This is a genomic window from Desulfofustis glycolicus DSM 9705 (assembly GCF_900130015.1).
GTDB classification, from domain to species: Bacteria; Desulfobacterota; Desulfobulbia; order Desulfobulbales; family Desulfocapsaceae; genus Desulfofustis; species Desulfofustis glycolicus.
In genome coordinates this window covers 1-57,671 of sequence record NZ_FQXS01000007.1, presented here as the reverse complement: position 1 = coordinate 57,671, position 57,671 = coordinate 1, and the positions used below count along the sequence as shown (strand labels likewise).

Genomic DNA, 57,671 nt, shown 5'->3' with positions numbered 1-57,671 from the left:
CTGAAAAATGTATATAATGTAGCATAAAATTAACATTCGGGCGGCCCATATGGCCTAATGCCATTTATCCGGGACCTTGGAGTTGGAGCGGCATATGCATGGATCACTGAACAGGAACCGAGTTACCGCGCTGGTATTTATTTGTTTGGGGGCTGCACTTCTTTACGTCGCCCTCACGTTCAAGCCCGGGTATGTCGATGACTCTCTGGTGATGGGGCCCATGAGCTACCCCAAATGGCTGCTTATCGGCTGGATCACCTTTTCTATTATCTACCTGGTGACCGGCAAAAATCGGGAATGTGGCGTCGATCTGACAAAAAGCGCCCGTCCTCTTCTGGCTGCTCTGGCTGTCATTACCGCGTATTTTTTCCTCTTTCCCTTTCTTGGGCTGCCTCTCGCCACCTTTCTGTTTCTTGTCGCATTCTGCTTTCTCGAAGGTATGCGAGATTTCAAAGTGGTTATTCCCGTTGCCGGCTTCACCGCAACAATGTTCTGGCTCGTCTTCGAGGCAGTTCTGAGAATTTCCATGCCGCGCGGCATCATGGATCTACTGGGTTGAGGAGGGGACATGCCTGAGCAATTGATGGCGGCACTGGGCATGGTACTTTCGCCGGATGTGATACTTGTCCTTTTTGCCGGTGTTTTGTTTGGTGCTATTGTGGGTGCCATACCGGGACTCGGCACCGCTGTCGCCATAGTCGTCTGTCTTCCTTTTACCCTGAAGATCGGGCCGATTGCAGCCATTGCACTGCTCATGGGAGTTTACGGGTCTTCCATATATGGCGGATCTATATCGGCAGTTTTGCTCAACACACCCGGAACACCCCAATCCGCCGCGACCGGTATGGACGGCTATCCGATGGCCAAGGCGGGTAAGGCAGGCCAGGCATTGGGATGGGTCACAGCTGCGTCGATCTTCGGAGGGCTGCTTTCTTGTGCGGCACTGATCCTCTCTGCTCCGCTCCTGGCGGATCTTTCACTGAAATATGGTGGGCCGCTGGAAATATGCGGCCTTATTTGCATGGGCCTTGCCTGTATCAGCTCGCTATCGGAAGGAAACCAGATCAAGGGAATCCTGATGGGGTTTGCCGGCCTGATGCTTGCGGCCATCGGCGACGATCCGGTAAGCGGTGAGATGCGCTTCACCTTCGGGCTCGATTTTCTGGCCGGGGGCATCTCTCTCATGCCGGTCGTCGTCGGGATCTACCCGCTCGCTGAAGTCTTCTACCGCATTCATGAGTTGCGAACTGCTGCACACGTCGAGGCTATCCGCTGCTCAAAACCAATTTTTCCGAAACTGCGAGAGTGGAAAGGCCGGATATCGAATCTGGTCCGCTCATCCATGATTGGCATAGGGCTCGGCATTCTGCCGGGCGTCGGTGCAACAGCCTCGACATTCGTTGCCTACACGACGGCCAAAAAGTTTTCGAAAAACGGAGACAATTTCGGGAAAGGAGAACCGGATGCACTTATCGCCGCTGAATCCTCAAACAATGCGATTACCGGTGGCGCCCTCATCCCGACACTTGCCCTTGGTATTCCGGGAGAACCGGCCACGGCGTTGATGCTCGCATCGATGACCCTGCACGGAATCATTCCCGGGGTGCGCCTGATGGTAGACAATCCGGATGTTGTTTACTCCTCGTTCATTCTGCTCATATTGTCGAATATTCTTCTTATCCCTGCAGCATACATCGTTATCAGGGCTTTTGGCCATGTCATAAACTTTCCCCCTCCCGTGTTGTTGGGGCTGATCGTGGTCTGTTCGCTAATAGGCGTCTATATTCCGAGTGGTTTATTTTCCGATATTCCCGTAACTCTTGTGATCGGGGTACTGGCTTTCGGCATGCGGCTGTATAACTTCCCAGTCACACCCCTTTTGATCGGCTATGTCCTCGGCCCACAGTTGGAATTCAACATGAGTCAGGCGGCGATATATAAAGGAGACATGTCGTTGCTGGCCTATCTGGGGACTTCTCCATTGGCGATTGTGCTTTTTTCGGTGGCAGGGCTGTTCATCTTCGCTCCCATGATGAAGTCGCTCTATCTCACTGCTCGGCGTCGTTAGCTGGGTCGGAGAAGAGGACAGGTACATGGGCTGCATTACTCGATGGACCTGGCATACATATCAAATAGCCTGAAAACGAAATCGGCAGGTTGCTCGATATCTTTTTTCAACCACTCTCTTGCTTCTTGGGAATCGCCGGCCTGAAGCGCCTTTATGATCTGATAATGGTGATTTATCCCAGATGTCGGCTTCGGCACGAGCGACTGGCGAAAAAGGATCTGGTAGTACGGACTCGACAAGTCCCAAAGTTCTTTGATGATGTCCAGCATTTTGGCCGAGCCGCAGTCCTTGTATGCAAGCAGGTGGAACTGCCGATTTGCCTCGTGAAATCCCAGGGGATCTCTGTCCTGATCAATGTGCTCTATGGTCTCCTTGACATGTTTGAGCTGTTTCAGGGTTTCCGGCGCAATATTTTTTGCAGCACGGCTAATCGCTTCACATTCAAGAAGAATCCGAAGGTCGAGTATTTCCTTGAGCTTCGTTTGTGATAATTCGCTGACAACCCACCCGCGTTGCGGGTGATGGACAGCAAACCCTTTCGCCTCAAGGCGGCTGAGAGCTTCTCGTACCGGCGTGGTGGAAACATGCATCTGCCTGGCAATTTTCTCGGGAAACAGTTTCTGGCCCGGGGGAATTGTTCCGCGGATGATATGTTGCACGAGATCCTTATAAACCAGTTTCTGGATCGAAGCGGTCTTTACTGAAGAAAGGGAGCCGCTTTCGTTTTCAGTTATTGACGCATTGGGCACTCGATCAATAGTGAGCGGGCCAAGTTTTTGTCTGAGTTCGGGCAATCCCCGGTAATGTTTCAGAGCGGTTCTTTCCAGCGTTGTGTGAATGAGACGGGAAACACTCGTCGTCGTCAATTGCCTTCCGCCTTTTCGCGACCTGAAAAGCAAGTCTGAGGCCCCAACCTCACCCTGCATCAGCAATTGATTAAAAGCCCGTTTGATCGCAGTTGTAAGAACAGGCCCCTCTCCTTCGCTCCATGTTGAATTGACAAGTCTTTCATTCTCCTGGCAGGAAGAAAGGTCATCGACCCGAATCTTGAGAACATCGCTGGTTTTGCAGTTTTTCTGGAGCAAAAATTCGAAAAGAAGCAGGTCGCGAGGCTTTGAAGACAGATATCTTCTTAATTTTTCAAGATCTTCTCTCTTTTTTTCCAATTGTTGTCGCATATTTTATTCTGGAGTCACGGAATTTCTTTGTAGGGGAACTATTGTGCAATAAATGTCATTTAATGTCAATTGACAATCTCAATGCAAAGAATAATTTATCTTCTTTATCCGTGTAATTAATTGTAAATTATTATTAATTAAAAATATCGCCAGGTCGCCTTGACGAAAAAATATATATAATGTAGTATAAAGTTGTCATTCATACTGGTGGTTTCTGTTGTCAAATTGTGCACGAAAAGAGGGACGGAGTCGTTCATCCGGTTTGGCGAGAGATGCGGTTTTCTTATGCACTGTGGGACGGCCGGCAGAGACAGTTGGATGATCCCTCCTCTATAACCTTATCTTGTTTGAGCAAAACATCCTTGTTCCTTATGGAGTAAGGTTTTACACCAGGTGCCCGGGCCGGGACAGATACGTCAGCCTCTGCCGGAACCTGGCGAATATGATCAAACCACAACAAAGTGAGGAGATGAAGCCATGTTACGAAAACTGTTATTCGCAGCAATCGCACTAACTCTGCTGGCAGGGAATGCTTTGGCGGGAGCATTTCCTGATCGCACCATAACGGTTGTCATCCCGTTCGGCGCAGGTGGAGAAACAGACATCGTCGCCAGAGTACTGGCAAAAGAAATGGAGGCAATTGCCGGTGTCACCGTAGCGCCAAAGAACATCGTCGGAGCCTCCGGCATGAATGGCTGTAAAGCCGTTGTTTCTGCAAAACCTGATGGTTACACGGTTGGTGTGATCCCGAGCGCCCCTCTGGTCATGCACCCGCACATGCGAGAGTTGCCTTACACGCTGGATAATTTTAACATAATCGGCAGGATAAGTTACGACCCTTATGTCGTATTGGTTCGCAAAGATTCCCCCTGGAACACGCTTGGTGAGATGGTCCAAGAAATGAAAGCGAATCCCGGAAAATTCCACTGGGCTTCGGCTGGTGCCGGAAGTGTTCCCTATTTTGCCGGCAAGGATTTGTTTCTGAGTTTTGACCTGGATGTCAAGCATGTCCCCTTCCAAGGGGATGCAGGAGCATTGCAGGCAATGGCTGCCGAGCGCGTCAATGTCTACACCAGCACTGCAGGCGTATTGAACAAGCACGATCTCAAGGCTCTGGCCATCTTGGCTCCGCAGGCATCAGAAAAGCTTCCCGGTCTTCCTCCTGTGACCGACTCGGGCAAGGAAGTCTTTTACAGCCAGTTCCTCACACTCGTGGCTCCCCAAGGCTTGCCGACCGACGTTCAGCAGAAGCTTGAGGAACTTTTAAAACAGGCGGTGGCATCAACCGGCTTTGTCGCCGATCTTAACAAATTGGGAATGACTTCTGCCTTTCTCGATTCTGCAACAGCAAAGGACTTTGTCCTTGCCGAATATGAAAGGAATGGCAAAAACATCAAGATGCTCCTTGAAAAAGCAGATTGATCGGTAGAGGCAAAAGGGGTCACCCTATTGTCCCAAATGCTGAACAACCTGCCGTTTCAGGCATGGCAGTTCCTCAGTCGAGCCCGAATTCCTCATTCCGATAACGAATAGGAATTCGGGCTTTTTTATTTTCCTTTCTGCGCGGGAAGTGGCGCGAGGCTGGCATAACAATGAATTCTGTCTCTAAGGTACTTGAGGTTATCCACTCCTGGAATCCTCCCGAGGGTTGGCAAAAGATTTCCGTTCTCGATGCGCACACAGGAGGAGAGCCGCTCCGCATCGTCCTTGCCGGTCTCCCGGAAATGAAGGGGGACACCGTGCTGGAGCGTCGGACGTTCATGAAGAACAATTTCGATCACCTGAGAAGGGCGCTCATGTTTGAACCAAGGGGCCATGCAGACCAGTATGGAGCGGTCGTCATGCCTCACTGTTCGCCAGACGCCGATTTTTCAGTGCTGTTTCTGCATAACGAAGGATACAGCACCATGTGTGGACACGCGATCATTGCCCTGACCACGGTGATGCTTGAAACTGGAGCGGTCGAGATGCAATACCCGGAGACGACTCTCAGGATCGAGGTCCCCTCCGGCATCGTCACTGCCATGGCTGAATGCAGGCATGGAAGAGTTACCAATGTACGTTTTCACAACGTGCCTTCTTTTGCCTCAATGCTCGGCGAAAAAGTACACGTGCCCGGACTCGGTCAAATCACCTTTGACCTGGGCTTTGGCGGAGCTTTTTATGCCTACGTCGATGCCAAGGCCTGCGGTGTGAGAATGGTCCCGCAGCATTATCGTGACCTCATCGAGGTCGGAAAGGCGATAAAGAAAGCAATCATTGAGAATTTCCCGATCATTCATCCCTTCGAAAAAGATCTTTCCTTCTTGTACGGCACCATTTTTCTGGGGCCGGCCATGACGCCCGGCGTTGACAGCCGCAATGTCTGCATTTTCGCCGACGGTGAAGTAGACAGGTCGCCCACTGGGTCCGGAGTCGCAGGCCGAATGGCTATCCATCACGCCAAAGGCGAGTTGAAAATCGGCCAGAAAATGACCATCGAGTCACTACTCGGGTCCGTTTTTACCGGCAGTGTTGTCGAAACGACCACGTTCGGCCCGTATGAGGCGGTTATTCCACAAGTGGAAGGGCAAGCCTGGATAAGCGGCACGGCGAAATTCTATATCGACCCGAACGATCCTTTCAAGGAAGGGTTCATTCTGCGCTAAGTCGGCACTACTGAAAAAACGTAAACGGCGTGAAGCCGGACGGGCTCATGGCAGTTGAAAGACCGCCGTGCTGACAAAATATGACGTGTGGTCCACCCCGCTTGCCAGCAATAAAGCTCTTGCGCAGCGATTATGATTAATGCGCCCCGGTCCCCGTGCCCCCTGGCCAATTGCAAACAAAGGTAGCGTCAGCGCGGCCATCACCAGCATATCTCGCTCGAAAACCTCTGGCCCGACGACCATCGGGTGAATCGCTCCGGCGATGCCGACGACCGCCAGCGTGTTGAACAGGTTCGATCGCAAAACGTTCGCCAGTGCGATGTCATAATCCTCTTTGCGTGCCGCGATAACCGACGAAGTCATTTCGGGCAGCTAAGTGTTGAAAGCGACGATGTTCAGACCGACAATGAGATCGATGCCTCCGAAACACTGTACAATCTCGATCGTTCCCCAGATGTCCTGACATATTATTAGCGCAACGTCGCCAAAAACAGACGCTTCGTCATGTCCCAATTATTAAATTTTCATTAAATTTTCTTCCCATTATTATCGGTTTATGGCATTATAGCGACCTGCTGGCCAGAGAGATCGAATGCAACACAGCGCTCGACCGAATTTACTAAAATCGTTTCGAATCAGTACTATAGATGCACACGAAGGAATGCGCGTGCCGGCCCCTCCGCTGGTTCATTCCTGTTGTCAAGGCTCTCTAACCCGTCGCTCCAACCACTTCAGGCATTGACAACATCCTGATAACAATTCACTAACCGGCCGAAACTCTGACTTTTCGACGCTTTTCGCCGGAAGATCCTCTTCCCATGACTAGAATCAACACTTTTATTTGCGTGACCGTCGCTCTCGTCTCCCTGTGTTGCTGGGCGCTACTCAACCGTCCGGAGATCGAACCACCCTGGCCTGATCGAATCCAAGGGTTTTCCTTCTCACCATTGCGTATTGGCCACAATCCGGTCAAACAGGAAGCCCCGTCCATTGCTGAAATCGATAGTGACCTGCAGCTTCTGGCCGGCCAGACCAACGCAATCCGAACCTACTCGGTAGACGGCATCCTGCAGCATGTTCCATCCCTAGCCCAGAAATACGGACTCAACGTGACGCTCGGCGCCTGGATCAGTGATGATCTCGAAGAAAACGAGAGGCAACTGGAAACGGTCATCTATCTGGCCAGACAGCATTACCACAATGTCATTCGAGTCATCGTCGGTAACGAGGCATTGTTACGAGGTGACGTCTCAACTGCCCGGTTGCACGGTTATCTGGACCGAGTCCGTGAAGCGCTGGATATCCCGGTCAGCACGGCGGAGCCATGGCACATCTGGCAACAACAACCAGATCTCGCCGATCATGTCGATTTCATTGCCGTTCACCTGCTGCCCTACTGGGAAGGAATTCACCTCGACCGGGCAGTCGATCATGTGATCGACCGCCACGATATGCTCAAGCTGACATTTCCGGAGAAAGAAATAGTCATCACCGAAGTCGGTTGGCCGAGCAACGGGCGCATCCGCCAGGACGCCGTCGCCTCGACCGCCAACCAGGCCGCCTTCCTGCGCCGCTTTCTCGACCGGGCCGAACGTCTCGACCTGGTCTATTACGTTCTCGAAGCATTCGACCAACCGTGGAAACGAACCAGCGAGGGAACTGTCGGCGCATATTGGGGCGTTTACGATGCCGATCGCCGCCCCAAGTTCCCGTTCACCACGCCGATCGTCAACATCCCCAAATGGCATATCCTCGCTGCCATATCGGTGGCCCTGTCGCTGCTCGTCTCTACGCTGCTGCTCATCGACAGCCGGAGCTTACGAAAAAGAGGCTGCGGTTTTTTGGCCGCGGTTGCCGTGCTTTGCGCCAGCGGCGCGGTCTGGATCGTCTACAGTTACTGGCGTCAATATATGACCCCCGGCGCCCTGACGATCGGGGCGCTGATGCTCATCGGCCTGACCGGTGTGCTTGTCGTCCTGCTCGCCGAGGCCCATGAGTGGGCCGAATCGCTCTGGGGCGGTGTCGGTCGCCGTTTTTCCCCGCCGATCACCGTCACCGACGATCTGTTACCCAAGGTTTCCATCCATGTCCCGGCCTACAACGAGCCGCCCCAGATGTTGATCGAGACCCTCAATGCCCTGTCCGAACTGGATTACCCCGACTTTGAAGTGATTGTCATGGACAATAACACCAAAGACCCGTCCGTCTGGCAGCCGGTCCGCGAGCACTGCCTGACGCTGGGCGAACGGTTTCGCTTCTTCCACGAAGACCGACTGACCGGATTCAAGGCGGGAGCCCTCAACTACGCTCTGGCCCGCACCGCTGCAGACACGAGCGTAGTCGCGGTCATCGACAGCGACTACGTGGTGAAACGGAACTGGCTTCGCGACCTGGCGCCGCATTTTCTCAAACCACAGGTGGCCATCGTCCAGGCGCCTCAGGATTACCGCGATGACCGGGACAACCTGTTCAAGACCATGTGCTATGCGGAATATCGCGGCTTTTTCTGTATCGGCATGATTACCCGCAACGAACGCAACGCAATCATTCAGCACGGTACCATGACCATGGTACGGAAAGCGGTGTTGACCGAAATCGAGGGGTGGGCGCCGTGGTGTATCACCGAAGATGCCGAGTTGGGTCTGCATATCTTCGAAAAAGGGTATGAAGCGATCTACGTCCCGACCAGCTACGGCAAGGGGCTCATGCCCGACACCTTCATCGACTTCAAAAAGCAGCGGTATCGCTGGGCCTACGGAGCCGTTCAGATCATGCGGCAGCATGCCCGCACCCTGCTCGGCAGCAGCGACAGCCGGCTGACCCGAGGACAACGCTATCACTTTATCGCCGGCTGGCTGCCCTGGCTCGCCGATGGCATCAACCTGCTCTTTACCTTGGCCGCACTGGCCTGGTCGGCGGCGATGATCCAGGCACCACTTCGTTTCGAACCGCCGCTTTTGATGATTTCATTGATCCCGTTATCTCTCTTTTTCTTCAAACTGGCCAAGATGATCTATCTCTATCGCCGGCGGGTCAACGCCTCGGCAGTCCAGACGATCGCCTCGGCCCTGGCCGGACTGTCGCTTACCCACACCATTGCCAAGGCCGTCCTGTTTGGTCTTGTCAGCTCGAATCTGCCCTTCTTCCGGACGCCGAAACGGGCCGCCGCCGGCACTATTCGCTATGCCCTGCAGGCCGTCCGCGAGGAAGGATTGCTGGCGACCGCGCTGCTGGCGGCTATCTATGGAATTATCGTTCGACAGGGCGTGGAATCGCCCGACTTGCTGCTCTGGGTCATGGTGTTGCTCGTCCAGACCATACCCTATCTGGCTGCCGTGCTGGTGTCGTTCATCGCCGCCGGCACCCCGGCTCCGACCTCTCTGATCGCCACCCTTGCCAAACCGATATCCGTAACCGGCAACCGGCAGGAAGGATCCACCTATGCCCCGTTGCATGAACGCTAGAGAGGGCGGGAAGCGGCGGATGTTCATGCTGCCGAAGGCGGTGGCCATCCTCACACGCCAGCCGATCCTGCTCGTCCTGCCGCTTCTGCTGCCGGCGATCTGGCGCCTGGCACAAACCGGCGTTACCCAGCCGGCCGGTCTGCTCTCCGATTTCGGCAGCGCTACCCTGGTCTTCAGCCTGCTCTGGTACACCCCTCGCCTCTTTCGTCCGGCGCTGCTGCTGTTCTGGTGCCTCATCCAGATCGGAGCAAGCGAACTGCTTGGTGCGGTACATCGATTGCCGAGCTGGCAGGACGCCCGCTATCTGCTGGACCCGGTGTTTCTCCACAGCAGTACTGCCGGACTGCACTTGCAAGCGCCCGGATTTACCGCCACCCTGATAGCTGCCGCAACAATTGCCGCCGTCGCGCCGATTCCCCGCTCCTCTCTGCGCACACTGACAGCTGGCCTGCTGACTGTGCTGCTGCTCCTACCGTTGCACGACTCGCTTGCCCGCACTCTGAACGACCAGAAGGTCGATGATCGCTATCAGGTCCTGCACTGGCTCATTATCGATGCGGCTGCCTCCGCCGCCGGCCACCGTGTGCCGGCGGCAATGCAGGCAACGCTGCCCGACGACCTGCTGCGCGCCGACCTGGGGGGACGCCGGCTGCTGCTTCCGGCTACGGCAGATCGTAGCCGCAACGTATTGCTCATCGTTCTCGAAGGAATCCCCGGCCTCTACCTGCCGGACATCGGCTCTGCCGTCGTCGGCGACGAGGCGTCTTTGCGCCTGCCGGCCTTAGCCGAGGCCACCGCCTCAGCGATGCTCGTTCCCGCTTTCGTCACGCACAGCCATCAAACGATCCGCGGTCTCTACGCCATTCATTGCGGCGACTTCAGCAAGCTCTCGTTCACCACCCCGAAGGCCTTCGAACTGCAGAATGCGCCACAACGATCCGCACAGTGTCTTCCGGCGCGGCTGGCCGCCGCCGGCTACCAGACCCATTATCTCCAGGGTGCGCCGTTGGCTTTCATGAACAAGGATCGTGCCATGCCGACCATGGGGTTTCAGCAGGTGCACGGTTTGGAATGGTTCCCCGAGAATACCGGCGCCGATTTTATCTGGGGCGCATCGGACGATTCGTTTTTCCGCGGCGCCGCCAACTATATCGATGCTCTGGAGCAGCAACAACAGCCGTGGTTTCTCTCCCTGCTGACGGTGGCCACCCATCAACCGTATGCCGCCGACGAAAAGGCGGTGCAACGCTACGGTTCACGCCAGGCCGCAGCCATCGCCCATCTCGATCAGGCTATCGCCCGGTTCCTCGATGATCTCCGGAGCAAGGGCACCCTCGATGACACCCTGGTCGTAATCACCTCCGACGAATCACACGGCGCCCCCGGTGCCGGCTGGTATTCCAGCTGGGGACTGGCAATCGTGCTCGCTCCGGAACAGGACGCGCTGCCCCGTCTGAAGAGCGAGATGTACGGCCTGGTCGATATCGAGGTCTCGATCCTCGATTATCTCGAGCTCCCCATCCCGCCGGCAATCCTGGGCCGAAGCTTGTTCCGCGACTACGACCGATCCCGAACCATGGTCTCGTACACCGGCGGCCTGCTGCGCTGGCAGACGGCGGACGGCAGCCTTTACGAATGCAGCCGCGACGCCATCTGCCGCAGTACCGAAAGCCCGATGATCGGGACCCGACCCGAACAAAGTACGACCGCAGCGCCGGAAGACGGTGCCCACCTCTTTGCCCTGGCCGATCAACTCGACCGCAGCGTCGCTGCCGGGCCGACCTCCACCCTGCAGTTCGCCGGCGGGGAAGTACGAACCCTACCGGTTGTCATCACCAACGACTGGACCGACAACCTGATCGGTGCCCAATACCTCGACTTTCCGCACGATTCGACGATCCGGGTCGATATCGGTGTGCAGGCGTTGTCCACCGAACCGGAAGGCCTTCGCCTGCAGCTGACCATGCGGCAATTCGAGCAAGAAGTCACGACGATCACCCCGCCAACCTTTCCACTGCTGCACAGCGGTGAGTCCTGTTCCGTCAGCTTCTCCTTCACCAACGAACAGGCTCGCCAGGCTTTTTCCTTTCATCTGCTCGGAGCCGGGGAAAACACCCGGATCAGGCTCGACACCTTTACCGTCCAAATCACCCCTGATCATGGCTAGGCATGCAGCGAACATCACCGCAAGCCTCTATGCTCCCACTGCACCAAGGAGATTGACCGGTATCGACAATTATGCTTATACTGCCTGGAGTTAACAGAGTTACCGCCGGCTAGCCCGAAACGAGAGTTTTCCATAGTACCTTCCCGAGAGAACAGGAAAGGAGCAATCATGCAGTTTTCTGCCGATCAACATCCAACAGCCGACGGATTTGTCTGTTCCGGCAAGCGTCTGCCATGACCGACCGACCGCCAGCGATTTTTTTCGATAAAAACGACTACCAGCTCCTCGATATCGTCGCTGAAGTCCTGGACCGGGACAGCGACACCGCGGTCCTGCGCTCCCTGTTGACGGAACACATGCACCCGCAGGGCATCAAGGAACTGGCCGCGCCGAGAGGCCTGCGCATTGCCTACGCCATTGCCGGCCTGCTCGGAAGCTTTGCCAAAGGGACCGCGCAGGATCGGCTCAAGGCACTGCGCTCCTTGCGCGACGAGGTTTTTCTGTCGGCTACCGTCTTCTACCAGAAAAACACCGCCCGAGTGCTGATGCAGATCATGAAGGAACTCCTGCGCAGCTCCGGCGACAGGGTGCGCCAGCTCCAGCTGGCCCATGACTTCCGCATGGTCTCGACCGGCAACCCCCGTTTGGTTCGGGCCCAACTGGCAAAATACCATCTGCTGGAAATGCCGGAGGAATGGAACCAGTTCTCTTTTGACGACCGCGTCCACGACTCCGCCACCAAGGGCCGGAAGACCCCGACCCATCTGATCATGGATGCCTGGATCAAAGGCATCCGCCGCCTGACCGTCGTCTATTACAACTACGTCAGCAGCAGCGTTGTCGAAGAGTTGATCGAAGCCAGCGCCCTGCTCGATATCAGGGTACAGGTCGGCGTTGAAATGTCGGCCCGATTTCGCGACAAATATATCCGATTTACCTGGGAACCCCACGGTTTCAGCCATAACCAGGCATTTCTCACTTTTCTCAGGGAAGACAAGGTGGTTGAGTTCATGGACCAGGGCCGGAAGGTCTCGGCATACCAGCAACGCTATGTTTATGACGTCCTCTCTGCTTTCAACACCCACCATCTCCCCGAGCTGAGGAAAGAACTCGGCCTTTCGCTGCCCCCCCTCGCCGAAAAGGAGTTCGCCTCGTTCGTCGGCGACGGCCAGCCGTCACTGTTGCACCTGGCCCGGTTCATTACCCGGGAACTCGCTCCGGCGGCCGACACCGAACTGAAACGGTTGAAAGACGAGATAGCGGTCTCCGAAGGCGACCGTGCCGATCTCCTGCGACAGCGCTTCAACCGCCTTGCGTCCCTTACCATCGACACCATCATCGAACAATATCTGACTCCCTGTCGCAATCCCGGCGTGCATGACCCGTCACAACCGGCTCAAGACGACAACTCACCGGAGTTGCTACGCCTCTCGCCGCACCAGGTGATCAGCCGCCTGCAGACCTTGCATACCGGTTCCCAATTCACTCTCAATCTCGGCAACCTCTCAGTTCAGGACACCATCGAAATCCTTTATGCCTGCAAGGGCATTATTAGCCATATTGAGATCTACAACCTCAAGGACGCCGCCCACGGCATCGCCTCGGATTCCGCGCTCGACTGCCGCTACACGAGCGGGGTGGCCGTCGACCTGACCAGTCCGGATCGTTATTACCGCCTGATCGGAGCATTACAAAAGGCCCTCAACGAGGACAACGTGATCGGCCTAAAACGCTCCATTCGCGAGATTATCTGGGATCTCGAAGAACAGCGTATGCGCCTGAAAAAAAGCATTGACCGGTTGTCGGTCGACCTGCCGCTGCGCGACAAACTCGATGGCGATTACACCCGGTTGCTGGAGAGGAAAAACGACCTGCTCGACATCCTCTATGACCTTGAAGCCTTCCACGGCTATTATAAAAAACGGACGCTCGAATCACGAATCGGCTCCAGTTCTACCGGGCAGGCCGAACACCAGCATGGGATGGGCTTCGTCGTGCTCGACACCTTGCCGGCCCGGCCGCGACGTACCGCCCTCGAGCAGATCGCCCGCCAGGATCGCTCACTGCTGCCGGTTACCGCGCTGCTGACCAAAAGCACCCATCTGCGCAGCACCGACCCTGTAGAGCCGGGCGCGCTGTTCGGCAGCTCCCGCCGAAACGGCGCGTTCTTTCGTACTACCGGCCGTCGTTGGCAGGACTGGTCGCTGGACGGATGTCTGGTCCACCCGGGCCAGGCCGGCAATATCGCTACTCTCGGCGGCTCCAGCCAGACGATCGGCAACAACGGTCGAATCGGCGAGACTCGACAGGACGGGCGGATTCGACATCCCTGGACCTATCTGAACACCGACCTGAAGAATTCACTAAAAGTACTTCTCGGGTTCATTCCCGCCTTTCTGACCTTCTGGCTGACCAAGGACTGGTGGCTGCTCGCCTACTTCGGAGCGGTAATCTGGTTCTCCATCACCGGCTTGCGCAACATCTTCCAGTCGGTTCTTGGCGGCGGCGGGCTACGGCGCTCACCACTGCTGCCCTGGAATTCACTGGTCAGTTGGAGCAGGATCGCCGATTCGCTGCTCTACACCGGATTTTCCGTGCCGCTGCTCGACTATCTGGTCAAGACGGTGCTGCTCGACCGCACCTTTGATATCACCACGGCAACCAATCCGGTACTGCTCTATGTGTTCATGGGGCTGGCCAACGGCATCTATATCTCAAGCCATAACATCTTTCGCGGCCTGCCGAAAAATGCCGCGGTCGGTAATTTCTTCCGCTCCATCCTCGCCATTCCGCTGGCCATTGCACTCAACGGCCTGATCGGTCAATTCATGCACGTGGCCGGCGTCGTCGACGTTTACGGCGAACTGCAGAAATGGGCGGCCATCATCTCCAAGCTGGCCTCCGACTGTGTCGCCGCCGGCATCGAAGGTCTGGCCGATCGCCAGGTCAACATCAGGGCGCGGCTGGCCGCCTATCGCTCGAAGATCTCCCAGCTGTTCGCCGTCTTCTCACGGCTCGACCTGATGTTTCCCGAAGAAGACGTGCTGGATATTTTGCAGTCACCGAAAATGATGCTGGAGACCCTCAATTACGAAGCCCGAGAGCAGGGGACGCTGCTCATCGTCAACGCCCTCGACCTGATGCATTTTTGGATGTATCAGCCACGGGCGCGCAAGGCCCTGAAGCGGACGGTACAGGAGATGTCCCGTGAGGAATGGCTGATCTTCTACCGCTCGCAACTGGTGCTGCGCCGCTACCAGGAAATCAGCCAATTTTTCGTCGATGGCCTGGTCGGCAAGAAATTCTCGAAACCACTGTCGTTCTATCTCGATCACTTCGAGCACTACCTGGAGGACCTCGAACGGCTCGAAACACGGCACGCCTCGCCTTGAGACAATAACCGGTTGCCGGCCGCGATACCTCTCTCGCCCAGAAACGCCCGGTCAGGACAGCAGCGCGACGGCCCGGACCGGCGAGCCGTCGCCATCTTTCAGGCGCAGCGGCAGGCAGGAAAAAAAAAACGAGTGGTGCGGCAAAGCCGCCAGGTTGTTAAGGTTCTCGACGATAACCAGCCCGCCCGCCAGTAGCAGCCGGTGAACCGGCAACCCGGCTGCGGCGGGGGCATCGACCGACATGGTATCCACGCCGACACCGCGCAGCCCGGCAGCGACCAGCCAGCGGGCCGCCGCTTCGCTGAGCACTGGGTAGTCGGCGAAATATCGCCGATCGCCCCAGAATTTGCTCCAGCCGGTGTGCAGCAGAACAAAGTCATGACCGCTGATTATCGCTTCGTAGGGCCGGAGATCCTGCACATCGACGGTCGCGGTGTCCGGCCGGGTAAAGTCAAGCACCAGCGCTTCACCGACAAAGGACGCCGGTGCCAGCTGGTCGACAGTCAGGCCGCCGGCAATCAGATGGGCCGGCGCATCCAGGTGCGTTCCGTGATGGGTGCACAGGGTCATCATCATTTCCCGGTAGCCGTCACTCTCGATCGTCGCCACCTGACGAAACTGCGGCTGCGGGCTTCCCGGATAAACCACCATCCCGGGTGCCAGTTCCTGACTCAGATCAATCACCTGCAGCATGCTCTTCCCCCTTTTCCGGACGATCCCGTTGCTCATTGCGTCCTTCGACACCACTATCGGTCCGGTCGCCGCTTGCCAACACGACATCCATCTCCCGATGAAACGAGGGGATGAGCAGTTGATAGCCGAACGGGTTCAGATGATCCTGGTTGGCGTAGATCACCGTACCGTCGAGCAGGGGGCTGTCGATTTCCCGAAATGGATCGTAGCTCGGAATCTGCAGTGACGCGCTCAGCTGATCGACAAAATCGATACTTTCCTGCTGCCACTTCTCGATAAAGCCCCGGTCAATGGTGCAGGACCGCTCCTGCGCCAGCCACCGCTTCAGGCGCGGCTCCCACAGACAGTCATTGATATTACCGAGAATCGGCACCTGCTTCAAGATGATCGGGGTCTTCCCCGCAGCCCTGAGACGCTCGACGGTATCGATCAGCCGCTCCCGGAAATAGGTGGTGTGATCAACGATGATCCTGCCATCGGCACCCTTGAACATGATCTGTCGGTCGGTGTTGAGAAACCCTTTACCGTCGTAGAAGAGATCGAATCGCTGCGCGATCATGACGACCTTGATCGCCGGGTCTTCGACGATTTCCGCCTGCAGAAACGGCAGGGCTCGGGCGCAGTGTTGCTCGTGCTTGTCATCGATAATGCTGTCGATCTCGACATCGCCGAGCAACATCGGACAACCGGGCACGCCCAGATACGTCACGTCGTAGCCGCTTTGCTGGGCCCACGAGACAACGGCAGGCAGATAGTGCGCGGAGTGAGAGTCACCGACCAGGGCAACACGCGGGGCCTGCCGCCGTCCCGACACGCCGCACTCCAGATAGGTGACGCCGTCCTTTTCTTTTTGCTCGCACGAGTCAGGTACCCGCGCCGGCGCCGGCACCTCCGTGGCAGCATACGGGGTAATGCGCCAGGAGGCCTGATCGTTGTCTTCCAGGATCTTGAATCCCCGGGCGAAGACAATGATGACCAGCAGAGCGAGCAATAATACCACGCGATCGGACCACCCGGTTTTCCTGGCCGGCTGCTCGACGAAGAAATAACTGAGCGTCGCCAGTGCCAGGGACAGGGCAACGATGGCCACCGCGGCAACCACGCCGATCTCATGGCTGTTGCTGAAAATCTTGTAGAAGATGATGACCGGCCAGTGGTAGAGGTAAAGGGAATAGGAAATCCTGCCGACACCGACCACCACCGTGGAGACCAGCAGCCGGTTGATCATTCCGGACCGGCCACCCGCATAAATGACCAGCGCCGCGCCGATGCAGGGCAGCAGCACACCACCTTGCAGAAACGAGCGCCCGAGATAGGTTTGCCCGACGAACAGGAAGCTGTAGCCGAGGAACAGCAGGCCGGTCACGCCGGCCACCGCGGCCGTGCCGACTCCCGCCCGCTGCTCCGCGCTCCGAAGCGCGACAGCACCGCCGATACAGAACTCCCAGGCCCGCGTATAGAACATGTAAAAGGCCAGCTTCGGTTCGGCCTCGGCCAGCACAAAACAGGCAACGAAAGAAAGGGCCGCCAGGACGACAAACACGGCCAGCACGGTGTGCCTGGCGCGTTTGCCGGCCTGCCCGTTGCCGCGCTCCGATGAAGGTTTGGCATCAAGGGCAGGGTCAGGAGCAGCAGTGGCGCGCCCGATCCGCCGCAGGACATAGAAGCAGAGGAAGATGAGCAGCGGCCAGCACAGGTAGAACTGCTCTTCCACGCCGAGCGACCAGGTGTGCAGCAGTGGCTGGCCGGAAAAGCCCTCCTCGAAATAACCGACCTTGCGAGCAAAAAAGAAGTTGGCCAATTGCGCCGCGGCATAGCGGGCCGAAGCCATGAAATTGGTATACGTATCGGGGACGAGGAGAAAAATAGCCACCGGCGCCGAGAGCATCAGCACGACAAAGAGCGCCGGAAAAATCCGCTTGACCCGGCGAGCGTAAAAGTGGGCAAAAGAAAAGGCGCCCTGCCGATTTTCGCGCAGGATAATCAGGGTGATCAGATACCCGGAGATGACGAAAAAGACGTCGACACCGAGAAAACCGCCGGGCAACAGCTGCGGATAGAGGTGGAAGCAAAAGACGGACAGGACCGCCACCGCGCGCAGGCCATCGATATCCGGCCGATAACCGATACGTGGTGAGCCGGTCGTCAAATTAGCTGAAAAACGCTTTGCTGCAATCATCGACAATCATCTCGGACACGATTACCGGCTGGCGGTCTTTCGCCGGGACAGGGAGCCGCTCCACAGGTTCATATGAAAATCATTTGCCCGGGCTGGCGGATTCAGCCGGAGACCAGCCGATCAGGCAGCAGCCCAGCAGCTGGAGCCAGGGCCGGCCAGCCCTTTCGACCATGACGCCGATTTTCATTTTTCGTTGTGCCCCCCTGCCGTGGGAGGTTCATTATTGCTCAAAATGGGGGAAGTAATGGCGTAAATGGAGAAAAATAGCAAGGAGCATTCGTCGCAGCGTTTCCCCTGGCAACGTGCGGTGAAAAGATTTATAGTTCGCGGCTGTCGCCACCCACAACACCCCCCACAAACCGAGTGGCGCTGTTCATTATTAACCGGGAAGCCAACCGATGTCCGCCAACCTGAAGATCCTCTTTGCCCTGACCCTGGTTCATTTTACCGGGGATTTCTACAGCTCTTTCATCAACCCGCTGTTTCCGATTTTTGTCGACAAACTCGATCTCTCCCTGACCCAGGTCGGCATCATCGCCGGCGTCATCCGGATGATGGCCTTTATCATCCAGCCGTCGGTTGGCTACCTGGCCGATCGCTATCCGACCCGGATCTTCATCTTTACGGGTCTATCGCTGGCCGTCATCTTTATCCCGCTCTCCGGTCTGGCCCCCAATTTCTGGGTTCTGCTGTTCTGTGTAACCGTCGGCTCCATCGGTTCGGCCATGTTCCACCCGTCCGTTACCGGCATGATACCGCTCTATGCCGGGCGACACGCCGGCTTCTCGATGTCCATCTTCAATACCGGCGGCACACTGGCCTTCGGGCTCGGACCACTGTTCATCACCTGGGTCGTGGCCACCTTCGGCCTGTCGGCAATGCCGGCCACGATGATCATCGGCCTGCTGGTCATCGGTTATCTGCTGGTCGTCATCCCGCAACCGCAGAGCGAAGGGCTCAAGGACTTCGGCTTTCTCGGCGCCATCAAGCAAAGCCTCGGCGATGCCTGGAAACCGGTATCGCTGATCTGGCTGGTGATGTTCCTGCGGGCCGTCGTCGGCCAATCTTTTTTGACTTTTATGCCGGTACTGTTCGTCCAGCAGGGCTTCAGCGTCGTCGCCGCCGGCGGCATCTATGCCGTCTTCCTGCTCGCCGGCACGGTAAGCGGCCTGCTCTCCGGCCATATCTCCGACCGCATCGGCTTCAAGCCGGTGCTGCTCTTTGTCTTTCTGCTGATGCCGCCGGCGCTCTGGCTGCTCTTGGGCGTTGGCGGGGCCTGGGTCTACCTGGGCGCGGTGGTGGCCGGCGGGTTCGTGCTCGCCCCACTGCCGCTGGGCGTCACCATGGCCCAGACTCTGGCCCCGCGGGGAAGGTCGATGGTAGCCAGCTTGATGATGGGATTTGCCTACGGTCTCGGCGGGCTCACCACGCCGCTGATCGGCAAGCTCGCGGACATCTACACCATCAAGCCGGTCCTGACCGCCATGGCGGCCATTCCGCTGCTCGCCGTCGCAGTCATAACGTTGCTTCCGAGGACCAAAGCCAACGGCTGAGCCGTCTCAATCTGGCCGCCGCCGATTTACCGGGCAGCAAGAGCTTGCCGGACAGCACAGGCCAGATCCTTCCGGGAAAACGGCTTCTGGATAAAATGGACATCTTTCTCCAGTACGCCGCGATGGGCAATCACATCGGCGGTATACCCGGACATAAACAGGCAGGTCAGATGCGGACATTGTGACCGGAGGCGGTTGGCCAGATCGCGGCCGTTCATTTCCGGCATGACCACGTCGGTGATCAGCAAGGCCAGTTCATCACCATGACGCTGCATTAACTTCAGGGCCGCAGTCACGGTCTGCGCGGTAATCACCCGATAATTGAGCGAGTCGAGGATGCGCTCGGTCAATTTCATGATGGCCGCTTCATCCTCGACCACCAGGATCAACTCTTTATCGCCGATCGGCAGCTGCACCTCTTGCACTTCGACGGACTCGGCCATATCCCCCCGGTAGCGTGGCAAATAGATCCTGAAGGCGGTGCCCTCGCCCGGTTCACTGTAGACGTTGATAAATCCTTCGTTCTGTTTGACGATACCGTAAACCGTGGCCAGGCCGAGACCGGTCCCGCGTCCGGTTTCCTTGGTGGTGAAGAAGGGTTCGAAGATCCGCTCCCGCGTCGACCGGTCCATGCCGCAGCCGTCATCGGCAACACCAAGCATCACGAAATCTCCGGGGACAAAGTCGATGTGGTCTACACAATACGCCTGGTCAAAGGTCACCCTTTTCGTCTCGATGGTAATGGTGCCGACATCGACGATTGCATCACGGGCGTTGACGCAGAGATTGGCCAGAATCTGATCGAGTTGGGCCGGGTCCATCCTGACCGGCCACAATTCCGCGCCGGGCATCCAGACCAGATCGATGTCTTCGCCGAGTAGCCGGCGCAGGACCTTGAGCATGGTGGCCACGCCCTGGTTGAGATCGAAGACCTCGGGAATAATCGCATCCTTGCGGGCAAAGGCCAGCAGTTGCCGGGTAATGTCCCGGGACCGGCCGGCGGCGGCCAGGATCTCCTGCAGGTCGTCCCGCAACGAATCGTCTTCGATATCCTTGCCGAGCGCCAGTTCGGCGTGGCCGATGATGACACTGAGCATGTTGTTGTAATCGTGGGCCACGCCGCCGGCCAGCCTGCCGATCGACTCCATTTTCTGGGCCTGCAGCAGCTGGGCCTCGATAAGTCTCGCCTCGGTGATGTCGATGACGATGCCCTGAAAGTGGGTGACCGCTCCGTCTTGCCCCCGTCGGACATGACTCCGCTCATCCACCCATTTGATCCCGCCGTCTTTGGTCACAACGCGGTAAGGTTCCAGCCGGCATTCCTGAATATCCCGATCCTGCTCGACATGTTTCATCTCATGAACCACCCGGGCCCGATCGCCTTCGTGAATGATCGCTTCGTAAACGACGTTCCCGGACAAAAACTCGTCAACACGGTAGCCGAACAGGTCGACAACGTTGTCAGACACGAATTCGACCGGCCAGCCCGGCGCATTTTTCCACAAAAAAGCCACGGCCGGACTCATATTGATGATCTGGTAGGCTTCCTGCAAGCGATGCTCGGCCTGCTTCTGCTCGGTAATATCCTGAACGGTGGCAAACACCTGCGGCCCGTTGCCACTACTCCTCTCGATAGTGCCGACGGTGCGGACGAAGCGGGTCGCCCCGTCCTTGCGAATGACCCGGTATTCATGCGGCGTCAACCGCTCCTGCCCGGAGTCGAGACATCGCTTGAGCCAGCGCGACACCCGGTCGACATCGTCGGGATGATGAACGGTCGCATTTATCTGCCGATAATTGAAATTGACGAAGTGGTCGTAGCCGAGCAGTTCACACAACGATGCCGACCACCGCACCTGCCCGCTGTCCACGTCCCAAGTGAAATCGCCGATGGCAGCAAGCCGCTGGGCGGCGACCAGGCGCTGTTCACTCTGGCGCAACGCCACCTCCACTTTTTTGCGCTCCTCGATCTCACGCTCGGCCTCGACCATCTTCTGTTCGAGTTTACGCACCAGGCGCTCATTGTACAAAACGAGCAGCTCTTCCTCATCGGCCGGATCCGGAACAGTCCCCGAGGCTCGGCTGCCGGCGGCAACAAGATCGTCGACGACTCCGAGCAGAATGTCCGGCTCACACGGTTTCTGCAGAAACCGGTCGGCACCGATCTGCAGCGCCAGCGCTTCGTCCTGCGGTCCGGTGTAGGTAGCGGTGTAAAATATAAACGGAATGTGACGTAGCGCCTCGTCCTTCTTGACCTGCCGGCAGAGCTGAAACCCGTCCATCACCGGCATCAGGATATCGCTGATGATCAGCTCGACATCCCTGCCTGCAAGTTTCTCCAGCGCTTCGTTGCCATGACTGGCCGTCAGGACCTGATGCCCGTGTCCTTTGAACAATACTTCAAGCAGATAACGACTGTCCTGCCGGTCATCGACAACCAGGATACGCATCAGGCACTCCCTTCTCTGCGGTGATCCGTCACAGATATTCTTTGATTTCGCTGATAAAAGTATCAGGATTGATCGGTTTTTCAATATATCCGGTGGCCCCGGCCGCAAGAATTCGCTCACGATCGCCGGCCATCGCATAGGAGGTCACGGCGATAATCGGAATGCTGCCCAGCTCCGGGTGCGACCGCAGGGTCGCGGCCACGTCATGGCCGTCCATCTCCGGGAGCTGGATGTCGAGCAGGATACCGCGCGGCCGCCGCTCCAACGCCAGTTCGATACCGAGCCGTCCGTTGTCCGCTCCGATTACCGAAAAACCATGCTTCTCCAAGAGAAATTTCATCAAGTAGAAATTGTTGGCATTGTCCTCGATCACCAGCAGCTGATCACCCATCGTTTCCTCCCGGATGCTTGGGCAGACGAACGGTAAAGACACTCCCTTCACCCAGATGGCTCGTAACGCCGATGGTACCGCCCATCAGCTCGACCAGTCGGCGACAGATGGACAGGCCGAGGCCGGTTCCTTCGTGACTACGCGTCAACCCGCTGTCGATCTGGTGAAACGGCAAAAAGAGCTCCGCTAGGTCTTCCTCCCTGATGCCGATGCCGCTATCGGACACCGCCATTTGATACTGATCGCCGTCACTGCTGCAGCGTACTTCGACATACCCCTCGGCGGTGAACTTTATCGCGTTATTGAGCAGGTTCAACAGGATCTGCTCGAAACGTCGCTGATCGGTATAGATCGTCGTGACATCCCCGTCGATCGTGCGTCGCAGCTCGAGCCCTTTCTGCCGGGCCAGCGGAGCAACGCTATCAACACTCTTGCCGACGACGGAGGGCAGGTCGAACGTCGCCGGGTCGAGGGTCAATTGACCGGCCTCGATCTTGGATATGTCAAGCACGTCGTTGATCAGGGCGAGCAGATGCCGAGAACTGTCGCGCACCATGGTCAGTTGCTTGCGCTGTTCATCGTTGAGCGGTCCGGCCAACTCCTGCAGCAGGATGCCGGAGAAACCGATGATCGAGTTGAGCGGGGTGCGCAGTTCATGGGACATGGTGGCGAGAAAAGCCGACTTCAGCCGGTCGGCCGCCCGCGCCTGCTCCATCGCCGCGGCCAGTTCGGCGGTCCGCTCGGTCACCTGTTCTTCCAGCTCCGACGCGTGCTGCCGCACCGTTGCATAGAGGCGCGAATTATCCAGGGCAAGGGCCACCGCAACGCAAATATTTTCGGCAATGTCCGAACCGTTTATACCAGGGGCGAGCCTTCCGGCGGACAGGGCGCAGAGCAGCCCGACCACTCGGTCATGCAGCATGATCGGGAAGACGATGCCGGCATGCCCCTTCGCCTGTCCCGCCGCGGCCGCCGGAAAGGTAAAGACCGGCTCCGCACCGTTGCCGCCGGCGACGCGGCGATAACACGTTTGCGCATAGCGCTGCGCCACTATGCCGCTCTCCTCGTCGAGGCCGACGGATCTTCCCGGCAGCAATGTGCCGGTATCTCCATCGACCAGGTAGAACGCTCCGGCCGTGCAGCCGCTCAACTCCAGAATTCCATTTAGCGCATGTTCGATAACATGGTCGAGATCCAGGCGCGACACCGTCGTGCGCAGGATCCGGTTCATGACCTGCAACTGCTCGCTACGCCGGGCGATCTCCCTGGTTCTCGCGGTGACCTGGCGGCGCATCGCCGCAGTTCCGGCCAGGGCCAGCAGCAGGATCGCTCCCACCCCGATGAGACCGTTTTTCAGCCAATCCGGCACGCCGAGCCGGGCTTCTTCCGCGGTCCACCGTTTCAGCGAGCGATAGTAGACCGATTGCGGATCGCCCTTCATCTCGGCCAGATGATCGTCGATGGCGACCAGCAGATCACCATTGCTGTCGTCCGGAGTTGCAAAATAGAGCCGGGATGGATTGAAGATCACCGCCGTGTCCTGTAAACCGTAATCGGCCGCATGCATCACGCCGAAAAACCGGTTGGTGATCGCCGCATCCGCCCGACCGTCGGCGACCATCTGGAAACTGGCGCGATAATCGGGCAGCGGCAACACCGTAACCTGCAGGTCAAAGCCGGCTGCCAGGACGGCAAAGGCCCGCTCCTGGACCGACTGTTCGAGGACCACCACTTTCTTGCCGTCCAGATCGACGATCGAGGTGATGCCGCTCCCCTGGCGCGCGTAGACCTGAAACCAGGAGGAGAGGACCGGCGTGCGGTGGAAATCGAACCGCTGGTCACGCTCCGCGGTCAGTGCGACATCGGGCATCAGATCGATCCGACCGGCGGCCAGACGATCCAGCCCTTCGCCCCAGGTGCCGTCAATAAAGGACAGATACCACCCCTCCCGGCGGGCAACTTCGCGTATAATGTCGACAAAAATGCCGGCCGGCCGGCCGGACTCGTCGATGAAGACCTTGGGCGGGTTATCGTAGATGCCGACACGCACGCTGCGTTCGGCGGTATGGCCGAAACCGGTCGTCACCAGCACCAGGCAGAACGCGTTCAGCAGCGGCCGGACGATAGCACCCAGGCATCGCCCGACAAGCTGCCGCCGCCGCGAACGCTGCTGATTTTCCGCGATCTGTGTCATCCTCTGCCCACCGTCAAACCAACGGTAACGAGATGGTAAAGGTCGTGCCCTCCCCTTCCCGAGTCTGGCAATTGATCGTCCCGCCATGTTTTTCCACGACGATATCCCGGGCAATGGCCAGTCCCTGCCCGGTCCCCTTGCCAACCCCTTTGGTGGTGAAAAACGGGTCGTAAATGCGGTACCGGATCGACTCGGGAATGCCGGTCCCATTATCGGCAACTTCGATCACCGCCTGACCTTCCTCGACCCTGGTGCTGATGCGAATCCGTCCTTTGACGAAATCGCCGTTCTTGACCCGGGCATCGATGGCATGAGCGGCGTTGACGATCAGGTTGAGAAAGACCTGATTCAACTCCGCCGGCAGGCAGGAGACGGGCGGCAGATCATCGGTGAAATCGGTCTCCAGGTCGGCTCCGTACTTCCATTCGTTGCGCGAAACGGTAATGGTGCTCTGCAATGCCTTGTTAATGTCGACCTGCACCTTCTCTGTCGATCCGGGGTGGGAGAATTCCTTCATCGCCCGGACAATATTGCTGACCCGACCGACGCCATCAAGACTCTGCTGGGCGGTAACGGGAATCTCTTCACGGAGAAAATCAAGATCTGCGTCCTGTCGCAGAGATTCGATCGCATCTTGCCAGGTATTTTTCGCTTCTATATCTTGCGCTGCCTGAAAAAACTCCTCATAGCCCTGCAGCACGGAAAGCAACGCTGTGAACGAATCGGCAAGGAAGCGGATATTATCGCCGACGTATTGCACCGGCGTATTGATTTCGTGAGCGATGCCCGCCGCCAGTTGGCCGATCGCCTCGAGTTTCTGGGCCTGTCGGAGTTCACGCTCCAGGGTCAGGGCCTCGGTCTGGTCCTCGAACATGATGATCACTGACTTATTGCCGGCGGCGTCGGTTGGAATCAAATCGACGGTAATCTGGAACATCCGGGTCCCCCTCGTCAATTCCAGTTGTGCCTGCAACCGGCGACCTTCCCCGCTCCCGAGCACCCCGGAAACTGCCGCCGGCAGGTAATCGGCCTGCAGTCCCTTGACAAAGGCGAGAAACGATCCCGGGCCGGACTGCTCGCTGAGCGGTCCGAACCAGGAGCGCATGCGCTTGTTCGCCTCAACCAGTTCCATGTCCCGCCCCAGCACGAGCAAACCCATCGGCAGGTTATCCATAATCGCCCGATGTTCGTGCTCCAATGCCAACCGAGATGCCTGCTGCTGACTTTCCAGTTCGTGCAGCCGCAGGGCATTGGCCACTGTAATCAGCACCAGGTTTTTGTTGAATGGCTTGACCAGGTAGCCGTAAACTCCGCTTTCCAACACCTGTTGTGCTTCGGTGATATTGTCGATAACCGTGGCAACGACGATCGGCAATCGCGGATAGTATCTTTTGACATGGTCGATCAAAACGAACCCAGACTCCTCAGGCATATTGATATCGGTTACGAGCAGATCAACCTGCCGCTGGTTCAGGATACTTCGCCCTTCGGCAACACTGTCCCCGACCAAGACCTGATAGCCTGCCCCGCGCAGCACGGCACCGAGGAGTTTACGAATCGATTCGTCGTCGTCAATGAGCAGAATGGTGGTTTCCATTTCGTGCATAACTCCTTGAAAATGCCGGCAGGCCGCTTCCAGCCACCGACGCTATGTTAGTGCACTACTTGCTCAACTGCGGTGTGAGCGGGTGAGCAGATTGCGGATTACGGTCATTATTTGTTTGCGATCGACCGGTTTGGGTACTACTTCGATGGCCGGGTGGTCGGCCAGCGACTCGGGAAGTCTGGCAGTGTTGCCGCTAACCAAGATGATCGGCAAGGCGGGGAAAAGCCGGCTGGTTTCCAATGCCAACCTCTCTCCGGTCAAGCCCGGCATTGTCATGTCAGTGATCAACAGGTCTATCTGCTGTCCTTTCTCCCTGATCAGCGTCAAGGCCTGGATACTGTCGTTTTCAGTGTATACCTGATATCCGGCCGCTTCCAGCGACTTCTTGGCCAATCGTGTAAGACCGGGTTCATCGTCGACGACCAGCAGGTACTCACCTCTGCCGTACAACTCGCCCTTGATGTGCCCATCTTCAAATTCATGCTGTTCATCGACGGCGCGCGGCAGATAAACGGTAAAGGTCGATCCGCGGCCCGGGACGGAGGCGACATCGATAGCCCCGCCATAATCTCTGACGACGCCATGCACGACAGCCAAGCCGAGGCCGGTCCCCTCTCCCTGTTGTTTCGTCGTAAAGTACGGATCGAAGATCAATGGGAGCAGATCGCTCTCCATGCCGCACCCGGTATCGCCGACCTCCAGGCGGACATATCTCCGGCCCGACGACAACTGCTGTTCCGTCCGCCCATTCTCTCCGGCTACACAGGTATCCAGCGAGAGCGACAATATCCCTCCGGACTCGCGCATGGCGTGGGCGGCGTTGGTGCAAAGATTCATCATGATCTGGTGAATCCTGGTTGGATCGGCCAGGACCATGCCGACATCCCGGGCAATACGGCTCTTGATCTCGATGGTCGACGGCAGCGTTGAACGAAGCAGTTTGACCGCCTCCTTGATGATCAGCGCGATATCGAGCGGCTTGGTCTCCTGTTCCGTCCGCCGGCTGAAGGTGAGGATCTGATGAACCAGTTCCCGGGCTCGCAGACTGGCCTGATAGACCTCCTCTAGATCCTCTTTCATGGCCGGATCAGCCGTCGCCCGGTCCAGGCACAATTCGGTAAAGCCCAGGATCGCAGTCAGAATATTATTGAAATCATGAGCTATACCGCCTGCCAACGTACCGAGCGACTCCAGTTTCTGGGCCTGACGTAATTGGTGCTCAAGCGACAACCGCTCGCTGATATCTTCAGCCACCACGACAGCTCCAAGCACAGTCTGTTCGTCCCCGATCACCGGACTGACACTTACCGCCAGCGTCGCACCCGTGTTCGTCACAAACGTCTGGCGCTGCATGCTGCTGCTGAGAAAAACCTCGTGGACCGGACAAGTCCCGATATCGTTGCAATCACGGCAGTAGATGTGGTCGTATGACCGGCCGACATAGTCAGCAAACGACATGCCAGCCTTTGTGCAGGCCTGATCGTTTGCCCAGACCACCCGCTCGTCGGTGTCGAGCAGGAGTACTTCCTGGTGGATGGAATTGAGAATGGTCTGCAGCCGGAGTTGTCCAGTTCGAACGATCTGTTGCTGCTCCCTGTCTCTGGTGATCTCGTTGGCAATACCGACGAGATAGCGCGCCTCGCCATCGATGACAATCGGCGCCTTGACGGTGCGGAACCAGCGAAGATCCCCCGAGTGATCGGTAAACGATTCCTCGTCGACGAACAATGGTTCGCAACTGGCAAAGACACGCCTGTCGTCCTGTTGAAACTTCTCCTGCTCAGCACTCGGCAGCCCACGACTGGTAATCAATTCCACGTCGTCACGGCCAATCATCGCTTCAGGCCGTACCCCGTACATCGCAGCGAGGGCATTGTTGGCAATCAGGTAACGGTCTTCACTATTCTTGACAAAAACCAGGTTGGGTGAGACATTGACAATATTGTGCAGCAGAATTTCACGGTGTTGCAACTCGTTATGAGCTTGTTTGATCGAGGTGATGTCTTCATGGGCAACGACGATCCGGTTATCCCAATCCTCGGTCAAACGAGTCACTCGCACCTGAAACCAACGCTGCTCCTCCGGGCTGTGACAGGGATACTCAAGGACAAACTCCAGTATCTTGCCGCGAAGCATCAAGTCCGTCTGCTCGATGAACGACCGGGCCTCATCGCATCCCTCTGCGGCACTGGCTGCACAAACCGAAAAATAACTGCAGCCTTCCGACACCCGATCCGGATCGGCCCCATTCTGCTTGGCAAACACTCGCCAGGAGCGATTGACAAACAGAATAGTGCCGTGTCGATCGATAATGGCAATCGTTGCTGTCAGCGAATCGAGGGTCGCCTGATAAAACTGGAGGGAATGCATATCTCTATTCAAACCTTTTTGCTCCTTACACCCCTTGGTCGGCCATCTGGAAAAAACACGTGATGAGAGGAGGTCGGCAGTTCTTGCCAGGGACTGCCACAAGGTCACTGTAATTATCGGCTATCATATGCGCAATTGCCTATTGATGTCAAATCATCGGCATATCGACATTTTCCTTGTGCTTTTTTTGTCGAATGGCACATAGTGTATAAAGTTGGCTCTTCATAAAACCATACCCGACTCAATGACTATGCCGGACAGCAGTAACCAGACAACCGAAACCATACTCTTCGTCGACGACGAATCGAATATCCTCGACTCGATGCGGCGGCAACTGCGCAATCGTTTTTCCATCGAAACGGCAACCAGCGGCCAGGAAGCGCTCGAAAAATGCAAGAAGAACGGACCATTCGCGGTCATCGTCGCCGATATGCGGATGCCGGGAATGGATGGGGTACGGTTGCTCGGCATGGTCAAAGAGCTCTATCCGGAAACAGTGCGGATGATGCTCACCGGCAATGCCGATCAGGGAACGGCCAGTGAAGCGGTCAACAAGGGGCAGATCTTTCGCTTCCTCACCAAACCCTGCCCCGTCCCAACTCTCGTTCCGGCCCTGGCCCTCGCCCTTCGTCAATACCGGCTGGTTACCGCCGAACGGGAACTGCTCAATAAAACCTTGAGCGGCAGTATCAAAATCCTCTCTGAGCTTCTCAGTTACACCAATCCGGCCGCGTTCAGCAGCAGCGTTCGCATTCGGCCGGTGGTACTGACCATCGGCCGTGCCCTGGCGGTGGATGACCTGTGGCAGCTGGAAATTGCCGTCCTGATGTCGCAAATCGGCTGCGTTACCCTACCCGCCGAAATCCTTGCCAAACACTACGCCGGACGAGAACTGGATCCGGAAGAGCGAAGGCTTTTTGTCAATCATCCCCGAGTCGGTACCGATCTGTTACAACACATCCCCCGCATGGAAGGGGTCGCCAGGATCATCGGCAATCAACTAAAACCGTTCTGCCACTATGACCACGGCGACACCAACTACGGCGATGAGGACCTGGGCGCCCAGACCATCAGGGCTGCTTTCGATTATGACCTGCTGCTCACCCAAGGCGTCAGCCACGGCCGGGCCATCGGTCAAATGGCCCAACAGCCGGACGAATACAACCCGGAAGTCCTCACCAAACTGGCCCGCTGTCAACTCAGCGAACACTCCCACGTGGCCTCCCTGCGCGTTCGAGAGCTGCGTGTGGGCATGATCGTAGAAGATGACATCGAGGCCCTCAACGGCACCCTGTTGGCACCAAAAGGCCAGGAGATTACTTGGCCGGTGTTGCAGGGGCTGATCAACTTTTCCCGACAATCCGGCGTCAAAGAACCGATTCGGGTCCGCATCAGAGAGCAGAGCACCAGCGAGTCAAATTGACCCACCACCCACCCGAGACAGCAGCACCAACAGGAGCGATCATGAAGAAAAGCATTCTCTTTGTCGACGACGAGCCGAACATCCTGGCCGGTATCCGACGAATGCTCCACCAATTGCGTGGTGACTACGATCTTCGCTTTTCTGAAAACGGCGAGCAGGCCCTGGAGTCGATGGCAGAGCGCCCGGCCGACGTCATCGTCTCCGATATGCGTATGCCCGGCATGGACGGCGCCGAACTGCTTGCCACCATTCAACAGCAGTACCCCCATACGATCAGGATTATGCTGACCGGTCAGGCCGACGACACATCGATATTGAAAACCGTCACCGTCGTCCACCAGCTTCTCGCCAAACCCTGTGAACCGGAACGCCTCAAAGAGGTGCTGCATCGAGCCGCCGCCCTCCATAACCAGCTGACCGACGGCCACCTCAAAGACCTGATCACCGGTATCAGTAGCCTACCGAGCCTGCCGTCGGTCTATGCCAGACTCCAGGACACTCTGAAAGACCCCGAGGCCTGCCTTGACGACGTGGCGGCCATTATCGAGCAGGACATCGCCATGACCGCCAAGCTCCTGCAATTGGTCAACTCGTCGTTTTTCGGACTCTACCAGAAGGTGGAAAGCCCGGCCCGGGCGGTCAAACTGCTCGGACTCGATACCATTAAAGTGCTGGTACTGGGCATCCAGATCTTCTCCGAGCTCAAAGCGCCGGGCCAGAAAGCTGCTTTTGCGACGCTCTGGCAGCATAGCATGGCTGTTGCCCAGTGCAGCAAAAGGATTGCCACTGAGGCCAGCGACAATCTTGATCTGATCAACAATTCCTTTATCGCCGGCATGCTGCACGACATCGGCCGACTCCTGCTGATGTCGCAACTTGGCGGCGACTACGCGGCTATCATCGAAACCGCCAGACAAGAAGGAGCCCGGATCGAAACCGTGGAGACCCGCCAACTGCAGACCACTCATGCCGACATCGGTGCCTATCTCATCGGACTGTGGGGGTTTAACGGAGACATCATGGAAGCAATCATCTTTCACCATCAAATCGACCGATTGCCTGCCAAGAGCTTCTCTGCAGCACTCGCTGTGCACCTTGCCAATCACTACTATTATCTCCGGTACCCTGAACACGTCGTCGGCCAGCCGCCGCCACTGAACACAGATTGCCTCGCGGCACTCAACTGTGCCGATGAAGCAGTCGCCTGGATGTCCGAATGCCAGGCACTGATGGAAACCGACGAGGATAACTAGCAATGACTGCCATCTTTAATCGACCGCAATGAATCGCCGCAGGCAAAGAATTATCATGTCTCGAACACTTGCTGGTCTGGTGCTCATCTGTTGCTCACTGCTGGTTGCCATTACCGACGTGGCAGCCGAAGACCGAGGTGACACCGACAAACAGACCTTCACCTCCGCTTCGGAAATCGATTACCCCCCGTTCTGTCTCCTTGATCGGAAAGGGCTGCCGGACGGCTTCTCGGTCGAGTTGCTGCGCAGCGCACTGGCCGTCATGGGCCGGGAGGTCACCTTCCGTACCGGCCCCTGGCATGAGGTCCGCGGCTGGCTGGAGAAAGGGGAAGTAGACGTATTGCCGCTGGTCGGCCGCACCCCGGAACGGGAAGCGCTGTTTGATTTCACCTTTCCCTATATGACGCTGCACGGCGCTATCGTTGTTCGTGAGGGAACAGACGGTATCAACGATCTCAATGACCTGCGCGGCAAGCAGGTGGCCGTGATGCAGGGCGATAATGCCGAGGAGTTCCTGCGCCGGGACAATCGTGGCTTCGTCATTGTGACCGCACCGACCTTCGAGCAAGCGCTTCAGGAACTGTCAGCCGGTCTGCATGACGCGGTCGTTGTCCAGCGACTGGTCGCTCTGCGGCTGATCCAGGAACATAAGCTGGACAACCTGAAAATAATCAATCGACCCGTTGAAGATTTCAGCCAGGATTTCTGCTTCGCCGTTCACGAGGGTGATCGCGATATGCTGGCCCTGCTCAATGAAGGATTGGCCCTGGTCATGGCCGACAGTACCTACCACCGCCTCCATGCCAAATGGTTCGCACGATACCAATTGCCGCAACGGACCATCATTATCGGCGGCGACCATAATTACCCTCCGTATGAGTTCCTCGACGAAAACGGCCAGCCGGCCGGCTATAACGTCGATCTGTCCCGGACCATCGCCGAGTCGCTCGGTCTCGAAATTACCATTCGCCTCGGTCCCTGGCCCGAAATCAGAGAAGCCCTGGATCGCGGTGAAATCGATGCACTGCAGGGCATGTTCTATTCGCCGGCACGCGACCTTAAATTCGATTTTACTCCGGCCCACGCAGTCAATCACAGTGTAGCCGTCTCGCATAGCAACAGACGGCAACCGCCGCAAACGATAGCGCAGCTCAAGGAGCTGACAGTCGGAGTACAGAATGGCGATATCATGCACGAATTTGCGCTCCAGCAGGGCCTTGAGGAGCGGACCCGAGTCTTCGGCAGCCAGGAAGAAGCATTGCGCGGGGTACTCGACGGTACCGTCGACACCGCTCTTGTATCCCGAATGACCGCACTCTATTACAAGGATCGGCATGATTGGCGGGAATTGGCCATTGGCCGCGAGGCCTTTCTGTCGCCGGATTACTGCTATGCCGTCGCCCCGATCAACCAGGCCCTTCTCGCTCATCTCGGTGAAGGGCTGCGCCTGATCAAGGACAGCGGCGAGTACCAGCAGATCAGGGAAAAATGGATGGGCGTTTATGAACGCTCCACACCGGTTCTCGCGCTCAAGTATGTTGCCTTAGTCGCCGTACCGCTGCTCCTCGTTATCGGCATTATCAGCCTGTGGAGTTGGTCGCTGCGTCGTCAGGTCGCTCAGCGGACTCGAGAACTGATGGACAACACCGAGTATCAGCGCGCCATGGTCGCCTGTTCCCCGGTTGCACTCTACAGCATCGATAAAACCGGCACGGTGTTGACTTGGAACAACTCGGCCGAGCGGCTATTCGGCTGGAGCGAAGACGAGGTGTTCGGCAAACCACTGCCGATCGTTCCGGAAGACAAAGAAGAAGAGTTCGCTTCTCTACGCCGGATAATGGATACCGGTGACACCATCTCCGGTATCGAAGTGATTCGCCGAAAAAAAGATGGCTCCCTCTTCGATGGCAGACTCTCTCTGGCACCGATCAGAGACGATAACGGGGTTGTGGTCGGCATCATGGGTGCCATGGAAGATGTCACCGATCTGCAACAAGCCCAGCGCAGTGTCATCCATCTCAATCACGTCCTGCGCGCCATCCGCGATATCAATCAACTCATCGTCCGGGAGCGGGACCCGGTGCAACTGATCGAGAAAAGCTGTGCCGTTCTGACCGGCAGTCGCGGTTATCGCTCGGCACTTCTGGTATTGTTCGCAAAAGACGGCACACTGAGTGCCTGGGCCCATACGGGCGATCCCAAATGTACGGAGCAGCTGAACAGCAGGCTGAGCCAGGGAGATATCCCGCCCTGCTGCCGGACCACAGAGTCGTCCGATGCCACGTCCCGCATCCTTCACGACGCGCCGCAATGCAGCCATTGTTTTCTACCGCCGAGCGCCGACTGCCGAAAGAGCCAAGTGCTGTGCGCGCACCTGCGGCATGAAGGCCTGCTACTCGGCCACTTGGTCGCGACCCAAGCTCCGACCGGCGACGTCGACCGGGAAGAAATGCACTTATTTTCCGAATTGGCCCAGGACCTCGCCTACGCCCTGCACACCCTGTATAGACAGAAGGAGCTTGCCGCATCGGAGCAAGAACGAAAGTCGCTAGAGCAGCAGCTCATCCAGGCTCAGAAGATGGAATCCGTCGGCCGGTTGGCCGGCGGCGTAGCTCACGACTACAATAACATGCTCGGCGTCATCATCGGCAACGCCGAACTGCTTGCCGACACGCTGGCCCCGTCGGATCATGGATATGAAGAGATAGAAGAAATCCTCAACGCCGCCCGCCGTTCGGCCGACATCACTCGGCAGCTGCTGGCGTTTGCCCGCCGGCAAACCATTGCACCGCGATCTATCGATCTCAACGAGGCCATCGAGCTATCGCTGAAAATGCTGCGCCGGCTGATCGGCGAGAATATCGAACTGATCTGGCACCCGGGACACGAACGCCGGAAAATCACCATCGATCCAGTCCAGATCGACCAGATCCTGACCAATCTCTGTGTCAACGCCCGCGACGCGATCGATGACACCGGCACCATCACCATCGAAACGGCCGGCCGCACCTTTGATGAAGCCTATTGTGCCGACCATGCCGGCTTTATCCCCGGCGATTTCGCAGTGCTCGTCGTCTCCGATAACGGCACCGGCATGACCAAAGAGCAAATGAACTCCATCTTCGAGCCGTTTTTCACGACCAAACCGCTCGGCGATGGGACCGGACTTGGGCTGGCCACCGTTTACGGCATCGTCAAACAGAACAACGGCTTTATCAACGTCTACAGCGAACCGGGAGCCGGGTCGACCTTCAGGCTCTATTTCCCGCTCGAGGACACTGCTGACGAACAGGAGCTACGACCGCAGCCGGATCGCTCATCATTGCGGGCAACCGGGGAAACGATCCTGGTCGTCGAAGACGATCCGGCCATTTTGAAAATGACCGGCAAACTCCTCCGTGACCTGGGGTATCGCCCCCTGCTCGCCGACTCGGCTCCGACGGCCCTGGAACAGGTGAAGCGGGCGGACACGATTGATCTGCTGCTCACCGACGTGATCATGCCGCAGATGAACGGCGCCGAACTGGCCAAGGAAATCCGTACCATATGTGTCCATATTGGCGTGGTGTTCATGTCTGGATACACCGCCAACGTCATCGCCCACAAGGGCATCCTCAACGACGACATCACCTATGTCCAGAAACCGTTCTCTCGCACCGAACTGGCCGCCGTGCTCAAAGATGCGCTGGCAAAGCGGTAACAGCGCAGGTCGCCGACGATCCTCGGCAAGTGCCGGCAACCCGATTCCTGCTATCGTCGCCCCAGCAGCAGATCCTTGGCGGCGTTGATCTTGGCGGCCAGAAAGGCCGAGCCGCCGCTGTCGGGATGCACTTTTTTCATCATCCGCCGCCAGGCCTGGTGGATTTCCTCTTCGCCGGCACCGGGCTGCAGGCCGAGAATCTGGTAGGCCTCCTCCCTGCTCATCTGCTCGAACTCGTCGTGACTGCTTTCTCCGTGGCCCCCCCCGCCTCCGGAATCCGCACGCCAATCTGGAAAACGCCGATCGAGATAGGCCTCGAGCACGGCCCGACTCTCTGCGTCACCTGACAGCTCGGCGTACAGGGTCATTAAATCCTTCCGCCCGAGCTGTGAAAGCCGTGAGCCGGAAAATTGCCCCCCTCTCACCTGCCCATCCATATCCCCGGTATCATGATCCAACTCCATGTCCAAGGCTCCGGTCTGGACCCGCGATCGCTGTCCCCGTCTCCCTCCGCCGGCACGTTGTACCGCGCGCTTCCGCTGCCACCAGGACAGCCCGATCAGCGTCATCGGCACGCCGATCACACCGCGGCCCAGCAGGGTCAGCAATACGCCGACTCCCACCAGCGATAACGGCAGCAGCGAAACGATCACGGCGGCGCTTTTTTCCGGTGGAGTTGAGAGGATGAGCCAGCCGGCCAAGAAGAGCAGCAGGACCAACGCCAAGGGGAGATAAACGATCATAGGGCAATCAACCTGTCGAAACCACAGCTCACCCGCCCAGCTGCGTTAATAACCGTCGCGCTTCCCGCCTACTGCTGTCGGCCAGCGCCGGCAGGCCTCCTTTCGCGTAGATGGCAACTGCCGCGAGCAGTTCGGCGAGTTCCTGGGCGGAATCGGGGCCGAGTCGAAAATATGCCCCGCGGGTCAAACGGGCCATTTCACGAAAAACCCGCTCGACGACAGGATCACGCCCTTCCTGGAAGAAAAAGCAGCGTACACCGAGCAGGCCTATTTCTCCGGCTTTCTGGCAGAGTTGGTCGGCTTCTTCTTCAAGGGCATCACCGATAAACACCAGCGCGGCAACCCGTTCCTTCTGCGTTTCACGCTGGACATGACCGAGGACTTTGAGGAGTTGGGTGTGGCCGCCGCGGCAGTCGATGCCGGTCATCAGGTCGCGCAGGGCAGCGGCGTTGATCACCCACTTCGACGCCCGGCATTCGCCAAAACCACGGAAATAGACAAGCTGCACAGCCAGCCCGCCGGTTTTGCCAACCGCGTCAAACATCGAGGCCTGGATGGTCATGGCCCGGTCCCAGGTCGGCTGCCTGCTCATCGTGGCATCAAGCGCAAAAACGAGCCGGCCGCTACGTGCCGGATTGATTTTGCCGGCAGCTTTCAGGAACGAGGAGATCTCTTTTTGCGAAGAACGCTTTCCTACTGGCAGATTCGTCATAACAAAAGCCGGTCTGGCTGACCATTGCTTGCAGGAGTGAATATCAACGAGGCAAAAGAACCCCTTCCGAAATCGACGCCTCTGCAGTCACAGCCGGCCCCCCGGAAAGACCACTATTCTATCGTTTCGTTATTAGTATAACTCCCTTTGTCCAGGAAGGAAGATGCTTCGCTGCGATCGGGTGGAAAAAATGGTCACCGGTATCCGGCCAAGCTATCGTCGATCCGGCGGCTCCGCTGCGACGGAAACGACCTGCTCCAGAAGAAATAGAGCATCAGTCCTGCAATTAACTGATGCTATCAAAGCGAACAGTCAAAAAAAAGGCCGGTGTCTTTGGCGACACCGGCCCATCGAATCAAGTCACGGGGAAAAAACGTGAGCGATCAACCGTTAAAGTAAATGGTAATGCTCCTCGCCCGGCTTCCCGGATCAGCATAAACCTCCATCGTCGGCGTCTCTACCAGAGTACGACCCGGCCGATAGCCTCTACCAGGAACGGTATCGACGTGTTTACTCGTATCGGGAACAAACATTTCCTCGCCACTGTCAAACACGATATGCATTGTCGGGCCGTATTGGGGACCAAGTTTTGGCGATACGAACTTCGACCGTAAGACCCTGTCAATCATGATATCGCCGGTTTTCGGAATTGTCTCGCTGTGTGTGTACGTTCCACTGCTGGTACTGAAACCGTCGGTCGCCGCCTGATCATCCGTCGTCGTTTTCTCCTCAGCTTTCTCCAGTTCCTGGTTGACTCTCTCGACTACTGCTTCCAGAGCACCCGTCGTGATGGCGTGAGCCGGCAACGTACCGAATTCGACAAGCGGTGCCACCCACTTACCGGGGAGAACACTCAACCCGGCAACGGCGGCAGATCCTGCAGCAATTTTTCTAACAACTAATCTCCGTCCTCGACTTTCCAGCCCAGCAGCCTCTGCTTGCTGGTCAGGACCGATGGGGCTTTCGTTCACTTCTTTGTTCTGGCTGTTGTCAACAGTCATTGTGCTCCTCTTGGATAAGGGGGGTGGGGATTGTACTGCTTGGGTTTCATTCACCGGAAAGAATACCAGCAAATAATAGGAAATCAATGTATTTCGGTACTTTGAAATGTAGTACCTGCCGATTTTGACATCCGGCATGTACCATCGGGAAAAAAATACCGACCCGCCAAGACTGGACGAACAGAACAAAGTCTTCTCCGGATCATGCGACAAGACGCCAGACAAGACTGATATATCATTTTATTATCAATGACATGGATCGCAGCAAAAGACGCCGTGCGGGGACAGGGGGTGCCCCCGCAATAGTCATACGGCACCGGAAAACGATCAGCTGTCTGTATGTACTGGCGAAATTTACATCGCGTCGGCCACATAAGTTTTCAGCCAACGCCAAATCGATCGCGGATGCTCAAACCAGCGAGCCTTGAGATAGGAAACTCCGGAGAGATGGCCATAATAAACGTGCAGCCACCACTGGCCGGGCCAGATCGTATCAAGAACAAAACGGAACAGATCCATCAACGCAATGTCTTTGACACTTTGCTGCGGCCATCCCCTGTATGGTGTACCTACCGAACGTGAAGGATGATCGATGGGCAGGCACAGCTTCTCTACAAGATGGTCCGGCCATGGGGTCAGGAAATGAAAGCGAGACAGAACATGTATCAGCGTCGTGTCGAGTCGATCGATTTCCTGCCAGTCGAAATCTTCAGAAAAGGAGTCAACAAGACTGACCATATCAGCGACATGGATCAGTCTGAATGGTTCATAGGTCAGCGGAGCCCGAAAGCCATGAAGGCACAAATACCATAGAGTGTCCTCGAGGCAAAGCGTTCGAGCCTCCTGATAATCAATCTCAATGGTACGAAATCGTCCAGCAGATCGGGCCAGCGGCCAGAGAGGGTATGTGGCATGAAACGGCAAAAGGTTATGGTGCACTTCAACACTGACCGGCAAGCCATCGAGTTCTTTCTGCATCGGGGTCAGGTGATAGAAATCGTTGGGAAGCGGATGTTCCTGATCGGCAAGAAAGCCCAATTCTTCGAGAATCTTTTGTGCTGCTGGCAAATCTTCCTTAGCTACCAACAGATCGATATCTCGCATCGGACGCAACGCCGGGTCACTGTAGATCCAGTTGCTCAAGGCGATTCCCTTGACCGCCAGGACTTCGATGTTTTCAGCCTGATAACTTCGAAGTATTTCCGAGGCTATTTCATTGCGAACATTGTTGGCGTGGCGATTCCGCAGATAGAGGGCACGCAGGAGACGCCAGGCGGCACGCGGTACCTCAACATCAAGTGCGGATAGATGCTTGTGGACCAACGGGCTAAGGCCCTGGCGCTCAGCGTGCGAGACTAGGTCATCCCACGACGATCCTGAAGCGGTGAAGTCTGCAACCGCCTGCCGGAGCTGGCGGTACATGGCAGAATGGCCGTGGTCGCGAGAACAGAGGGCAAGAATTTTGCGGATTATCATAGAGAAACCGAAACACTCGTACGCCCAAGCATTAACCGAATCATGAATTCGTCAAAAGCTATAGCCGAGCGTAACATACGCAGACGTCTGAGTACTCTCGGCTTCCTGACGAAATGAGCCAATCGGCACGCCGATACCATACTCCTGGTATTGATTGCCATCCACCTCGATATGGAGATAATTAAATGTTGCTTCGACAAAGAATGCGGGGGTAATGAGATAGCGGCCGCTCACTTCAACCAGGTAGGCTGTCCCATCCATATCGCCACTGGCACGTTTCCCCCCGAACTCGCGAAGCAGATGGTGGTCGCTATCTTCAGCTTGGACAATAGGCGAGTAGGCGAAACTGCCAAGAATTTCCAGCCCGGCAGCCAATTGCAGATCTGCCCCGATTTTGACATACGGCAAGGAATAGGTCATTTCATAGGTAATCCCGGTCCGCCCATCGCCGACGGAGGCAAACCCTTCAAGTCCAGAAGGACTGTATTGATAAAGCAACTCGGATTCATAATCAAAATTTTGATAGACCATACCAGCACCAACATACAGGGAAATTGCCGGCTGCCGGAAAAAAAACCACTCAATATCCGCATCGACAATAAACACATCGAAACTGCTGATACGAAATTCCGAGTAAACATCAAGCTGCGCTGGATCAGCAGGAGTGAGCCAATCCGAATCGTTCATGTCATTTTGCGGAGTAGATAAGTTTTTGCTGATGCTCACCGTGGCCCGCCACCGATCATTTAAGGTCGCCACACCGTCAATCGTCGCTAACCAGAAATCAAGAGGCCATTCCAGCTCACTAAACGGGAAATACCCAGCATACCGCTCACCGGTTGGAGCAACTGCTGGAAAACCGATCTGATAAACCGTTTCTCCGGCCATTTTTCCGGTACCGAGCCCGATGGAAAAACCCGGTTTCGCAGAACCCGAAGCCGGCACTGAAGCCGCGGCTGATGACCGACTAACGGATGAGAATAGAAAGACCACGGCACATCCCAGGACGCACACTAGCATTGTCTGCTGTTTCATGTATCTATCCTCCTCTTTTAAGACTGCTATGAAATTGTGGGAATACAATCCAGTAGACGGCTCACAGAAGTGTTTACACCAAGGAAGTACCGTGATCAATCCGCCGCCCCTCATTCTTTCGAGACAGGAAGTAATAGGAAGCAGACAGGTATGGTATGCCTGGTCAGCACCAATGCCGAAGTCATTGCCTTACGGGGATAGTGGCGCTCGTTACGCATTCGATCGGTATATCGACCCAAAACCGGAAAAACTTTGAATCGAACAAGAAGCCCCAGTATGATGAACAGAACGCGCATCTGCAATTGATAAGTGGATTTGAGCCTGAACCAATCCTCAGAGCACTATCCCTAACCTGATTAAGAGCGACGAATTATTTATTATTCTTCATATACTCTACACTTTATGCAACTACTATCTGTCACGGGCAGAAAATATCCAGGCAAATACCGACAAAAACACGGTTAAGCAATGGTATCGAACAGACGGTTCCTGACCAAGCCTCTTTACATCGCCCACAGGGGATTGAGTAGCCGCTATCCGGAAAACACCCTGGCCGCCTTTCGAGCCGCCATCGATGCCGGGGCCGGAATGATTGAACTCGATGTCACCTTGTCTCGCGATCGCCGGCTGGTGGTTATCCACGACAGCACGGTAAACCGGACCACCAACGGCCGCGGCCGTGTCAACACCCTGACCATGGCGCAACTACGCCGGCTCGACGCCGGTAGCTGGTTCGCCGAACGCTTTGCCGGTGAGCCTGTGCCGTCGCTGGAACAGGTGCTCGATGCCGTCGGGGGAAAGGTGCTGATCAACATCGAGATCAAGCCTGAAGCATTCGAGCCGCGAGCACCGCACGATGCGGTTGAACGACAGATTGTCGAGATGGTAACCGAGAGACAGATGGCAGCAGATGTGCTCATCTCCAGCTTCGCCTGGCGAGTGCTGGCGCGGATTCGCGCCCTGTCGGCAAATCTTGCCATCGGTCTGCTTTCCGAGTTGCCCGCCGACGAGCGGCTGCTCTACTGGTTTCGCCGGCTTGACGGCTTTTCCTGGCACCCCGACTACCGGGTCGTCAGTCGCTCCCAGGTCGAAATGCTGCAGGGACTCGGGGCCAGGGTCTACCCCTACACGGTGGGCGGCCGGATCGACACCATGTCTCTACTGGCCATGGGTGTGGACGGGTTGATCGTCGATGATCCCCGGCAGATGGCGGCCTAACTTCTTTGGGGCGACAATGAAAACCTTGATGGACCGAGAGCATTTTGAACAACTGACCGAATCTGTCTTTGAGGCATTGCCGAAAGCGCTGCTCGATAAAGTCGATAATGTGCTGTTCGTCATCGAAGACTGGCCCGACGGCGAGACCATGAAGACCATGGCCTTGGAGTCCCAGTTCGGTCTGCTCGGCCTCTATCGAGGACTTCCGCTGGCTGAGCGTAGCATCGACATGAGCGGCACCCTGCCGGATGAGATCCTGCTCTACCAAGGGCCGATAGAATTCTGGGCAAATGAGGACGGGATGAAAGTTTTCGACGTTATCTACGACACGCTCCTCCATGAGATCGGCCACCATTTCGGTTTTGACGAGGAGGAACTGGCCGCACTGGAGCAGAACGGCCCCACCTCATAACGCTCGCTGGATGATCCGCCTTCCGTTGCCGATGCCGGGAACCGTTAGTGATGGTATTAAGTCAGAGGAGAAAAAGTGAACTTGAACACGCCAGGACACCATTTCTGCCGGCCGGCAGCAACCCTGCTCGCCATTCTGCTGCTCAGTCTCTTTTCTGTTGCAGCGACAACAGCGCACGGGCAGGAATTCGAACGAAACACCCTGTTCGACGGCCTCCACATAACCGGTTCCCCGGTCGATATCGATGCGGCCACCTATCGACTGGCGGTCACCGGCAAGGTCGAGAGGGAACTCTCCTTGAGCTTTGCCGACATCCAGGACATGGAGGCCGTTGAGCGCCGCCTACTCCTCGAGTGCCCGGGATTTTTCACCGACGTCGGAATCTGGACCGGGGTTCCGGTCCGAACCATCCTCAATCTGGCCGGCCTGCACACCGATGCCAAGACCATTATCTTTGTCAGCGCCGACAACATCTACCGTACCCGGTTTCCCGTCGACTACCTGCTTCAGTCCGACGACACACTTATCGCGTACCGTTTCGAAGGCAGACAGTTTCACCGCGTGCACGGCTTTCCGGTGCGGCTCGTGGCCGGCGGCAGGGAAGGCAGCGACTGGGTCAAGTGGCTTGGCTCTATTATCGTCGAGTAAGCTATGTTTTCGTGGTTTCAAGTATCGGCTTGACGAGGCAGCCAAACAGCACCAGAATGACAAGATGACGGATTCTCGAAATAGGACGAAATCAACGGTCCGAAATCACCGGCTCACCAAACTGATCCTCCTCGGCTTGCTGCTTGGCGCGGCCGGAACGGGCATCGCTTTGCCGTTCGCCTACGAATCGACAACGATGTGGTATAAGATCGGCCTGGACAAGACGCTGCTCCGGGCCGGTAAAATCTGCGGGCTGCTAACCGTTACCCTGATCTGTGCCCAATCGCTTGTCGGTCTGAGGCCGAAAGCGCTCGAACAAGCCTTCGGCGCGCCGTCGCTGCTGCGCTGGCACCGGCGAAGCGCCGCGCTGATCGTGCTGTTCGCCGTGCTTCATGCCCTTTTGATCCTTGTGCCCGAAGGGTTGAAAAATCTCCCGATCGGCTACAAGTTCTGGCCGGAAATGATCGGCGGCGGCCTACTGGCGCTTCTCGTCAGTCAGGTCGGTTATTCCTGGGCCAGGGAGCGGTGGCGACTCGCCTACCAGCGCTGGCGCACTATACATCGGTACCTCGCCTGGTGCATCCTGCTGCTGGCGCCGGTACACCTGCTCTTTGTCAGTGAAATGTTCAGTCAAACTGTTCCCCGCCTCTGGGTTGCCGGCGTAGTCGGCGGCACCCTGGTAACCCACCTGACCGTTCGTCTTAGTCGTCGTTTGGCTGTGCACCGGCGCTGAGACGATCGCCCACCGGCTTGCCTTTCGGCTTCCGCACCTTATCGTCTGCCTAACGGCAGAAACCTGGCGCTGCCAATACCGAAAAACCTTCTCCAACATCCCAAGATGAGGATATCGTCATGAAAAAATATAAGATTTTTACATTGATCGCCGTTATCGTCACGCTCGGCACAAGCAGTGCGGCCATAGCAGCCGCCCGGCAATGGGAGATCGACAAGCCGCATGCCAATTTCTATTTCAGCGTCGATCACATCTACTCGAAGGTTCGTGGACATTTTGACGAGTTCTCGGGCCAGGTTCATTTTGACCCGGCAAACCTTGCCGAGAGCAGTTTTGTCTTCGACATCCAAGTCGATTCCATTACCACCGCCGTCGCCAAGCGCGACAAGCATCTGCAGTCGGCAGATTTCTTCGATGCCGACAGCTTCCCGCTGATGAGCTTTCGCTCGACATCGATCACCGATGCCGGTAACGGCGTCTACCAGGTCAACGGCACGTTCACCGTGAAAGGTGCCGACCATGATCTGAACTTCCCGTTGACCCTGGCCGGCATCAAGGATCACCCGGCCGCCGAGGGCAAAGAGGTCGCCGGGTTCAATGGCAGCCTCACCATTGACCGGCTGCAATACGGTGTAGGCACCGGTAAGTTCTACGATCTCGGCATTGTCGGCAAAGACGTGGAGGTCTTTATCAGCCTTGAGGTATTAGCCGACAAGTAACTATCCATCACGTTCTGTATTCCGTTCTTGCCGACGTCATACACACCACCTTCGCTCGGGAGCAACGTTAAAGACATTACCGGGAACACCAGTCCGGTGGTTCCTGTTAGAACAGGTATTTTATTGTGTTTACTTGAAGAATATCGTAGAGAGAAGAAATGTTCCCCACCGAGGCAAGCAACGCCATAGGCACCTGCGGCATACGGACGATGCTCTCCTCAAACCTTTTTTGGTAAACCCAAAACCAGGAGGTGTCCGGTGAAGAAGCTTCTCTTTACGGTACTAATGCTCTCTCTGCTATCCGGCTGTGCTACCACCAGCATGGTCTCGCTCGATCAAGCCCCTGATCTGACACCACGAACTGATCAAGCGACTCTGGTGATTGTTCGAGATACCTTTTTTGGCGGCCCAATCGTTTTCTGGCATTACTTGGACGGCACATTTATCGGCGAGACTCAGGGGCAATCATATTTTGTTACCCCGGTCTCTCCCGGTCCTCACTATGTCGTCGTAACAAGTGAAAACACCGCGGTCGCTTATTTCGACTTCAAGCCGGGAAAAACCTACTATCTCGGCGAAGGCGTCACCATGGGCGTGTGGCGGGCCCGCACCTCCGGTTTTTACCCGCTGACTCGAGAAGCGGCGTTGGAGGCCATGAAATCAGCCAGTCATCTGCAGTATGATCCGGCACGCGGCAGTGAAAACATGGACGCCGTTCTTTATCAGCAGGCGATTGAAGAGTATCAGCAAGATGTCAAAGAAAATCCCGATTCCTTCAAGGAGATCCTCTCATACGACGGGGTCTGATAGATTTTCCTGACGACGAAACGCCGGCTCTCCAGGCGGAGCGATTCTTCTGATGCCGCTTTCCTGTGACCCGGCCGGCAACGAGAACGTATCATACACCGCCGGATTGAGCCATCAACAGGCTCAATCAACTCAGAAGCCCTTGGAAAAACTTGGGCCCCCACCAGAGCACGATCAGGATCCGAGCGTCTTCAGCTTCTGCTGTTTCCGATAGACCAACCCGTTAAACCGGGCGACCACCCGGTCCTGCTGGTCGGTGACCAGCACGTCGTAGGCGCCGATCCGGTTCGGATCACAGACTTCCGTTGCCGTCGCCAGCAGCGTACCGGAAGAGAGCGCGGCGAGAAAAGAGATATTGACGTTGATCGCCAGGGCCAGTTGGCCATGGCTGTTGGAAGCCACGGCAAAGGCGAGATCTGCAAGGGTGAAGATTGCCCCGCCCTGAACGACTCCCGCAGCGTTGAGGTGTTTGTCTCCGATAACCATGCGCGCCGTACAGCGGCCGGGGCCGCTCTCAATAATCTCGATACCTGCCAGCGCGGCAAACCGATCCGCGGCAAAAAAAGCTTTCGCGTGCTCTGTTTCCATTTCCGATCCAATTACCTGAAACTCATCTCGATACACGACAAACCGTCACTCATTTGGCCGATCCGTCGGGCGTACCCCCCACCCCCAGGCGTCCACCCCGCACTGGTTTACCTGATCCGATACAACATCAATTGCCAAACATCGGCCCCTCCGGCCCGAGATGGCACGAATAACAGCCAAACCCGCGCCGGGTGATCAGGCTGAATTCATCCTTGCCCAACGCTGCAGCCATCTCCGGCACCAACCTATCCAGTTTCAACCCGGTCGTCTCCGGATAGTCCCGAAATTCCCGTCCCAGGAACAACTCCCCGCTCAAACGCGGTAAATGAACAGTAGGCATCCGGAAATCCTCGCTGGCAGCCCCGGCACCATGGCAGAGAGTACAACCGATCTCATCATATTCTCCCGGTCGCCAGGACTGGAACACCGAGCCGGCAATGGGCAACACAACCTGTTCCATGTGGTGCTTACGCTGCGCGACATTCATTTCGGACCAGGCCATCTCTTCACCGTCAATGAAAAAACGCTTCTTAGGACCAGTCGAGCAACCGGCAATACTTATCAAGACGATCAAGTGAACAAACAAAAGTTGTGCTCGTTGAAGGCCGGAAAGCATGTAACCGAAAAATTCGTGGTCCTCACCATTCATTCGCCCTCCCCGAGCCTCACATCGCTCTGATCTTATCTGTTTTCGTGTTCGATCTATGCTTCGTTTCCATATGCATCAAAGCGGCAACCGGTGTGACCATCGACTCTGTCCCTGGCGCTCCGTTACCCAAGCATAACGATTATGAGGGATCGGGCCGCTTCCATTTGTACGGCAACTCTTTGATGGTTCCCGGCTCGGTCATTGTCTGCAGTGCCTCCAGTCCATCCATGACGATTCGTCGTTGGCGTTCTTTATTTCCGGGTTCGCCGAACATGCACCCCCGCGCGAATTTGACGAGCAGCGCCCGGGGCGGTTTGATAAGCGACATCCGGTCGATGGCGTTGCCCATGGAGATAGTCGGGATGCCCGCTTCCTCGACCGCCCGCTGGATCAGACCCACGGTCTGATGGCATTTCGGTCAGACGGGCACCAGGAAAAGAACATCGATCGCCTGCGCTTTTAGTCGCGAGATCAACTCGGGCAACGTTTTTTCAACGAGCCCCACCGCGTTGTTGACGTAACTGAAACTGTAGTGGGTCTCCGCCAGTGTGCCGATCACCGTTTCCTGTTCCAGTTCGATAAAACGATGGATCGGGAAAATCGTGTTGATGTCCTGCTCGGCCAGGCCGTGATCGTAATGCTTATGGGCAATACCGAGATCCTGCTGCTGCACTGTTTTGGGGATCTCGCGAAACGAGATATCACCGTGAATTGAAGCGGTATCAAACGCCGGCTGGCTCTCTTTGAGGTAGAGCCCGCCACTGGAGAGCAGGGCAAAGGTCTGGTTTGCCGGATCGCCACTATACGCCGTCCAGGGGATGTCATCGGGAACGACGAACGGGTACGTTTTAATGATATGCTCCATCCTGCCGGCCTGGTAATCAGGCAGGCTCTCTTCGACCCACTTGTCATAGGCGGCTCTGAATCGTTCAAGGTTGAGCGGCATCTCGTCCTCCTCTTGCTACATGGTTCGGCAGGTATTCGACCTCACTTGTGCGGGTCATATACCATTGTGGTTTTGGCAAGCCATCTCTCGATCTTCGGCAGGATAGCTGCAAGCAAATCTTCGCGTTCCAGGTACGGGCACGGCTCATCGTAGGGAAATTCCCGGCACTGGCGGGGCCGGGCATCATGAATGGTGCATCGCGCCCGGATCCGCTCCCGGCTGAGGAAAATGCAGGAACCGTCCGCTCCGACCTTGAAGGTGTTTTTGCCCTCCAGGTACCGTGCCCGCACCGCTCCGTCGGAAATATTGAAATACCGGGCGATCCGGTTGATATCGAGCGCGTCGAGATAGAGCGTGGCCCCCGGCAGCCGGTAGCAGCAATACCCGGGACAAAATGTGCAGTAGATCCGATTGCGCACCAGGCAGTTACTTCCCTGGGCGCCTTCGACTTCACCGGGATTGATCGTTTCGTTTCGCTGCATCCACTTCCCAATGGTGTTACAAGAACTTATAGGGGCGGCAAAAAATAATTGAATTTTTCTGTTCCTGATGGAATCAGATTACTCCAGAAAGATCAAATCGAGATAAACCGGTTCAATCTCATATACCATTACCATTTTTTTATTCTTGCCCCCATAACAAGACGTCACAATTATGACCTCATATGGAGCCCCCCCAACCAGTGGTGGTAAAACCAGCGAGACAGCCTGAAGCAACAAGGCTTCATTTAGAATTCAACACCGAGGAGCCCGAGATATGAATACCCTGCTCATTCTCGACAGCAACGCTGCGCGCTACAAAGCTCTCGTCGAACAACAATGTCTCGGCGACCTGGACATCATTACCGCCTGCGACCGCTCAGCTGCCGCTGCGCTCGCACCTACCGCCGACATCATCCTTGGGCGCCCCGATCTGGTTGCCGCCATCCTCCTCCGAGCCACCCGGCTGCGCTGGGTTCAATCGACCTTCGCCGGAAACGATGCCCTGCTGGCGCCCGGGCTGCGGACCGACTATCTGCTGACCGGTATAAAAAATGTTCATGGCCCGCTGCTCAGCGAATATGTCATGGCCTACATCCTTGCCCGTGAACGCCAGCTCTTCACCATCTTTCAACAACAGCTGGACCACCAGTGGCATCCCGTTACCTATCGGGGCCTGAACGGTTTGATCATCGGTGTCGTCGGTCTCGGCTCTATCGGTCGCCACATCGCCAAGACCGCTCAATCGTTCGGCATGCATGTCCTTGGTATGAAACGGAACCGGGACGAGGTCGACCATGTCGAGCGCGTTTTTCTCCCCGCCGAGCGAGCCGAATTCCTGCCGCTGCTCGACTATCTCGTCCTGGTTCTGCCGGCAACGCCGGCAACCAGGAATTTCATCGGCACAACCGAGCTGTCCATGATGAAGCACGACAGTGTACTGATCAATGTCGGCCGCGGCTCCGCAGTTCACCCCGACGATCTCTGCGCCGCCCTGCACAGCGGCACCATCGGCGGCGCGATCCTCGATGTTTTCGAGCAGGAACCGCTCCCCAAGGATAGCCCCCTCTGGGATGCGCCACGAACTATCATCACGCCCCACATCGCCGCTTTCTCTTTTCCCAACCGAATCGCGGCAATCTTCTGCGACAACTACCGGCGCTATCAGAACGGCCTGCCGCTTGAACACCGGATCGATTTTGCCCGAGGGTACTGACAGCAACCGGGCGCCCTGCGTCACCATCACAAGAGCCCCAAAGCTTCCAGAGTCTGGAACAAGGAGGGATATTGCCGGTATTTACACCGGTAACAAAAACCGCGGCTATTATCGGGCGACAAAACATCCCATACGAACTCGATATCGAGTTGGATATCGCTCGTCACCACGCCCATATTATGTTAATATCGCTTAACGTAAAAACTATTTAATCCATTTACTGTTAACTTTTATTAACATTATGTCAGATTGCGATTCAGTCTTGAAGCAGCTCGGAGAGCGGTTGAAGGCGGCTCGGCTACAGCGCAATGAAAGTCAGGCAGTCTTCGGAGCACGGCTCGGGCTGACACGCCAGTCGTATGCAAAAATGGAAAAAGGCCAGGGGACCGTACCTATCGCTTCGTGGCTGGAGGCAAGCGATATACTGGGCCGATTGCACACCTGGGACCAAGTGATGTCAGAGCCGCAGGATCTGTTTGAACGCTTTGACCGGCAACAGACAGCCCGCAAGCGGGCCGGCAGCCGCAGATAACAAGAAGGATCATGATCAAACTGATCGTCTGGTTGAATCTGGAAATCGGACGCCCGGTCCGGGCCGGTGAACTCGTCGTCGCCGATCCCGACCCGCGCGGCGGCCTGCAGGGCCAGTTCCGCTATGCCGAAAGCTATCTGACCTCGGGAACCGGCTTTGCGCTCGATCCAATCCATCTGCCACTGGAAGCCGATCTGCTTGAGGTCAATCGGCCCCAAGCCGGTATCCACGCAGTCTTCGAAGACAGCCTGCCAGACGATTGGGGCCGGCAACTGCTGGTCCGTCGCCACCGTCTTGCAGGCCACGCCCGAAGACCTCCGCAACTGCTGCCGCTGCTTGCGGGTGATGGCATGGGAGCGCTCAGCTACAGCAGCTCCGACCGAGTGCCATCTCAGCAGACACCTGTCGGAGGTCGCAAGCTGGCCGAATTGCAACGCCAGGCCATGCTTTTCGAATCGGGCATCGCAACGCCTGATGAAGATCTCACACTGTTGTTCCAGGCAGGCAGCTTGCCGGGTGGAGCCCGGCCAAAAGCACTGATTCAGAAGAATGGTACCGCCTGGCTGGCAAAATTTGCCAGCAGCCGTGATCATTTCGACGTGGTTGCTCTGGAAGCGGCCGCAATGCAGCTTGCGCGTCTGTCCGGTATAGACACACCCCAAACCAAGCTGACCTCCTGTGGCGAGCATAAGGCTCTGCTGGTCGAACGTTTCGATCTCGACCTCCAGAAGCAAACCCGTACCCACGTTATCAGCATGAAGAGTCTGCTGGGCGTGGAAGGATTTTACTACCTGGGATACCAGGACATGGCCGCAGTAATCCGCAAAATTTCCAGCTATCCCGCGGAAGACCTGCTCAAGCTCTTCAGGCAGATGGTGTTCAATGCTCTGATCGGTAATACCGACGATCACCTGAAAAATTTCTGCTTCTACTGCAATGGCCGCAGCTGGCGACTCAGCCCAGCGTTTGACCTGGTGCCCGATATCGGCCGCAATCGGGAACACGTCCTGAGAATCGGCAGTTCCACCATGCCCCCCGACCGCCGAACTCTGCGACAAGAAGCAAAACACTTTGGCATCAAGCGTCAGGCACGTGCTGACGAGGTCATTGACACCGTGCTCTCATCGGCCGATCATCTGGAGACGGTATTTACCAGCTGTGGCGTCCCCGAAGCAGACCATGACCACTTCAGCCGCGATATCAGTCGGCGCCTGAAACGGTTGCACGACTGAAAGGCAGACGCCCTCGGTCAGCCGCCGGCCCCGGTGGTCTGCTCTTCTGCATCGGGCAACGAAGTCAGCTTGGCGTTGACAGCGACGATCACCGTGGACAGCGACATCAGGACGGCCCCGACGGCCGGACTGAGGATGATCCCGGCAAAGGACAGGACACCCGCCGCCAGCGGGATCGCAAAGGCGTTATAACCGGTGGCCCAGATCAGGTTCTGGATGGTCTTCCGGTAAGCCGCCCGGGAGAGGTGGAGGATGGTCACCATATCCAGGGGATTGCTCTTGACCAGGACGATGTCGGCGGTCTCGACCGCCACATCGGTCCCGGCGCCGATGGCTATGCCGACATCCGCCTGGGCCAGGGCGGGAGCATCGTTGACGCCGTCGCCCGTCATGGCGACGATCAGCCCCCGTTCCTGAACATCCTTGACCCGGGACGCCTTTTCGTCCGGCAGGACTTCGGCAAAATACTCGTCGATACCGAGCTTCTTCGCGACCCGGGCAGCAACCTTTTCGTTGTCTCCGGTGATCATCATCACTTTGAGCCCCATCTCGCGGAGCCTGCTGACCGCCTGCTTCGATTGTTCCCGAACCGCATCATCAAGGCCGATAGCACCTATCGGGGAGTCGTCCCGCAGGACGAAAACCACCGTTTTTCCGGCATCCAGAAGATCCCGAACCTTTTCCTCGGCAACGTCGATGGACTCTTCCTTGAGGTAACGGCGGGAGACCACACTGATCACCGCCCCGTCAACTTCGGCCTGGGCGCCCCGGCCGGTGATGGATGAAAAATTCTCGGCCCGCTCTGGGTTCTCCACGCTGCCGGCGATGGCCTGGGCGATGGGATGTTCGGAACTGGTTTCGACCGCGGCGGCCAAGCGGAGGACCTCGTCTTCGTCCGGATCGCCGAGCCGCACGGTATCGCTCACCTGAAAGGTCCCCTTGGTCAAGGTACCGGTCTTGTCGAACAGCACCGCATCGATTCGGCGAGCTTGCTCAAAGGGAGTGCGATTGCGAATCAAGACACCGCGGTTGGCTGCCAGGGCGGTCGTCACCGCCACCACCAGCGGAATGGCCAGACCGAGGGCATGCGGGCAGGTAATGATCATCACCGTTACGGTCCGCTCCAGCGCGTAGCTGAACTGCTGTTCAGAGAGCAGCAGCCAGGCAGCCATGGTCAGGCCACCGGCGCCTAGCGCGATAAAGGTCAGCCATGCTGCAGCCTTGTCGGCCAACCCCTGGGCCTTCGACTTCGAGCCCTGGGCCTTTTCAACCATATCCATGACCTGGTTGAGAAAAGAATCGGCACCGACCTTTTTGACCTCGATGGTCAGGGAGCCTTCACCATTAACCGCACCGCCGATAACCTCATCGCCACTGCCCTTGGCTACCGGTTTGGATTCGCCGGTCAGCATCGACTCGTTGACCGATGAATTACCGTCGACAATTGTCCCGTCGGCGGGAACTTTTTCGCCCGGCTTGACCAGGACCTTGTCTCCTTTCTCCAGTTCGCCGACCGCAACGTCTTCGGTACTTCCATCTTCCTGCAGACGGTGGGCCTGTCCGGGCACCAGCTTGGCCAACTTTTCCATGGCCCCGGAAGCGGCCATGACCGAGCGCATCTCGATCCAATGCCCCAACAGCATGATGTCGATCAGGCTGGCCAGCTCCCAGAAAAAGACCTTCCCTTTGACACCAAGCGAAACCAGGCCCGAGTAGCCGTAAGCAACGGTGATCGCCAGGGCGATCAAGGTCATCATGCCGGGAGCGCCATCCTTGAGCTCATCGACCAGGCCCTTGAGAAACGGCCAGCCGCCGTAAAAGAATATGACGGTTGCCAGGACGAGCATTACCAGCATGTGTCCCGGGAAAAAGGCCGCGTCGTCGAATCCGACGAGCGACCGCAGCATCGGCGACATTACCGCCAGCGGCACGGTGAGGATCAACGAGACGAAAAAGCGCCGCTTGAAATCCTGCACCATGTGCTCATGATGGCTGCCATGATCTTCATGGTTGCCATGGGCTCCCTGGTGATTATCGCTCTGTCCTTGATGATGGTCGCCATGCCGGTTGTGCTCGGCATGGTCTGCGTCAGTATCACCGCTACCAGAATGTTCTGCATGTCCATGTTCTGCAGGTCCATTCTTATTCTGTTCTTTCATGGTAACTCTTTGATTTTTTTATATCATTAATGTTCTACCCCGGCACTCGCGGGAAATCTCAGTTTTCTATCGTCCGCCTGTCACCTGTCAGGTAGTTTGCAAGTATCATTCCACCACATTGTGGCACAATACTTGTATGCAACCATTATGTCGGGTTGTACCAGTCGCTGAGCAGTTACCGCTCTTGAGTGACACATGACCCGGAAAGACCGGAATAGAGAACTCGTTTATTCCGGCCCTAGTGAACCCTATTGGGTAATGAATCAGAACTCTGGAGGTATAAGATGGAAATTAAAGATTATTGCCGTAACGTGGAAATGGAGCTGAACGTATGGAAATCACGTCTCTATGATGTCGTTCGCAAGATGGATCAGGCCGCAACCGGTGACAAGGAAAAAATCTTTGAGGATATCAACGGACTGCATATCCTGGTGAGCGATCTTGAAGATCGGGTCGACACCTTGCGGACGTCTTGTCCGACCGATTGGCAACCGGTAGACGAAGAGATTAAAGTGAAACTCGGCGATCTGGAAAGCCGCTACAAGGAAGCCAGAAACGTCATGGTCGACTACGACTTTGGCGGCTGATCCTTTTTAGCACCACCCCAGTCGGCCGCAAACATCCAACCCTGCAAGCCGGCCGGAAATCTGCCGGCCGGCTTGAACACGCACCTTTTCCAAACAGTATCCCCCATAAAACACGGGGCATACCGACAGCCATCAGCGCTGGCGGGATGCCCCGTTTCAGTTATCGCAACCGAACCCCTGTCCAGTTCTTTCGGACTCCCGTCTTGTTTTTCTGGATGCGGGAGCGAAATCCAGTGAAAGCAGTCGATAGCCCTCTCAGATAAGCCGGTAGGGGGCCGCCCGCTTGGTCCAGATACTGTCGGGATACTGCTTAGTAAGGATTTCCCAGGCTTTTTTCAGCTGAGTTGGATCATTATCCCGTTTGTACAGATTAACCCCCCGAAAATAAATCGCCTCGGGAGTCACATCGGAGGGTGACGAACTGCTCGCCAACTCGCCGAGGATGACTTCGGCAGCGTCGAACTCTTCCAGACTGAAGCGAACCTTGGCGATCCCGAGCTGGAGCTGCACAATAAAATCGGCCGGAGTAAAAAAGCCGACCGAACGCTGCGTCTCCTTCCCATAATAGTCGAGAACAAGCGTCGTCGGGGTCCAGATGAGTTGATATTTCTCGTAAAACGACGTGTCGTTGATGTCAATCCTGACCGGAATCAGGTTCTTTTCGACGAACTCCACGACATCTTTTTCCGGATACGTAACCGCATCCATCTGCTGGCAGCCAATTCATTCGGGATTGAAAAGATCCAGCAGGATCGGTTTACGTGTAGAATGTGCCGTATCCTCGGCATAACCAAGTCTCGTGTGCCACTGAATTGCAGACATGATACACCTCATCATTGCTGATTGTCGATTTCACGCCCCGACCGGCGGGAGGCCTGTGGGGCGCCGCTGCTCTAACCTTTGCAAAATGTCTGCCGGACGGGAGGTCGACACCGAGCTTGGGCTCGGCATGATACGTTGTAGTAGCTAATTATCTAAAACTACGGGGAAGAAGATTTTAGAACACGGCAATAATGTCGATTTTCTGCCTACCGGCCGCAAACGCAAGAAAACCTGCGCCTCCATCAAGCATCGTCGTGCAATAACTCTTCTCCGGATTTTAGCAGGGGTACAATCCAGGCTGAGTTGTAGGTTTGGGGGGAAAAGCCGTCTTCAGAAGAAATTATGTTACGGCGACGACTGCTGTCACATCATCCCGGGAACCGGCGCGGACTGCGGCTTCCAAAAGATTGTCGATCTGATCGACGGCCTCTCTTGCCGGAGAAAGAAGAGCGCCCATCTCCGCTTCTCCCAGAGGCCTGTAGACGCCGTCTGAGCACAGGAGCAGGATATCCCCGGCGGCAAGGGAAAAAGAGCCACTGTCCGGCACGGTGTCGGCGCAGCCAACACATTGATCGAGCATGTGCGCCATCGGATGCTCTGCCGCCTGTTGGGGCGTATACGTGCCGTCGTCAATGAAATCCTGCAGAAACGAATGGTCTCTCGTTATCTGTTGCAATTGCCCATCTCTGAGAAGATAGAGCCTGGTATCACCGACGTGAACCCAAAAGATTTTACGGGCCTGTATGATTGCTGCAGTAACCGTGGCCCCCATGCCGGTCAGATCGGTGTTTTGTGCCACCCTTCCCAGGATTGTCGATTCAGCCCGGGCAACAGCATCGATGAGAAACGGCAGCGGATGAAATCTCTCTTTTGGCCAATTCGTCAGGCTCCTCAGAATATCTGCTGCAGCAATATCACCGGCTGGATGACCGCCCATGCCATCGCTGACGGCAAGCAGCATGGAATCCGCCATCGTCTCGACAAGAAAACGATCTTCGTTGCACCTCCTGCCAACCCCCTTTCGCGATCCGCCGGCAGCGTCAATAGGTACGTGTTGTTCTTTCATGACAATTTCTTGATTCGGCACTACCGGAATCTGATTTCATTGCTGCTGCACGACGAGTTTGGTGCGGAAACCGACAGTATCAAACCCCTCCCATGGCTGTCTTCGCACCGGCGACTTATTCTCCCGAGCCAGCTGTCCATCCATAACCCCGGAGGCATAGGCGTTTGCTGTCTGTTCGGTCTCTTCATCACTGTTTTTGGTCTCTACCCGAACCCATTCTTTCAAATCCCATCCGGGGCTCTGCCCTGATCGAGCTTCGCTCTCTCCTTCCCCCGGCAAAATGGATGATGCCTGCATATGAGGCATCCCGCCAGATTGGTCAGCGACTTGAGTATCTGCCATATTTGCAGGTAAATTCGACGAATGATAGCGGTAGGTATAGTGCCACTCTTTGCCGGTCAATAACGATTTGCCGTAGGTGGCTGCGTAACGAAAGGCGCCGTGATACGTTACGCGCACCACGGGATCGGTACCTTTGCTCTGATCGCTGAGATGGAAGGTGTTGTGCAGGTAGATAATGGGTGTCTCGTCGGGCGGGCTGCCGATATAGAAAATGATTTGTTCGTCGAGACGAACAACACCGTTATTAACCGTCACTGCATCACCAAGATGGTTGAGAAATTCGACGAAAAGAAAATTTGATATCTTTTTGTCGTCAACGTAAAAGAGTGGCTCTTCCTCGGGACCGCCAGAGATACCGGTAAGTATCATCCTGCTGCCGTCCCTGCCGACAATGGTTGGTGGCGGTATTTCACCGGAATCAAGTTCGATACCCCCCGGTTCATATCCGCTTCTTTTCTGATGAACAGACGGCGACAAACTTGGCCCGCTGACAAATTTCGGGCTGTCCATCAGGTGATATACGGTCATTGCCGCGACGGCGAGGATGGCAAGAGCGGCGGTTGTCCAGCCAATCAGGGGGGAAAAACCGGATCGCGCGGACGTTTCCGACATTCTACCCCCAGACGAAAGTATCGGAATTTTTCCCTCAAAGACGGCCAGGGCTTCCTGGATACCACTTCTGAACTCCTGTACTGACTGATAGCGTCCTTCCGGCTTTTCGTTTGTAGCCCTGAGCAGGACGGTATTGAGCGCCTTCAAAAAGCCGTTGGTGGGGTTATCAAGCGAAACGGCGGTAAAAGGGAGTGTGTTCTCCGTGAGGGTCCCCCGGGCGCCTTCATAAAGAATCTTTCCCAGCGCATATATATCCGTTCTGAGATCGGCGTTCTTGAAATCGGCGCATTGCTCAGGTGACATGTAGGCAAGGGTGCCGAGCATCTCCACGGAGCAGGTGAGCGCCTTCATCCGAGAAGACCGGGATAGACCGAAATCGGCGATCTTCGGCACTTCACCGTCAAGAAAAATGTTTTCCGGTTTCAAATCCCGATGCACGATGCTATGCGTGTGCAGAACCTCGACCCCGTTGAGCAGCGGCAGAAAATAGTTGGATATCCATGTGGCCAGCAATTCCGGGTCGTCATCCCGACCGTCTTCATCCATGGTGAAGCGCAGGGTGTTGCCCGGGATGTATTCCATGGCGATATAGGCCGTATGGAATTTCCCGGCGGCCTCGGCATTCGGTATCTCGCCGTAGTCGTAGATTGTCAGCACATTGGGATGGCGAACCTGGGCCATTGCCTGAACTTCGCGCTGGAACCGTCCGAAGGCTATATTCAGCTCCTCGGGGTCCTCCTCGATAGCGGCCAAGACCTCTTGTGAAATAATCTTGATGGCAACGTCGCGTTTCAGATTCCTCTGGTGAGCGCGATACACCTCTCCCATGGCACCTTTGCCGATCAATTCAATAATGATCCACTTATCTTCGAGAACCGTACCCGGCTTGAATATGGAAGAAGGTGATTCGCTCATTGCTGAAGTTCCGCCTGACTGATATCAAAGGTGATGCTATGAGGATTGGCCCTGCGGAATGACATGGCGCGGGTGGCCGTCCATTTTCGCGGGCACGTGAAGACCATGCCAGTGCACGATAGACACTTCAGGGATGGAATTTTCGAAGCGAATCCGTATTTTTTCACCCTGATTGTCAAGAAAGAGACGTGTATACTCCATCACCGCCCCTAGTACTCTCCTTGGGCTATAACCGGGTTCTGACTAGCATGCGGCTATGGAAAGACTTTGTTGCGAAGCTGCACAGATAGCCCGCCACGGGCCATAGAGCGGCAATCATCGCTGCGATGAGCTTTTGTATTGCGTTCCATTTTCTGTCTCTACCGGGTTTTATGATAGCTTTTAGTTCGCCAGTTCAGAAGCGGCTACTTTCTGAAAGACGTTCGGCTTTTTCAATACACTGCAAACATCGCGCCAAGACACTGAACGCCCGACCATTAGAGAACATTTTTCAATGTATTGTTAAATAGTTGACTGATATACTTCTTCCGACGGAAAGAATCGCGCCAAGATATTCGGGCAGAAATCTGTCTAAAAAATACCCACATTAGTTCAGTTTGCACGACTTTGTGGGACAAAACTGGACAACCTTCGGGTTGGGTGAGGCTTGTGTCCTTTAAAGCCATCCGGGGGTGATCGTCTGCCTATCGTTGGTCCTTCATCTGGGAATCGGCAACCGGCGGCGTAACCGTTGTTGCCGATTGGAGACACTTTCCATAACTTATCGAAAGCATTAATTCAATTTATTTTAGCAAGTTAGCTATGTTGATTTTCTTCTGATCTCTGGTATGCTGTGAGCAATAGGCCTGTCACTGTAGTTTCCGCCGGCTCTTGTGCGGCGGACCAAAAATGGCAGCGGGCCGACGCCTTGCCAACCACCGCTGCCATACCGGACCGAGCGGGTGAGTGACCCAGCCGGAACCATTCGCCAGACGACCGTTGTTGTTCCCCACAATATCTGAATGAAAAGCAGCGGTTTTTGTCAGAATCGTTTATCAGTGCTCCATGACAATGCAGATTATTTTGATCCACTGAAATAATCTTTCTTTCTCACCAGCATGGGTAGGGGACAGGGCCTTGGCCAAGGCCCTGTCCCCCCTCCAGTCAGGAACAAGCCTTCCTGAAAGGAGTTTAGCAACTGGTACTGTTTGTCGCCGTATCCGTCAAGGAAATTGCCCGTCTCGGCACGGCCTATCCCTGGCATAAACCTGCAGCCTGTCCCTGTTGCGGCGGCAAGTTGTGGTGGCACGGCTT

Annotated in this window: 45 protein-coding genes; 21 read left to right on the top strand and 24 right to left on the bottom strand. The window is 56.5% G+C overall.

The features are described from left to right. Window positions 1-94 precede the first annotated feature (94 nt). Both BUC26_RS07515 and BUC26_RS07510 read left to right on the top strand, forming a co-directional pair. On the top strand, window positions 95-559 hold the full coding sequence (locus tag BUC26_RS07515) for a tripartite tricarboxylate transporter TctB family protein (RefSeq protein WP_073374851.1): 465 nt from the start codon (window positions 95-97) through the stop codon (window positions 557-559). A 9-nt stretch (window positions 560-568) separates the two neighbouring features. Then, on the top strand, window positions 569-2,068 hold the full coding sequence (locus BUC26_RS07510) for a tripartite tricarboxylate transporter permease (protein WP_073374850.1): 1,500 nt from the start codon (window positions 569-571) through the stop codon (window positions 2,066-2,068). A 35-nt stretch (window positions 2,069-2,103) separates the two neighbouring features. On the opposite strand, the gene BUC26_RS07505 is transcribed toward BUC26_RS07510, so the two are convergent. After that, the gene (locus tag BUC26_RS07505; RefSeq protein ID WP_073374848.1) at window positions 2,104-3,246 is read right to left on the bottom strand and encodes a GntR family transcriptional regulator; all 1,143 of its coding nucleotides are present in this window, start codon (window positions 3,244-3,246) and stop codon (window positions 2,104-2,106) included. A gap of 477 nt (window positions 3,247-3,723) precedes the next feature. Between BUC26_RS07505 and BUC26_RS07500 the strand changes: the two genes are divergently transcribed. Continuing rightward, entirely contained in the window at window positions 3,724-4,668 is a 945-nt protein-coding gene (locus BUC26_RS07500; RefSeq protein ID WP_073374846.1) for a Bug family tripartite tricarboxylate transporter substrate binding protein, read from the top strand. A 170-nt stretch (window positions 4,669-4,838) separates the two neighbouring features. Beyond that, window positions 4,839-5,894, top strand: a complete 1,056-nt coding sequence (locus BUC26_RS07495; RefSeq protein ID WP_073374845.1) for a proline racemase family protein — start codon at window positions 4,839-4,841, stop codon at window positions 5,892-5,894. Between the two features lie 45 nt (window positions 5,895-5,939). On the opposite strand, the gene BUC26_RS07490 is transcribed toward BUC26_RS07495, so the two are convergent. Further along, complete coding sequence (locus BUC26_RS07490) at window positions 5,940-6,257, bottom strand: hypothetical protein (protein ID WP_073374843.1); 318 nt, start codon at window positions 6,255-6,257, stop codon at window positions 5,940-5,942. Between the two features lie 455 nt (window positions 6,258-6,712). Between BUC26_RS07490 and BUC26_RS07485 the strand changes: the two genes are divergently transcribed. The 3 genes from BUC26_RS07485 (at window position 6,713) to BUC26_RS07475 (ending at window position 14,917) form a co-directional block, all read left to right on the top strand. Further along, entirely contained in the window at window positions 6,713-9,358 is a 2,646-nt protein-coding gene (locus BUC26_RS07485) for a glycosyltransferase (RefSeq protein ID WP_073374841.1), read from the top strand. Continuing rightward, window positions 9,348-11,525 (top strand): LTA synthase family protein, encoded by a 2,178-nt coding sequence (locus BUC26_RS07480; RefSeq protein ID WP_161949820.1) that lies wholly within the window; start codon window positions 9,348-9,350, stop codon window positions 11,523-11,525. The genes BUC26_RS07485 and BUC26_RS07480 overlap by 11 nt, the downstream gene beginning before the upstream one ends. A gap of 233 nt (window positions 11,526-11,758) precedes the next feature. After that, window positions 11,759-14,917: a hypothetical protein gene (locus BUC26_RS07475; RefSeq protein ID WP_073374839.1), complete on the top strand. Its 3,159-nt coding sequence runs from the start codon at window positions 11,759-11,761 to the stop codon at window positions 14,915-14,917. A gap of 51 nt (window positions 14,918-14,968) precedes the next feature. Here BUC26_RS07475 and BUC26_RS07470 read toward each other — a convergent pair whose 3' ends face one another. Together BUC26_RS07470 and BUC26_RS07465 are read right to left on the bottom strand one after the other, a co-directional pair. Next, window positions 14,969-15,610 (bottom strand): cyclase family protein, encoded by a 642-nt coding sequence (locus BUC26_RS07470; protein ID WP_161949819.1) that lies wholly within the window; start codon window positions 15,608-15,610, stop codon window positions 14,969-14,971. Further along, the gene (locus tag BUC26_RS07465; protein ID WP_073374837.1) at window positions 15,594-17,789 is read right to left on the bottom strand and encodes an acyltransferase family protein; all 2,196 of its coding nucleotides are present in this window, start codon (window positions 17,787-17,789) and stop codon (window positions 15,594-15,596) included. The genes BUC26_RS07470 and BUC26_RS07465 overlap by 17 nt, the downstream gene beginning before the upstream one ends. 398 nt (window positions 17,790-18,187) lie before the next feature. Between BUC26_RS07465 and BUC26_RS07460 the strand changes: the two genes are divergently transcribed. Further along, complete coding sequence (locus BUC26_RS07460) at window positions 18,188-19,342, top strand: MFS transporter (protein ID WP_073374835.1); 1,155 nt, start codon at window positions 18,188-18,190, stop codon at window positions 19,340-19,342. Between the two features lie 26 nt (window positions 19,343-19,368). Here BUC26_RS07460 and BUC26_RS07455 read toward each other — a convergent pair whose 3' ends face one another. The 5 genes from BUC26_RS07455 to BUC26_RS07435 all read right to left on the bottom strand — a co-directional run bounded on the left by BUC26_RS07455 (window position 19,369) and on the right by BUC26_RS07435 (window position 28,365). After that, window positions 19,369-21,792, bottom strand: coding sequence for a response regulator (locus tag BUC26_RS07455; protein ID WP_073374833.1), 2,424 nt, complete (start codon window positions 21,790-21,792; stop codon window positions 19,369-19,371). Window positions 21,793-21,820: 28 nt separating this feature from the next. After that, window positions 21,821-22,183, bottom strand: a complete 363-nt coding sequence (locus BUC26_RS07450; protein ID WP_073374831.1) for a response regulator — start codon at window positions 22,181-22,183, stop codon at window positions 21,821-21,823. Further along, on the bottom strand, window positions 22,176-24,377 hold the full coding sequence (locus tag BUC26_RS07445; protein ID WP_073374830.1) for an ATP-binding protein: 2,202 nt from the start codon (window positions 24,375-24,377) through the stop codon (window positions 22,176-22,178). The genes BUC26_RS07450 and BUC26_RS07445 overlap by 8 nt, the downstream gene beginning before the upstream one ends. 13 nt (window positions 24,378-24,390) lie before the next feature. Further along, the gene (locus BUC26_RS07440) at window positions 24,391-25,974 is read right to left on the bottom strand and encodes a hybrid sensor histidine kinase/response regulator (protein WP_161949818.1); all 1,584 of its coding nucleotides are present in this window, start codon (window positions 25,972-25,974) and stop codon (window positions 24,391-24,393) included. Window positions 25,975-26,046: 72 nt separating this feature from the next. Continuing rightward, on the bottom strand, window positions 26,047-28,365 hold the full coding sequence (locus tag BUC26_RS07435; protein WP_143165945.1) for a hybrid sensor histidine kinase/response regulator: 2,319 nt from the start codon (window positions 28,363-28,365) through the stop codon (window positions 26,047-26,049). Window positions 28,366-28,603: 238 nt separating this feature from the next. Between BUC26_RS07435 and BUC26_RS07430 the strand changes: the two genes are divergently transcribed. Genes BUC26_RS07430 through BUC26_RS07420 form a run of 3 tightly spaced genes read left to right on the top strand, consistent with a single transcriptional unit; the run spans window position 28,604 to window position 34,729 of the window. Further along, window positions 28,604-29,776 carry a response regulator gene (locus BUC26_RS07430; protein WP_073374825.1) on the top strand — a complete coding sequence of 391 codons (1,173 nt, stop codon included), beginning with the start codon at window positions 28,604-28,606 and terminating at the stop codon, window positions 29,774-29,776. A gap of 41 nt (window positions 29,777-29,817) precedes the next feature. Continuing rightward, complete coding sequence (locus tag BUC26_RS07425) at window positions 29,818-31,029, top strand: response regulator (RefSeq protein WP_143165944.1); 1,212 nt, start codon at window positions 29,818-29,820, stop codon at window positions 31,027-31,029. Window positions 31,030-31,084: 55 nt separating this feature from the next. Further along, entirely contained in the window at window positions 31,085-34,729 is a 3,645-nt protein-coding gene (locus tag BUC26_RS07420) for a transporter substrate-binding domain-containing protein (RefSeq protein ID WP_161949817.1), read from the top strand. 50 nt (window positions 34,730-34,779) lie between these two features. On the opposite strand, the gene BUC26_RS07415 is transcribed toward BUC26_RS07420, so the two are convergent. From BUC26_RS07415 to BUC26_RS07395, 5 genes are all read right to left on the bottom strand, one after another. Further along, on the bottom strand, window positions 34,780-35,472 hold the full coding sequence (locus BUC26_RS07415) for a DnaJ domain-containing protein (RefSeq protein WP_073374823.1): 693 nt from the start codon (window positions 35,470-35,472) through the stop codon (window positions 34,780-34,782). Window positions 35,473-35,500: 28 nt separating this feature from the next. Beyond that, entirely contained in the window at window positions 35,501-36,184 is a 684-nt protein-coding gene (locus BUC26_RS07410) for a vWA domain-containing protein (RefSeq protein WP_073374822.1), read from the bottom strand. 383 nt (window positions 36,185-36,567) lie between these two features. Continuing rightward, complete coding sequence (locus BUC26_RS07405) at window positions 36,568-37,323, bottom strand: hypothetical protein (protein WP_143165943.1); 756 nt, start codon at window positions 37,321-37,323, stop codon at window positions 36,568-36,570. Between the two features lie 216 nt (window positions 37,324-37,539). Continuing rightward, entirely contained in the window at window positions 37,540-38,661 is a 1,122-nt protein-coding gene (locus BUC26_RS07400) for a nucleotidyltransferase domain-containing protein (RefSeq protein WP_084540523.1), read from the bottom strand. A 51-nt stretch (window positions 38,662-38,712) separates the two neighbouring features. Further along, window positions 38,713-39,696: an omptin family outer membrane protease gene (locus BUC26_RS07395; protein WP_161949816.1), complete on the bottom strand. Its 984-nt coding sequence runs from the start codon at window positions 39,694-39,696 to the stop codon at window positions 38,713-38,715. 468 nt (window positions 39,697-40,164) lie between these two features. Between BUC26_RS07395 and BUC26_RS07390 the strand changes: the two genes are divergently transcribed. The 6 genes from BUC26_RS07390 to BUC26_RS07365 all read left to right on the top strand — a co-directional run bounded on the left by BUC26_RS07390 (window position 40,165) and on the right by BUC26_RS07365 (window position 44,233). Beyond that, window positions 40,165-40,914 carry a glycerophosphodiester phosphodiesterase gene (locus BUC26_RS07390; protein ID WP_073374818.1) on the top strand — a complete coding sequence of 250 codons (750 nt, stop codon included), beginning with the start codon at window positions 40,165-40,167 and terminating at the stop codon, window positions 40,912-40,914. Window positions 40,915-40,930: 16 nt separating this feature from the next. After that, window positions 40,931-41,326, top strand: a complete 396-nt coding sequence (locus BUC26_RS07385) for a metallopeptidase family protein (RefSeq protein WP_161949815.1) — start codon at window positions 40,931-40,933, stop codon at window positions 41,324-41,326. An 81-nt stretch (window positions 41,327-41,407) separates the two neighbouring features. Further along, window positions 41,408-41,974: a molybdopterin-dependent oxidoreductase gene (locus BUC26_RS07380; protein WP_161949814.1), complete on the top strand. Its 567-nt coding sequence runs from the start codon at window positions 41,408-41,410 to the stop codon at window positions 41,972-41,974. 64 nt (window positions 41,975-42,038) lie between these two features. Next, entirely contained in the window at window positions 42,039-42,707 is a 669-nt protein-coding gene (locus BUC26_RS07375; RefSeq protein WP_073374815.1) for a ferric reductase-like transmembrane domain-containing protein, read from the top strand. 119 nt (window positions 42,708-42,826) lie between these two features. Continuing rightward, window positions 42,827-43,426: a YceI family protein gene (locus tag BUC26_RS07370; RefSeq protein ID WP_073374814.1), complete on the top strand. Its 600-nt coding sequence runs from the start codon at window positions 42,827-42,829 to the stop codon at window positions 43,424-43,426. Window positions 43,427-43,684: 258 nt separating this feature from the next. After that, window positions 43,685-44,233 (top strand): DUF2846 domain-containing protein, encoded by a 549-nt coding sequence (locus BUC26_RS07365; RefSeq protein ID WP_143165942.1) that lies wholly within the window; start codon window positions 43,685-43,687, stop codon window positions 44,231-44,233. A 174-nt stretch (window positions 44,234-44,407) separates the two neighbouring features. On the opposite strand, the gene BUC26_RS07360 is transcribed toward BUC26_RS07365, so the two are convergent. The 5 genes from BUC26_RS07360 to BUC26_RS07340 all read right to left on the bottom strand — a co-directional run bounded on the left by BUC26_RS07360 (window position 44,408) and on the right by BUC26_RS07340 (window position 46,898). Further along, window positions 44,408-44,821, bottom strand: a complete 414-nt coding sequence (locus BUC26_RS07360; RefSeq protein ID WP_073374810.1) for a PaaI family thioesterase — start codon at window positions 44,819-44,821, stop codon at window positions 44,408-44,410. 127 nt (window positions 44,822-44,948) lie between these two features. Beyond that, on the bottom strand, window positions 44,949-45,470 hold the full coding sequence (locus BUC26_RS07355) for a hypothetical protein (RefSeq protein ID WP_244155807.1): 522 nt from the start codon (window positions 45,468-45,470) through the stop codon (window positions 44,949-44,951). Between the two features lie 139 nt (window positions 45,471-45,609). Beyond that, a complete protein-coding gene (locus tag BUC26_RS07350; RefSeq protein WP_084540520.1) occupies window positions 45,610-45,870 on the bottom strand; it encodes a hypothetical protein in 261 nt (86 codons plus the stop codon). 18 nt (window positions 45,871-45,888) lie between these two features. Next, the gene (locus BUC26_RS07345) at window positions 45,889-46,416 is read right to left on the bottom strand and encodes a glycine/sarcosine/betaine reductase selenoprotein B family protein (protein ID WP_073374808.1); all 528 of its coding nucleotides are present in this window, start codon (window positions 46,414-46,416) and stop codon (window positions 45,889-45,891) included. 41 nt (window positions 46,417-46,457) lie between these two features. Beyond that, window positions 46,458-46,898, bottom strand: a complete 441-nt coding sequence (locus tag BUC26_RS07340) for a YkgJ family cysteine cluster protein (protein WP_073374806.1) — start codon at window positions 46,896-46,898, stop codon at window positions 46,458-46,460. Window positions 46,899-47,172: 274 nt separating this feature from the next. Here BUC26_RS07340 and BUC26_RS07335 point away from each other — a divergent pair, with 274 nt between their 5' ends. From BUC26_RS07335 to BUC26_RS07325, 3 genes are all read left to right on the top strand, one after another. Further along, window positions 47,173-48,111: a D-2-hydroxyacid dehydrogenase gene (locus BUC26_RS07335; protein ID WP_073374804.1), complete on the top strand. Its 939-nt coding sequence runs from the start codon at window positions 47,173-47,175 to the stop codon at window positions 48,109-48,111. A 262-nt stretch (window positions 48,112-48,373) separates the two neighbouring features. Next, window positions 48,374-48,643: a helix-turn-helix domain-containing protein gene (locus tag BUC26_RS07330; protein ID WP_244155806.1), complete on the top strand. Its 270-nt coding sequence runs from the start codon at window positions 48,374-48,376 to the stop codon at window positions 48,641-48,643. A gap of 11 nt (window positions 48,644-48,654) precedes the next feature. After that, window positions 48,655-49,875, top strand: a complete 1,221-nt coding sequence (locus BUC26_RS07325; protein WP_073374801.1) for a type II toxin-antitoxin system HipA family toxin — start codon at window positions 48,655-48,657, stop codon at window positions 49,873-49,875. A gap of 17 nt (window positions 49,876-49,892) precedes the next feature. On the opposite strand, the gene BUC26_RS07320 is transcribed toward BUC26_RS07325, so the two are convergent. Beyond that, window positions 49,893-52,034, bottom strand: coding sequence for a copper-translocating P-type ATPase (locus BUC26_RS07320; RefSeq protein WP_073374800.1), 2,142 nt, complete (start codon window positions 52,032-52,034; stop codon window positions 49,893-49,895). Window positions 52,035-52,318: 284 nt separating this feature from the next. On the opposite strand from BUC26_RS07320, the gene BUC26_RS07315 reads away from it, so the two are divergent. Continuing rightward, window positions 52,319-52,621: a hypothetical protein gene (locus BUC26_RS07315; RefSeq protein ID WP_073374799.1), complete on the top strand. Its 303-nt coding sequence runs from the start codon at window positions 52,319-52,321 to the stop codon at window positions 52,619-52,621. Window positions 52,622-52,876: 255 nt separating this feature from the next. Here the strand turns inward: BUC26_RS07315 and BUC26_RS07310 are convergent, their stop codons facing one another. From BUC26_RS07310 to BUC26_RS24505, 4 genes are all read right to left on the bottom strand, one after another. Next, window positions 52,877-53,329: a tol-pal system YbgF family protein gene (locus BUC26_RS07310; RefSeq protein ID WP_073374798.1), complete on the bottom strand. Its 453-nt coding sequence runs from the start codon at window positions 53,327-53,329 to the stop codon at window positions 52,877-52,879. 454 nt (window positions 53,330-53,783) lie between these two features. After that, entirely contained in the window at window positions 53,784-54,509 is a 726-nt protein-coding gene (locus BUC26_RS07305) for a PP2C family protein-serine/threonine phosphatase (RefSeq protein WP_084540519.1), read from the bottom strand. 36 nt (window positions 54,510-54,545) lie between these two features. After that, window positions 54,546-56,378, bottom strand: a complete 1,833-nt coding sequence (locus BUC26_RS07300; RefSeq protein WP_073374797.1) for a serine/threonine-protein kinase — start codon at window positions 56,376-56,378, stop codon at window positions 54,546-54,548. A gap of 36 nt (window positions 56,379-56,414) precedes the next feature. Continuing rightward, complete coding sequence (locus BUC26_RS24505) at window positions 56,415-56,579, bottom strand: multicopper oxidase domain-containing protein (RefSeq protein ID WP_084540518.1); 165 nt, start codon at window positions 56,577-56,579, stop codon at window positions 56,415-56,417. Window positions 56,580-57,671: the final 1,092 nt, after the last annotated feature.

Bases quoted from the DNA above. Each gene is read 5' to 3' on its own strand.
- BUC26_RS07445 (WP_073374830.1), bottom strand. From the start codon at position 24,377: ATGACACAGATCGCGGAAAATCAGCAGCGTTCGCGGCGGCGGCAGCTT.
- BUC26_RS07300 (WP_073374797.1), bottom strand. From the start codon at position 56,378: ATGAGCGAATCACCTTCTTCCATATTCAAGCCGGGTACGGTTCTCGAA.
- BUC26_RS07470 (WP_161949819.1), bottom strand. From the start codon at position 15,610: ATGCTGCAGGTGATTGATCTGAGTCAGGAACTGGCACCCGGGATGGTG.
- BUC26_RS07325 (WP_073374801.1), top strand. From the start codon at position 48,655: ATGATCAAACTGATCGTCTGGTTGAATCTGGAAATCGGACGCCCGGTC.
- BUC26_RS07315 (WP_073374799.1), top strand. From the start codon at position 52,319: ATGGAAATTAAAGATTATTGCCGTAACGTGGAAATGGAGCTGAACGTA.
- BUC26_RS07515 (WP_073374851.1), top strand. From the start codon at position 95: ATGCATGGATCACTGAACAGGAACCGAGTTACCGCGCTGGTATTTATT.
- BUC26_RS24505 (WP_084540518.1), bottom strand. From the start codon at position 56,579: ATGGAGTATACACGTCTCTTTCTTGACAATCAGGGTGAAAAAATACGG.
- BUC26_RS07370 (WP_073374814.1), top strand. From the start codon at position 42,827: ATGAAAAAATATAAGATTTTTACATTGATCGCCGTTATCGTCACGCTC.
- BUC26_RS07395 (WP_161949816.1), bottom strand. From the start codon at position 39,696: ATGAAACAGCAGACAATGCTAGTGTGCGTCCTGGGATGTGCCGTGGTC.
- BUC26_RS07405 (WP_143165943.1), bottom strand. From the start codon at position 37,323: ATGCCGGATGTCAAAATCGGCAGGTACTACATTTCAAAGTACCGAAAT.
- BUC26_RS07455 (WP_073374833.1), bottom strand. From the start codon at position 21,792: ATGCGTATCCTGGTTGTCGATGACCGGCAGGACAGTCGTTATCTGCTT.
- BUC26_RS07340 (WP_073374806.1), bottom strand. From the start codon at position 46,898: ATGCAGCGAAACGAAACGATCAATCCCGGTGAAGTCGAAGGCGCCCAG.
- BUC26_RS07400 (WP_084540523.1), bottom strand. From the start codon at position 38,661: ATGATAATCCGCAAAATTCTTGCCCTCTGTTCTCGCGACCACGGCCAT.
- BUC26_RS07480 (WP_161949820.1), top strand. From the start codon at position 9,348: ATGAACGCTAGAGAGGGCGGGAAGCGGCGGATGTTCATGCTGCCGAAG.
- BUC26_RS07425 (WP_143165944.1), top strand. From the start codon at position 29,818: ATGAAGAAAAGCATTCTCTTTGTCGACGACGAGCCGAACATCCTGGCC.
- BUC26_RS07360 (WP_073374810.1), bottom strand. From the start codon at position 44,821: ATGGAAACAGAGCACGCGAAAGCTTTTTTTGCCGCGGATCGGTTTGCC.
- BUC26_RS07500 (WP_073374846.1), top strand. From the start codon at position 3,724: ATGTTACGAAAACTGTTATTCGCAGCAATCGCACTAACTCTGCTGGCA.
- BUC26_RS07465 (WP_073374837.1), bottom strand. From the start codon at position 17,789: ATGATTGCAGCAAAGCGTTTTTCAGCTAATTTGACGACCGGCTCACCA.
- BUC26_RS07475 (WP_073374839.1), top strand. From the start codon at position 11,759: ATGACCGACCGACCGCCAGCGATTTTTTTCGATAAAAACGACTACCAG.
- BUC26_RS07505 (WP_073374848.1), bottom strand. From the start codon at position 3,246: ATGCGACAACAATTGGAAAAAAAGAGAGAAGATCTTGAAAAATTAAGA.
- BUC26_RS07410 (WP_073374822.1), bottom strand. From the start codon at position 36,184: ATGACGAATCTGCCAGTAGGAAAGCGTTCTTCGCAAAAAGAGATCTCC.
- BUC26_RS07440 (WP_161949818.1), bottom strand. From the start codon at position 25,974: ATGGAAACCACCATTCTGCTCATTGACGACGACGAATCGATTCGTAAA.
- BUC26_RS07385 (WP_161949815.1), top strand. From the start codon at position 40,931: ATGAAAACCTTGATGGACCGAGAGCATTTTGAACAACTGACCGAATCT.
- BUC26_RS07310 (WP_073374798.1), bottom strand. From the start codon at position 53,329: ATGGATGCGGTTACGTATCCGGAAAAAGATGTCGTGGAGTTCGTCGAA.
- BUC26_RS07320 (WP_073374800.1), bottom strand. From the start codon at position 52,034: ATGAAAGAACAGAATAAGAATGGACCTGCAGAACATGGACATGCAGAA.
- BUC26_RS07485 (WP_073374841.1), top strand. From the start codon at position 6,713: ATGACTAGAATCAACACTTTTATTTGCGTGACCGTCGCTCTCGTCTCC.
- BUC26_RS07355 (WP_244155807.1), bottom strand. From the start codon at position 45,470: ATGAATGGTGAGGACCACGAATTTTTCGGTTACATGCTTTCCGGCCTT.
- BUC26_RS07460 (WP_073374835.1), top strand. From the start codon at position 18,188: ATGTCCGCCAACCTGAAGATCCTCTTTGCCCTGACCCTGGTTCATTTT.
- BUC26_RS07305 (WP_084540519.1), bottom strand. From the start codon at position 54,509: ATGAAAGAACAACACGTACCTATTGACGCTGCCGGCGGATCGCGAAAG.
- BUC26_RS07420 (WP_161949817.1), top strand. From the start codon at position 31,085: ATGTCTCGAACACTTGCTGGTCTGGTGCTCATCTGTTGCTCACTGCTG.
- BUC26_RS07375 (WP_073374815.1), top strand. From the start codon at position 42,039: ATGACGGATTCTCGAAATAGGACGAAATCAACGGTCCGAAATCACCGG.
- BUC26_RS07510 (WP_073374850.1), top strand. From the start codon at position 569: ATGCCTGAGCAATTGATGGCGGCACTGGGCATGGTACTTTCGCCGGAT.
- BUC26_RS07335 (WP_073374804.1), top strand. From the start codon at position 47,173: ATGAATACCCTGCTCATTCTCGACAGCAACGCTGCGCGCTACAAAGCT.
- BUC26_RS07415 (WP_073374823.1), bottom strand. From the start codon at position 35,472: ATGATCGTTTATCTCCCCTTGGCGTTGGTCCTGCTGCTCTTCTTGGCC.
- BUC26_RS07390 (WP_073374818.1), top strand. From the start codon at position 40,165: ATGGTATCGAACAGACGGTTCCTGACCAAGCCTCTTTACATCGCCCAC.
- BUC26_RS07490 (WP_073374843.1), bottom strand. From the start codon at position 6,257: ATGACTTCGTCGGTTATCGCGGCACGCAAAGAGGATTATGACATCGCA.
- BUC26_RS07430 (WP_073374825.1), top strand. From the start codon at position 28,604: ATGCCGGACAGCAGTAACCAGACAACCGAAACCATACTCTTCGTCGAC.
- BUC26_RS07495 (WP_073374845.1), top strand. From the start codon at position 4,839: ATGAATTCTGTCTCTAAGGTACTTGAGGTTATCCACTCCTGGAATCCT.
- BUC26_RS07345 (WP_073374808.1), bottom strand. From the start codon at position 46,416: ATGCCGCTCAACCTTGAACGATTCAGAGCCGCCTATGACAAGTGGGTC.
- BUC26_RS07450 (WP_073374831.1), bottom strand. From the start codon at position 22,183: ATGGGTGATCAGCTGCTGGTGATCGAGGACAATGCCAACAATTTCTAC.